This window comes from Gilliamella sp. Pas-s95, assembly GCF_009795795.1.
Taxonomy (GTDB): domain Bacteria; phylum Pseudomonadota; class Gammaproteobacteria; order Enterobacterales; family Orbaceae; genus Gilliamella; species Gilliamella bombicola.
Genome location: NZ_WTFC01000011.1, coordinates 1 through 57,671 on the forward strand (window position 1 = coordinate 1; position 57,671 = coordinate 57,671).

Sequence of the window (57,671 nt, forward strand, 5' to 3'; positions counted from 1 at the left end):
GCAGTTGGGGCAAACTATTGCAGATGCGTTGTTGTGGTTTAAATTCGTGGTTTATTTTGATGTGGCAAGATTTCGGACGTGGTCAAGATAGTTGTTTTGAACACGAAACGGCAAACGTCCGAAACTACTACACCTAATTCATTCTATGCACCAACCAAAAAAAAGTCCTTATTTCTTGCTAAAAAACAGTCAGAAAATGTATTGATTTTATTGAATTTTTATATGTTGATTTTTAAAGCAACACTCTTATATCCAGATTATTCCCCCTTTGAATTTTATTACTTTTACGCCGACTTTAAGTATATAATCAACAAAAACTCATCTATGGATTGTTTTATGGCTAATGTTTCTTCCTTTCGCCGAAGTCAAGGTGTTATTTTCGTCGCTTTTTTATTTACTACTTTTATTGTTGGCATTGCCGGTGCTTTACAATCCCCCACTTTAAGTCGGTTTTTGACCTTTGAAGTAAAGGCCGATCCCCGTTTAGTTGGGCTCTTTTTTTCAGTGAATGCATTAGCAAGTATCATTGGAAGTTTTTTATTGGCTAAATATTCAGACAAAAAAGGTGATAGGCGGAATATTGTTATATTTTGTTGTTTGATGGGGGTTGTTAATAGTGTGATATTTGCTTTTTCTAGGCACTATTATATTTTAATTACACTTGGTGTTTTGTTTGCCGCTTTATCATCTGCCGCTATGCCACAAGTTTTTGCACTTGCCCGTGAATATGCAGTAAAAACGGGGCGTAATGTTGTAGCATTTAATTCGTTAATCCGAGCACAACTTTCTTTAGCATGGGTGATTGGTCCTCCTCTTTCATTTGGTTTAGCTATCCACTATGGTTTTACCGTCATGTACCTAAGTGCGATGTCTATGTTTTTCGTTGCGATGTTGTTTGCAGCCTTTTTTTTACCTTCGGTTGAAAAAAATCCCGTCTTACAAATTGATAATACGATTGATATAAAATCAGCTAACCAGTCGCTATTTAAAAATAGGAATGTCGTTTATTTATTGCTTTCGACTGTATTTATGTGGACTGCTAATATGATGTATATCATCGATATGCCACTTTATGTGAATTCCATATTACATTTATCCGATTCATTACCTGGGAAATTAATGGGATTAGCGGCAGGCATTGAAATTCCAGCTATGCTTATTGCGGGCTATTTAGTGCCTGTTTTGGGTAAGAGAAATTTGTTTTTCATCGCTATCATTTGTGGTTTGCTGTTTTATGTTGGTATGATTTTATTTACTGACGAATTTGCATTATTTGCTTTGCAACTTTTTAATGCACTTTTTATTGGTATTGTTGCAAACATTGGCATTATCTATTTTCAAGATCTATTACCAACAAGAATGGGGGTTGCCTCAACATTATTTAATAATGGTATCATTTGTAGCACTATTTTAGCGGGAATTATTCAAGGATTTGTTTCTGAATCTTATGGGCATGAAATTATTTATTGGATTGCATTTGCTATGGTTGCCATTTCATTACTGTTTTGTGCTTTGGTTAAGGATAAGCATTAATGATGGGGATTGGCAAAGTTGTCTTCCAAATGGTGGAAGACAATTTGGGGTTTTTTGACGTTTATTCTGATTCTGCAAAAGTGTTGCATTGACTAATCGAGCCGTTATCGAATCCTTGTTTAAACCATGTATAACGCTGTTTTGATGATCCATGGGTAAAGCTATCGGGCATAACATAACCGCCACTTTGTTGTTGCAGTCGATCATCGCCAATGGCTTGCGCTGTTTTTAATGCTTGTTCTATATCGCCAACCTCAAGAATGTTCTTTTTTTTGCATTGCGTTGCCCCACCCCACATTCCTGCGTAGCAATCTGCCTGTAATTCTAATTTTACCGATATTTGATTTTTGACGGTGTCTGATTGATCTTGCGTTAGTTGTGCAACTTGGTTAAATGTTCCAAGTAAATTCTGTACATGATGACCAATTTCGTGGGCGATGACATAACCTTGCGCAAAATCACCGCCGCCACCAAGGCGTTGTTTCATCTCTTGATAAAAGGAGAGGTCTAAATATACTGTTTTATCTATATTACAATAAAACGGCCCCATAACAGCTTGGCCTGTGCCACACGATGTCTGGGTTGAGTGAGTATACAGCACTAATTTAGGTGGGACATAGGTTTTGCCTAAACGTTGAAATTGCTCGCTCCAGTAGTCTTCGGTGCTAGCTAATATGACCGAAGTGAATTTGGCTGCTTCGCGGTCATCTGCTGTATATTCTGAGGAGGTTTGCTGTGTGCTGTCTGAGGTGGTTAGGTCGGAACTGAGTAATCCAGTCAAATCAACACCGTAATAACCCGCTACTAAAACGACAATAAATAAAGCAATTTTGCCTTTACCTTTAATTGGAATTGCGGTCCCCATTCCACTGCTTGATTGTGAGCGGCGATCTTCAATATTGTCACTTTCTCTTTGGTCTTTCCAGCGCATAAGAGGCACCTTGTCAGTTTTTATTTTGTTATTTTAATGGATAATGATGAAGGATACTAGGTTAAGTCAATGCTATCGCTGTAATGTGGAAAAATAATGATGAGCTAAAATGATATAGGTAGGTAAAGAGTATGGTTAAATCGGTTATTTTCTTGCTTTATTTTAGGTATATAATATTGGTAAATTCTACCGTATCTTCATTCTAATGTCAGGGGCTTGTTATGCCGTATCTATTACTTACGTTGGCTGCTTGTTTTTGGGGCGGGAACTATGTTGTTGGACGTGTTTTGGTGACACAAGCCGATCCTATGGTGATATCTGAAGGTCGTTGGGTTATCACTGCGGTGTTATTGCTTTGTTTGTATCACCATCAAGTGCGTAATGATTGGGTTAAGATTAAAAATTCAGTTGGGTCAATTTGTTTGCTGGCGATTTTTGGTCAGATTTTATTTCCTTTAACGTTGTATGTGGGATTGCAATATACCTCGTCGCTTAATGCGTCAATTTACCTTTCTGCAACTCCTGGCATGGTTTTAGTTATGAATAAATTGTTATTTAATGATTCAATTTCAAAAAATAACATCTTAGGTGTGTTGTTTAGTACAATGGGGGTTATTTATCTTATTTTACAAGGGAATTTAACTAATTTAAATTCATTGAACAATATCAATCAAGGCGATCTATGGGCAATGGCATCGGCAATGAGCTGGGCTTGTTATAGTGCCTTTTTACGTTTAAAAGATAAATCTATTGCCGGCAATGCTTTTGTAACAGTTAGTGCGGTATTAGGTTCTTTGATGTTACTACCTATTGCTTTAGTGTATTTCTATTTTTATCCTGTTGAAAACCTAGCGCATTATACTGATGCTAGCTTTTTACTTGGGTTATTGTATATTGCCATTTTTGCTTCTTGGCTGTCTTATCTATTTTGGAATAGAGGTATTGCTGAAATTGGCGCAAGTCGTGGGCAGATCTATACCCATATTATTCCTTTATCAGGTGGCGTTTTTAGTATTTTATTTTTGCATACCGAAATCGCTAATTTTCATATTATCAGTACATTGTTTATTGTTATTGGTATTTATCTTTGTTCTAAAAAGTCGACGGTTCGTAATTGCAGTGAGCAAAAGTAGCATTGGGCTATTTAGTTGTTGCGTTTTACTAAAGTGGGATATTTTGTTATACTTGGTACACAATTTTCATGAAAAGGAATTGTTTCACAGCTATCAAGTCGCAATATGGCTAGCCGAAATCACTTATCCGTTTTTGCTTTTTATTGTCCTCTTTTTATTTTGTTTTATTTGATTTTGCATCAATTTTTATTAGTCCTTTAGTGTATTTTTCTGTGTAATATCGCTGATATTATTTTTACATCACACAATTATATCATTGATGTTACCTCTTTATTCCTTTTCTTTATTTGAATTTAAATAGGCGGTATGTTATGAAAAAAGCAATAAGATTTAAAAGGAAGCCATTAAATATTAATGATATTACCATCATTGATGATCATAAATTAAGAAAGGCAATTATCGCAGCTGCGCTTGGCAACGCTATGGAGTGGTTTGATTTTGGTGTTTATGGCTTTTTAGCTTATGTTTTGGGGCAAGTGTTTTTTCCTGATGCATCGCCAAGTATTCAGGTAGTAGCTGCTTTGGCGACTTTTTCGGTTCCATTTTTAGTTCGCCCATTAGGTGGTTTGGTGTTTGGGGTACTTGGTGATAAATTGGGGCGTCAAAAAATTCTTTCTGTCACAATTATTATCATGTCATTAAGTACGTTTTGTATTGGGCTGATTCCTTCTTATGCAACTATTGGTATTTTTGCACCGCTTTTATTGTTACTCGCTAAATTGGCTCAAGGGTTTTCAATTGGTGGGGAATATTCAGGTGCGGCGATTTTTGTTGCAGAATACTCGCCAGACCGTAAGCGTGGTTTTATGGGAAGTTGGTTAGATTTTGGCTCAATTGCCGGATTTTTAGTTGGTGCTGGCTTAGTTGTGCTGTTATCAAGTATTCTTGGCGAAGTAAAATTCCAAGATTGGGGATGGCGAATTCCGTTTTTGTTTGCATTACCATTGGGATTAATTGGCCTGTATTTACGTCATGCTCTAGATGAAACTCCCGCATTTCAGCAACACACCGATACATTGGATAACAATGAGCGCACAAACATTGCTAATCCACCCCAAATGACCTTTAAAGAGATATTCACTAAATATTGGAAAAGTTTATTTGTTTGTGTCGGATTGGTGATTATTACCAATGTGACTTATTATATGTTACTTACTTATATGCCAAGCTATTTATCGCATAACTTACATTATCGCGCAGATCATGGTGTATTAATTATTATCGCAATTATGATTGGTATGTTATTTGTACAACCAATGATTGGTTTGATTAGTGATAAAATTGGGCGAAGACCTTTTATTGTTGGTGGTAGTTTTGGTTTACTTGTCCTTGCTTATCCTGCATTTATGATGATTAACAGCGATGTTATTGGACTTATTTTTATCGGATTATTGATTTTAGCTGTACTTCTTAATTGCTTTACGGGTGTGATGGCTTCTATTTTACCAGCTATTTTCCCAACAAGTATTCGTTATAGTGCTTTAGCTATTTCCTTTAATATCTCTGTACTTATTGCTGGGGCAACGCCAACTGTCGCAGCGTGGTTGGTTGAGGCAAGTGGTGATTTGTATATGCCTGCTTATTACTTAATGGTGGTTGCAGTAGTTGGGTTAGTGACTGGCTTAAAAATGAATGAAACTGCAAATAAACCGCTTCGAGGTGCAACACCTGCGGCATCGGATCGCTCAGAAGCCAAAGAAATTTTATCTGATCACTTTGATTCGATAGAGCAAAAAGTCGAAGATATAGAACAGCAAATCGATACTTTAAAAAAACAGCGACAGGATTTGGTGGATCAGCATCCTAAGTTAGATTGATTTTTTTGATATCGATTGATTATGGACATTTTAATAATGTAGGATTTTATGAACACTGATGTTATGCCCAAGCAAAGAGGGGAGATCATCCCCCCCTCTTTTATCGTTACTCAACGTCTATTTTGAAAATTAGTTATCTAATGAAAGATGTAAAACTTGATATAAATTTTGATTGGCTTTAGTTGGTTTGTCTTTAAAAAAAGTAAATATAGCATAAGCCCATTTGTCAGGATTATAAATTACTACTTGACCTGTATAATATTGATATTTAGGAATTCTAAAATCAAAATTATTTAATTGTGCTTGAGCAGGAATAATGAAATTTTCTTCTAATATGTATCTGCTTTGAGCAAAATTATCATTTAATTCAATTTTAGTCGTCATACCAATATTGATATTTTGCCAACCGAATGACGCAATGATATTGTCGAAGTAGCCGTCAAAAATAAACGTATTCATACCTTCTGTCTGTTTCCAAATATAAAGTGGACAATAACTATTGCTTATATTGTCATTATCTTTTTCAGAAATTAGATAAGCTTTGAATAAAAGATCAGTAAAATGATCAGTTTTATATCCATTATCTTTAATCCGATTTTTGATGATATTCATATCATAGTCGGCGGGTAAATTAATTTTATATTGCATAGCTTGCATATTTTATCTCCTTTGAATGTTGCGTTTAGTTTAAAAACTTAATTGAGGTTTGAATAATTCTAATTTATGATTTGGGTATCAAAAAAAGTGATAGGTCGCCGTGCAATATGAACTTTAAGGGATTACAGATTTTTAAAACGATTTATGAGCATAATAGCCTTAATAAAGCAGCTAAGATTTTGGGCTATACGCAATCAAATTTAACGGCTCACTTAAAAAAGATAGAGCATGAGCTACAAGCACCGTTATTTGTTCGGGGTTTTGATGGTGTAAAACCAACCGAAAAAGGGCAACAGTTTTATCATTTTACTTTGCAAACTTTGGAGCAATTTTCGCAACTTAAGCACTCCTTTAAATCTAAACGTAAAACCTTGTTAATCTCGGAACTATTATTTCAATTAATTGTTATAGAGAATGCAAAATATCACATTGAATCAACTGAAATAGTTATTAAACGAACGGATGACATGTTGAATGAAATTAATCAGCATTGCTATGATGAGGTTATTACTTTTAATCAATTAAATCATCAAGACTATTGTTTAATAGCGAATCAGCAGTTACCTGTTGCTTTTTTGCAAAGTCAATCAGTTTTAGAGAATGATCATCTACCAATATTGATTAATAATGATGAGCATTGTCCACTGCGAGCAAAAACGTTAGCTTGCGGTTATCCACCTGAAAAACTAATTACGGTGGACTCGTTAAGTCAATTATTAAATCTTGTTGAAAAAGGGCAAGGTATAGCACTTTTGCCAATTTTTTTAATAAAAAATAAGTTCAAAACGATCAACAATAATCGTGACTTTATTCAATTTTATTGCTATCAACATTCTTCGATTTAATCCCGACAATAATCACGTTATTTTCGCAATAATTTACTGTGATACTGGCGACGATATTCTGTTGGAGAGCGCTCTGTTTTGTTTCTAAAAACTCGACAAAAATAGTTACTATCTTTAAAACCTGATGCCAGAGCAACTTCTTTTACATTCAGATCATAATCTTTCAATAACGATTTTGCATATTCTAAGCGAATATGGTTTAAATATTCGTTTAATCCTATTTTGCCTTCGCGTTGAAATAGATGTGATAAGTAATTGGGCGAAATGTAAAACATATTAGCTAAAAAGTCGCGTGTAATATTTTCACGAAAGTGGGTATCAATGTATTGGCGAATAGCTTCAAATAGGCTGGTGGTTTTTGATGATGTTTCGATCTCAACATTAAGTAAATCTAGTGTATTGCTGAGCAAGCTTTGAATCAGAAAGTATGCTGTTTGGTTTTGCTCCAGTGATTGATTTTGCCAATTTAGTTCTGTAAGCGCTTGAATGATAAATGTTCCCACTCTTGGACCCCGCCTAGGTTTGTTTACTTGTCCATGGGGGATTAATTGAGTGCCATCCCAGTGCAATAAGCTCATTCCAATTTGTTGTTTTCCAAACAAAATACTTAATGATGTAACAGGGGTTGTCCAAATGGGTTTGTTCCAGCTTTGAGCAGAAATATATAACAGATCATTAGTCAATAAAGTTTTTTCAATGGTTTTACCATCTTTATCCGCCCATAACATTTGTTGCTTTCCTTCTAATATGATTTCAATTCTGGGAAAGTTGACTTGGTAGGCCAGTAAAGGGGGATTAGCGCTGTTGTTGGCAAAATAGATGTGGTTAATAGTCTGTTGATGATTCACTAGTTTGGCTAATGCGTTATTGATAGATTCGGTCATAAAATTGTATTGACGATAAGTTAAGTAATGTGCAATTGTTTAGATTTTAGATGAATATAAAAAATGAAAATTAATTTAAATTGCTATTTTATTTAATAAGTTAATTTTAGTTTTTGATTATGTGATCTAAATCTCATTTTTTTATTTAGCGTACAAAAATCCAGTAAAAGCCAAGATCGTCTTCTAGGCCATTATGTTATTTTTTTTTACTATATTGGTTATGAAAATGGTGTTATACGTTAATTGATGATGGTTGATCCGAATTAGGAGTTAATTATGGAATTATATTTAGATACAGCCGATATTGCTGCTATTAAACGTTTAGCTAAGGTGTTGCGGATTAGTGGGGTTACCACTAATCCGAGTATTGTGGCAAAGTCTGGTAAGCCTATTTTTCCGATATTAGTTCAATTACAAGATGTTTTAGGTCCAGATAAACTACTTTTTGCACAAGTGCTTTCAAGTGATGCCGATGAGATGATAAAAGAAGCTCATCAACTTAGAAAGGCGGTACCTTCAATTGTGACAAAGATTCCTGTTAATGCCCAAGGATTGATTGCAATTAAAGAGTTAACTCAACAAGGTATTCCAACGTTGGGGACAGCCGTTTATGGGGCAGGGCAAGGTTTTTTAGGTGCGCTTGCTGGCGCTAAATATATTGCACCTTATGTCAATCGTATTGATGCTCAAGGTGGAAATAGTAAAGATACTGTGCTCGAATTGCAAAAATTATTAGATTTGCATTGTCCACAATCTATGGTGTTGGCCGCTAGTTTCAAAACACCAAGACAAGCATTAGATTGCATGCTAGCAGGTTGTAAGGCAATTACGTTGCCTGTTGATGTTGCTGAGCTTTTTATTTCAGATCCTGCGGTTGATGCAGCCATTGCTAAGTTTGATCAAGATTGGCGTAGTACTTTTGGATCGTTAACTTTTTAAATTTGATTGTCAATTTGATCTTGTTTGAAGCTTGTTTTATCAATTTTAGATGAAACAAGTTTATCTGTTTTTTCAATTGTAAAAATAGCATTGCTCTAACATTTTTTATTGTATGATGCACTTGACTACAATAAATATAAGGACTGACACGATGGATAAAAAAGAACAAAAAATTAAAATAGATAAAAAAGTTATTGTTAATGCACTATTAACAGTATTGAGTATTGAAAAAATATCGCCGAGTTTTATTCGTGTCCAGTTTAGTAGCAATAAACCTATTAATGTCAATCCACTATGGATTTGTCCTTATTTAAAATTACTTTTTCCCGATCCTTTAACTGGCGAAATTATATTTCCTAAGCTTGATAATAATAATAAAATCGTGATCGGTGATAAAGTACGTCAGCTTGTGCGTAGTTATAGTGTGCGGGAATTTGATCGTATCACCAATCAGTTTTTTGTCGATTTTGCCATTCATGACTCGGGTTTGGCTTCTGTTTGGTCGCAAAATGCTAAAATTGGTGACCAAATTGGTTTGATTGGCGCTGCAAGTAAATTACAGTTTACTGATGATTGTTTGGTTTTAGTTGGTGATATTTCTTCTGTGCCAGCTATTTGTTACACACTTGAACATCTTCCTAAAAAACAAAAAGCGTTTGCCTTTATTCAAGTTAATGACAAAAATGATATCGTGCCATTGGTTGATAGCGAACATATTGAAGTTAACTGGTTTGTGCAAGATGAGAGTAATCCCCATCAATTAGTTGATGGTGTAATGAGTGCGGATTTATCAGAACACGATAAACTGTTGTTTTGGGGAGGCATGGAATGTTCGTTGGCGCGGCTTGTTCGCCAGGCGGTTAAGGAAAAATATAGCCATTTGTCACCAGATGCTTTTCATATTACCAGCTATTGGCGCGAAGGTTTTGCCGAGGGCGAATTTAAGCATCGCGAATAACAAGTGTTGCTATTTTTATGAATATTTTGGCACATTTGCATTTGGCTACATTAGCGAGCAGTTCGTTAATTGGTAATACCGTGGCAGATTTTGTTAAAGGTGATCCTTATTTAACTTATGACTGCGATATTGCCGATGGCATTATGCTGCATCGTAAAATTGATAGTTTGACCGATAGCCTATTTGAAGTTAAGCAAGCTAAGTTATTGTTTAGAAAATCACATCAGCGAGTAGCTCCAATTGCGTTAGATATTGTTTGGGATCACTTTTTGTCAAAACATTGGGTTAATTATGGGTTACTTCCAAGTGTGGCTCAATTTAATCAAGTAACAAAAGTACATATCCAACCTTATATTAGCGCGTATCCTGCCGATTATCAGAATTTTATGAATGCAATGTGGCAAGGATCGTGGCTAGAAAATTATGCTTCTATTGATTTTGTTGGTGATGTACTTGGTGGCATGGCAAATCGACGACCAAAATTGTATTTGTTAAGAGAAACCATTGTTGATATTAAGCAATACTATGCGCAACTTGAGTCGTTGTTTTTTGTGTTATACCCCAAAATTTGTTTAGCGGTAAAAGATGGCATTGGCTAAAGTTGTTTTGGGGTATTGGTTGTTAATTTGGCAATATTAATTTGCCATCATTTTTTTGAATGATATCATTGCGACTTGGGGATTGCATTATTGGTTTTAAATTTTTGTCGGTTATTTGTGGCGCATAACCGCTTTTGCCCCCACGGGGTTTTGTATGCACCACTTGACTTACAGGTAGGGTTGCTTCTTTAGTTAAGTTAGCCCATAACCATTCGATAGCATCTTCACCATAATAATCAATTGGTAGTAGTGTGTTGTCAAATGGTGCTACGCCATCTAAGTAGCTTGCGTTTTCAACTTCGATATATCTTAGTTGTGATTGTTGGCCTTCAACCAAACTATTTAACGCGACATAAGGGCGCGATGTGTAGTCGGGTAGTTGTTTAACATTATTACGACCATGCACAATAAAGGTTTTTATGCCGTGCAAATTACCCGATGCCATAACTTGTTTTATGCCTTGATTAACGCGGGGCTCTTGTGACTTTTTATAGACGCAAATTGAACCTTTAGTGCCATAGTCAACCGTGTCTTTTGTTTGTGAACTAGAGTAAAATTCGCGCCTTGGAGTATTAAGATCTTCATTTTCAACTAGATCCAAAATCGTTGCATTATTCCCATTCCACAGCGGTAGATGCCCATTTGCCATTCCCCATACTTGTTCAAATGAAACTTCTTCTAATGGCGCCACTTTGCCACTGTAGTATATTGGGTTTTGCTGAGTACTTGCTACTGAAAAACCACACATGTTTTCGGTGACATCGTATTTGCCATAAGCGCTAATATATTGATAAGGTAGGCCAATTGATTCGGTATAGTAGAAGTATGGTAGCTGAATATCCATGTCTGGTGTCCAGCCATTTTTGTGGAGTTTTTCTAGCGCTTCTTCAGGAGTACCTTTGGTTAGCAATTTTGCTTTTTTTAGCGCATTACAGCGCTCTTGAGAATAAAGAAAATAATCTGCATAAGGCACATAAGAATCATCTTTATAGGGTTTTATTGCTGGAATCGCACAAGGTATATATAATGCACCATAAGCACTATAATTTGCAATCGATTTGGCTGCTAGTTTTTGTTGTGGCGTGTTGCCTATTTTTAGTGTAATCTGAGATTTATCTATATTTGGTTGAATTTGTGGATTGACTGCCACAATACCATCAATCATATTTTGGGTATCTAATTCGCCTGCTTTTAGTGCTGCTCCGCCACCATCGCTTGCACCGTACACTAAGACAAGAGTGTTATCTTTGTTGTATATTGTTTTCTGATTGGGTGAAAACATACTGTTGAGTTCATAAAAGGCAAATTCAATGGATTTTAGTACATGTTCTCCCCAACGAGCTTCGGCATTTTGTTTTGAGTGTAGTTGTTTGATGGCATAACGGTGGGGATATTTTTTGATGTATTTCTCTCTATTGTTAATTGATGTAGAAAATAAGATATTACTGTCTTTTACATCGCCCCATACAGTAAAGCCAACTTTGTGTTCAATGTCATAAATGCCATTACCTAAACCTTTGTCGTTATATACTACTGCGCAGTTGTGGCGAAGTCCCCATAATCCGCGAATTTGTACATCTTTAGCATTTAATATTCCGTCTGAATCACTAGCCGGAACGACAATAATGCAGGGGTTATTTTTATTAAAATCAATCGGAATTTGCAACAACATGCCGACACCGTCTTCTCGTTGTACGGCAGTTATTTCAGTACCTGTAACTTTACCATCAAATAAAGGAGTTAATTCTTGTTTTCTAAAGCCAAATAATGTTCCTTCGCCATTTTTTGTATCAATATAACGATTGAGTTTGGCTTGTCGTCGTTCTTGAAAGTGTGGTTTGGTTGGAATGGCAACTTCTGGTGTCACAATAGTTGTGGACAATGGTGTAAAACCAAGCCCCGCGGTGACAAGGTCATTTTCATCACCATCATAATAAGCCAAGGTACTACGAACTAGCCACTTTGGTTTTGTGATAGCACTACCAATTTGAGGGTTGTTATTGTTGTTTACATTGGTATTGGTTTCTGGTGTTGGAGATAAAATTGTGGTTGTGTTCTCACTTTTATTGGTGTTTGAACTAGCATTTGCTTTATTACTTGCATTTTTATTTTTGTTTGCATTGGTACTTTTTTTAGAAGTACTTGCTTTTGTGCTTTTGTCAGTTTTAGGCGCTTTTGTTGGATTGTTTTGTGCGGCCAATGGCATAGCGAAAGCGGAAAGAAGTATTAATGAGGCTAATGTTTTTATTGTTATCTGTTTCATTTTTAATTCCATTATAATGACGTTCAGCTATAGTTAATTGGTTGAGTAATACATTTATTATTATAGTTTTATTTCTTTTAAGGCTCGATTATACACTATATTTTTATTATTCGTTATTGGGTAAATTTAGACTGCTAATGTCCCAAAAAGCGGCGATGATTTTTTCTGATAGTCGTTTTTTTTGTACGCAAATACCGACATCAAACGGTTCCATTAAGTTGGTTGACCATTCGGTTATACGATCTTTTATCCGTTCAGGGCTATTGTCCATTACGACTTTGGGCAATAAGGCTACGCCACAGCCCAAAGCAACCATTGATACAATGGCTTCGTGTCCGGCAACTGTTGCATAGATTTTTGGGTTGGTGATTTTTCTTTGCTTGAACCATAAATCAATGCGGTGACGGCTTGGTCCATGTTCTGGCAATATAAAGGGGATATTATGCCAGTCTGGTTGTTTTTGATGTAATTTGTCGCTAAATGAGCTGTTAAGTTTAGGGATCAACAAGACCATTTCAATTTCACCAAATTTTAAAAATTCAATGCCGTTCGGGAGTTGTTTGGGTTTTCCAGCAATGGCTAAATCGGCTGCATTTGATTGTATCTTTTCAACTGCATCTGCGGCATCGCCCGTGGATAGTTTTATTTCCACAAGTGGGTAGTGGATCCTAAAGCGATCAAGTATTTCAGGTAGGTGGCTATAGGCGGCAGTGACAGAGCAAAAAAGAGTTAGTTCGCCAACAAGTTGTTGGTTCGATTGATCCAACTCGTGCTTTAGTTGCTGGTGTAGGTTTATGACCTGTTGAGCAAAGTGTTTTACTTTTTCGCCGACTTGAGTGATTTGTACTTGCCTATTGTCGCGAATAAATAGCGGGTGTCCAAAGTGCTCTTCAAGCCGTTGGATCTGTCTTGATAAGGTCGATGGGCTAACATGCATGGCATTCGCGGTTATGCCAAAGTGGCAGGTTTCGCATAAATGTAAATACAGTTTTAAATCACGAATGTTCATAGTTATGGTTAGTTCCGGTTATTGCGCTAAAATGCAGGATTTGTAGTTTTTTATTGAGAAGCCGTAAAATCATGCATTACTGATTTAGTGGAAATATTATGCATAGATAATCAAATAAGGTAAATAGCATTATGTGTAACATCAATGGCAAAATAGGCGGATACCTGCTAAAATGAGCGATTATTTTTTGTAGGTTAAAACAGTTTATTTTATGACAGAACAAGCTTATTTAGACGAAGTCAATGCGCGTCGCACTTTTGCGATTATTTCTCACCCTGATGCCGGTAAAACCACCATTACCGAAAAGGTACTTTTATTTGGTCATGCAATCCAAACAGCCGGTACGGTTAAAGGTCGTGGAGCTAATGCTCAGCACGCTAAGTCAGACTGGATGGAAATGGAAAAACAGCGTGGTATTTCTATTACGACATCTGTGATGCAGTTTCCTTATAATGATTGCTTAGTTAATTTATTAGACACCCCAGGGCACGAGGATTTTTCTGAAGATACTTACCGTACGTTAACAGCGGTTGATAGTTGTTTGATGGTGATTGATGCGGCAAAAGGGGTTGAAGATCGTACACGTAAATTGATGGAAGTGACACGATTACGTAATACGCCAATTTTGACGTTTATGAATAAGTTAGACCGTGATATTCGCGATCCGATGGAATTGCTTGATGAAGTCGAAAACGAGCTAAATATAATGTGCGCACCAATTACTTGGCCGATTGGTTGTGGCAAGTTATTTAAAGGTGTTTATCATTTAGCGAAAGACGAAACATACCTTTACCAATCGGGTCAAGGTCATACTATACAAGAAGTCCGAATTATTAAAGGACTCTCTAATCCTGATTTGGATGTGGCTGTTGGTGATGATTTAGCACAGCAACTGCGTGAAGAACTTGAGTTAGTGCAAGGGGCATCAAATGAATTTGATTTAGATGCTTTCTTGTCGGGTGACTTAACGCCAGTCTTTTTTGGTACGGCACTAGGTAATTTTGGAGTTGATCATATGCTTGATGGTTTAACTGCTTGGGCACCAACACCACAGCCACGGCAGAGTGATAAACGCGAAGTTGAATCATCAGAAGAAAAATTTAGTGGTTTTGTTTTTAAAATTCAAGCCAATATGGATCCTAAACATCGTGACCGCGTGGCATTTATGCGCATTGTATCGGGTAAATATGAAAAAGGCATGAAGTTGCGTCATGTTCGTTTGGCTAAAGATATCAATATTACTGACGCCTTAACATTTATGGCGGGTGATCGTGAACAAGTTGAAGAAGCCTATGCTGGCGATATTATTGGATTACACAATCACGGTACTATACAGATTGGTGATACTTTTACTCAAGGGGAAAATTTAAAATTTACCGGTATTCCTAATTTTGCACCGGAACTGTTTCGCCGAATTCGTCTTAAAGATCCTCTGAAACAAAAGCAGTTATTAAAGGGATTAGTGCAATTGTCTGAAGAAGGTGCCGTACAGGTATTTCGTCCATTAACTAATAATGACTTAATTGTAGGTGCTGTCGGGGTACTACAGTTTGACGTGGTGGTTGCGCGTTTAAAATCGGAATATAACGTTGAAGCCATTTATGAGTCTGTTAATGTGACAACCGCTCGTTGGGTTGAATGTTCTGATGTGAAAAAATTAGAAGAGTTTAAGCGCAAATGCGAGCAGAACTTGGCTTTGGATGGGGGAGATAATCTTTCTTATATTGCGCCAAGTATGGTTAATTTGAATTTGACCGAAGAACGATATCCTGATGTTGAATTTAGAAAAACTCGGGAACATTAATTGTATTTATCACATAATAGCGGAATTTATTATTATGCCTAGGTGTTTTGATAAATCCGCTTCTTTCTCTTTAACAGCAGTTTTTTGACGATAAAGTCAAGCGAGTGAATATTATGGATTTGAAAAATAAAAAAATAGTTAATTTAATAATAGGTAGTTTTATTGGATTATTAACTATGACTACTTCACCGGTATCGTTTGCTATTGAAAATAAGCTTGTGAGCCCCGTTTTGTTAGAAAAAGTTCAGCAAAGTGAGCGCGATAAGCGCCAATATGAAGTGATTGAGCTATCAAATAAAATGCGCGTGTTACTTGTGTCTGATCCTAATGCTGTTATGTCACTCGGTTCGTTAGCATTACCAGTTGGGTCACTGCAAGATCCAAAAGATCAGCAAGGACTGGCGCACTATGCTGAACATATGGTATTAATGGGATCGAAAAATTACCCAGAACCAGCAAGCTTTTCTCAGTTTTTAAGCCTTCATTCTGGTAGCTATAATGCCAGTACTGCCACACATCGAACTGCGTTTTATTTTGAGGTCGAAAATAGCGCATTTGATAAAGCGCTAGATCATTTAGCCGATGCTATTGCCGAGCCGAATTTAGATCCTAAATTTGCCGATAAAGAACGCAATGCTGTTAATGCCGAAATGACGATGGCTAGATCGAACGATGGTTTTCGTATTGAACAAGTTAATTCCGAAACTATTAACCCTAATCACCCATCGTCACAATTTTCGGGTGGTAATTTAGAAACATTAAGTGATAAACCAAGTAGTAAATTACAAGATGCTTTAGTGACTTTTCATAAAGATTATTATTCGTCTAATATCATGGTGGGGGTAATTTATAGTAATCAGTCGATCAATAAATTGGCAAAGTTAGCTCAAAACACTTTTGGTAAAATCCCTAATAAAAATATTAATGCTCCAATAGTTGATAAGCCAGCGATCACACCAAATGTGCTAAGCAAACAGATTGCAATGGTGCCAGCGCAACCTAAGAAATTGCTATTTTTACAATTTCCAATGGAAAACAATTTAGATAAATTTTCTGATAAAAGCGATGAATATATTACTTATTTAATTGATAATAGTAGCCCCAACACGTTGTCTGATCAGTTACAAAAGCAGGGACTTATTGAAGGTATTAGTTCGTCTATCAACCCTATCCGTTATGGTAATAGCGGTATGTTGAGTATTAATGTGAGCTTAACCGACGATGGTCTCGCCCAAAAAGATAAAGTTATTGGGGCTATTTTTAATTATTTACAGTTAATTCAAAAGCAAGGAATTTCTGATGCTTATTATGAAGAACTTAAGAAAGTCTTAGCGTTAGAATTTAAGTATCAGGATGTTGAGCGTGATATGTCTTATGTGGAATGGCTATCTGATCAGATGTTGTTGTACCCCGTTAAAAATATATTAAATTCTGATTTTATTGCTAATAATTTTGATAAAACAGCGATCGCCGCTCGCTTAAAAAGCCTAACGCCGGATAACGTTAGAGCTTGGATTATTTCACCAAATCAAACGACTAATAAGACGGCTTATTTTGTAGACGCACCTTATAAAATCGATAATATTACTAGTGAGCAAAAAGCGAATTGGTTGGCTTTAGGCAAAAATTTCACATTTAGTTTACCTGAATTAAATCCTTATATTCCTGACGATTTTTCAATTGTGAAGCAAAACCGTGCTCAAGCTCAACCAGCTGGGTTTAGTAAACGTGGTAATCATCTTCATTTTGTTAGTCAATATTTCAAAACTGAACCTAAAGCGGCGATTGTGGTTTCGTTACGGAATAACGAGGCTTTTAGTGATGCTAAAGCAGAGGTCGCTTTTAATTTACTTGATTACATTGCAAGTCGTAATTTAGAACAATTACGATTTCAGGCTAGGGTTGCGGGTATTTCGTTATCAACAAATAATGATAATGGCCTGATGATTTCAGCTAGTGGCTTTAGTCAGCATCTACCTAAAATGGTGACAGCAATTCTTAATAGTTATCGCAATGTGACGATTGATGAGCAAAGCTTATTGTTAGCTAAATCTTGGTATTTGCAGGAATTGGATAAATCTGAGCATGCTAAAAGTTATTGGTTGGCGGTTAATCCTGTTAATGAATTGTCAGATTTGCCGTATTTTGAACGGGATGAAAGACGTCAAATCACAGCAACAATGACTATTAATGACGTGTTAACTTATCGCGATAATTTATTAACCCACTCAGTACCTTATATGCTTAGCTTGGGTAATTTGTCTAACGAGGATTCTTTAGATCTTTATCATTCCATTCAAAAAACACTAGTGCGTGATGTTGAATTTACTCCTGTTGATAATATTCAGATTAAAAAATCATTGGAGGCCAAAATGACTCAACACGCGAAAAGCACTGATAATGCTTTGATGATGAGCTATATTCCAACCGGTTATGATCGAATTAGCAGTCGTATGCTAAGTTATACGCTGTCTAAAATCATATCACCATGGTTTTTTGATCAATTGCGTACTAACGAGCAACTCGGCTACGCTGTATTTGCAGGCCCTGTTACAGTTGGAGATTCAGTTGGAATGAGTTTTATCATTCAAAGCAACCAATACGATCCAGTTTATTTATTTAAGCGTTACCAAGAATTTTATCCTGTTATATTAAGTAAGCTTAAAGCATTATCTAAAGAAGATATTGAGCAATATAAAAAAGCGGTACTTGATGAATTGAAAATGCCTCCGCAAACATTGGATGAAGAGTTTAGTCGTTATATGGCTGACTATCGGAATTCGCGTTTTATGTTTGATTCACGGCACAAAAAAATTGAACAATTGAAAAAAATCACTCAACAAGATTTAGTTGATTTTTATAACCGTTCAGTTATGGATAAAAAAGGTTTTGTATTTGCATCGCAAGTTCTTGGTAAGCGTGAAGATAATGCTAAACAACCAGAGGCAATTTCTGAGTTTACTGAATTTGAAAATGTATCGGCATTGCAAAATGAGTTATTAAAATAGGTGTTATTTAAGTTGTTGATGAAAATATAGGCTACACCTGAAACATTTTGCCAAAAATTGGCATTGCTATCACCTTGTGATACACTGCCAAAATCCCAATAGTTTGAGTATATTATGATTACTGGATCGATTGATTATTGTGCTATAGGTCAACGTTTACGTGCGTATAGGATTGCCGCTTCACTGAAGGCTGAAGATGTTGCTGATAGTCTTAAAATTTCAAGAGCAGCAGTCTATCGGTTAGAAAAAGGCGAAATCGTTAAAATTGAAACTTTAGAGCGACTGGCATCTTTACTCGATACGTCTTTTGCAAGTTTGCTTGGCATTGATACTGAATACTATTCGAGTGGTGAAGGTTTTTTTGAGCGTATGCGTCAGTTAGAAGAACAATCAACCCATATCTATTCTCACTTCGACCCTTTTTCGTTTTTATTAACTTCACCAAATTATCTTGCTCATTTAGCTCTGATGCTAAATGAATCAAATGAATCGATTGATCACCCAAAATATTCTGTCATTTTGTCAATTTTAAAAGAACGTAAAAAGCAGTTTCATCAATCAGTCCCAAAGGTAATTAATTTAATTAGTTTGCGTAATGTAGAGCGGTTTTTGCATATTGGTTTAGTGGGAAATTTGACAATTTCGCCAGGCAAGAAGTCAGAAAGGATGTTATTAGCACGTAAAGAAGTTTATCATTTAATCGAGCTAATAGAACAACAATCCTTTGCACCCACTATTGCTATTACACAAGAAGCAATTCCATCAATTGCTTTTCAGATTTTTTATCAAGATAGTAACCCTATTTCATTAGCAATGAGTCCGTTTCGATTAGGTGAGTTACCTAATGTAACTACTGGTATTGCGTCGATCACGTCATCTTATAATGCTATTAAAAGATATCGACATTTATTTGATGAGTTATGGAAAAATAGTGCTAAAGATAAGCAAGCAATTGATTTATTAAAAACGACGCTAGAAAAATTTTAAAGAATATTAAAGAGAGTCATTATGTTATCCTTAACATTACAACCAATAAAAAAATTTAGTGGTACGATTAATTTGCCTGGTTCAAAAAGTGTTTCTAATCGTGCTTTATTATTATCAGCATTGAGTAAAGGTAATACGCGCTTAACTAATTTACTGGATAGTGATGATGTACGTTATATGCTTGATGCACTTGCGGCCTTAGGTGTGAAGTATCAGCTATCGCATGATCGTACCATCTGTGATGTTCAAGGTGTGGGTGGTTTGTTGCAATCTGACCATGCATTAGAGCTTTTTTTAGGTAACGCCGGTACGGCAATGCGCCCTTTAACTGCAGCGTTATGTCTTGGTCATAATAACATTGTATTAACGGGCGAACCTCGTATGAAAGAACGTCCGATTGGTCATTTAGTTGATGCTCTACGCCAAGGTGGTGCTAAAATTGATTATCTTGAAAATGAAGGTTATCCGCCGCTACATATTCGAGGTGGTTTTATCGGTGGTAATATTGACGTTGATGGTTCGGTATCTAGCCAGTTTTTAACTGCCTTGTTAATGGCTTCGCCACTAGCAAAAAATGATACTCAAATAACCATAATTGGCGATTTAGTCTCTAAACCTTACATTGATATTACTATAAAAATGATGGCTATTTTTGGTGTTTCGGTGACAAATCATAACTATCAAAAATTTATTATTAAAGCTAATCAGTGTTATCAAGCTCCTGGTGATTATTTAGTTGAAGGCGATGCCTCTTCTGCTTCTTATTTTTTAGCAGCGGCTGCAATTAAAGGTGGCACAGTGAGAGTCACGGGTATTGGTAAAAAAAGTTTACAAGGTGATACACAATTTGCCCATGTGCTTGAAAAAATGGGTGCTAAAGTAACTTGGGCTGATGATTATATTGAATGTTCATGTGGTGAATTACATGGTATTGATATGGATATGAACCATATCCCTGATGCGGCAATGACCATTGCTACAACAGCACTGTTTGCTAAAACTCCTACTACCATTCGCAATATCTATAATTGGCGAGTTAAAGAAACTGATCGCTTACATGCAATGGCTACGGAGTTAAAAAAGGTCGGTGCAACCGTTGATGAAGGTCGTGATTATATTACTATTGTGCCACCCGCTAAATTAACGCATGCTGAAATTGAAACTTATAATGATCATCGTATCGCTATGTGTTTTTCATTGGTGGCACTTTCTGATACGTCTGTGACAATATTAGATCCTAAATGCACAATGAAGACTTTTCCTGATTATTTTGAACAATTTAAACGATTAAGCGAAAAATAAAATGAATAAATTTGTTCCCGTTGTTGCTGTTGATGGGCCAAGTGGTGTTGGTAAAGGTACTTTATGCCAAGCGTTAGCTAATCATTTTAAATGGCATCTTTTAGATTCTGGCGCTATCTATCGTGTACTAGCACTTAGCGCACTTAAGCAAGGCATTGCGTTGGATGATGAAAGTCAATTAGCCCAATTAGCCCTTAATTTGCCACTAACTTTTGATACTTATGGTTGTGATGTTAAAGTGTTATTAGATAATGTTGATGTCACTAACGAAATTCGTACAGAACAAACGGGTGGGGCTGCATCAAAAGTGGCGGCAATTAATTCTGTTAGAACAGCTTTATTACAGCGCCAACGTGACTTTAGGAAAGCTCCAGGCTTGATTGCTGATGGTCGTGATATGGGCAGTGTGGTGTTTAGTGATGCACCAGTTAAAATTTTTCTTGATGCAAGTGCGCACTCTCGTGCAGAAAGGCGAATGAAACAGTTGCAAGATAGGAAAAATCATGTTAAATTCGCCGAAATTTTGCAGGAGATAACTGCGCGTGACGAGCGTGATCGTAATCGGGTTGTTGCGCCGCTAAAACCTGCTGTTGATGCACTAATAATTGATACTACATCGCTTTCGATTCAAGATGTTTTTAATCAATCTATTACGTATATAAACAAAAAAATTGCGTTGTAAGTTTGTTTACAGCGTGTGTTAACCAAGCTCTATTTCAAGGATGAGTGGAGTATCGTAAATAACCCCATAAGACAGGATGTAATGTGGACGTTAATATTAATTTAAGATATAAAAATATGACTGAATCTTTTGCTCAACTCTTTGAAGAGTCTTTAAATCAACTAGACACTCGTTCTGGTAATATGATCCGCGGTACTGTCGTTGCTATCGACAAAGATGTTGTTTTAGTTGATGCTGGTTTAAAATCTGAATCGGCAATTCCAGTAGAGCAGTTTAAAAATGCCCAAGGCGAATTAGAAGTTCAAGTCGGTGACGTTGTTGATGTTGTACTTGACTCAATTGAAGATGGTTTTGGTGAAACAATCCTATCTCGTGAAAAAGCTAAACGTCATGAAGCGTGGCTAGTTTTAGAAAAAGCAGTTGATGACGCTGCAACAGTTTTAGGTGTTATCAATGGTAAAGTTAAAGGTGGCTTTACGGTTGATCTTAATGGAGTTCGTGCGTTCCTTCCTGGTTCGCTTGTCGATGTTCGCCCATTACGCGATACTTCTCATATCGAAAACAGAGAAATTGAATTAAAAGTTATTAAATTAGATCAAAAACGCAATAATGTTGTTGTTTCTCGTCGTGCAGTTATCGAATCAGAAAATAGCGCAGAAAGAGAACAACTTCTTGAAAATCTACAAGAAGGTTCAGAAGTTAAAGGTATTATCAAAAATCTTACTGATTACGGTGCATTTGTTGATCTTGGTGGCGTTGATGGTTTACTTCATATTACTGATATGGCTTGGAAACGTGTTAAACATCCAAGTGAAGTGGTTGAAGTTGGTCAAGAATTACTTGTTAAAGTGCTTAAATTTGATAAAGACCGTTCACGTGTATCACTTGGCTTAAAACAATTAGGCGAAGATCCATGGGTTTCAATTGCTAAACGTTACCCTGAAGGTACTAAAGTAACAGGTAAAGTGACTAACTTAACTGACTACGGTTGTTTTGTTGAAATCGAAACTGGTGTTGAAGGTTTAGTTCACGTTTCTGAAATGGATTGGACAAACAAAAATATTCACCCATCTAAAGTTGTTAGCTTAGGTGATGAAGTTGAAGTGATTGTTCTTGAAATTGATGAAGAACGTCGTCGCATTTCTCTTGGTCTTAAACAATGTAAACCAAATCCATGGTTACAGTTTGCTGAATCACACAATAAAGGTGATAAAGTTAGCGGTAAGATCAAATCAATCACTGATTTCGGTATCTTCATTGGTTTAGATGGCGGTATCGATGGTTTAGTTCATCTTTCAGACATCTCTTGGAATATGCCTGGCGAAGAAGCAGTTAAAGCTTATAAGAAAGGTGATGATATTGAAGCGGTTGTGTTACAAGTTGATGCTGAACGTGAGCGTATCTCTTTAGGTATTAAACAACTAGAAGACGATCCATTCAGTAGCTTTGCATCTAACTATAAAAAAGGTACGATCGTTAAAGGTGCTGTAACTGAGGTTGATGCTAAAGGTGCAACTATCGAAATCGCTGAAGGTATCGAAGGTTACTTAAAAGCACAAGATATTGCTCGTGAACGTATTGAAGATGCGACAACTGTATTAAAAGTGGGTGATGAAGTTGAAGCTAAGATTGTGAATATTGATCGTAAAACTCGTGCAATTTCATTATCGGTACGTGCTAAAGATGAGGCTGATGAAAAAGAAGCACTTGCTGCGGTAAATAACACTGCAACTCAAGAAGATGCATCATTTACTAATGCGATGGCTGAAGCATTCAAAGCTGCATCAAAAACTGAGTAAAAAATATCGATGTAAAGAGTAAAGAGGGCTTGCCCTCTTTTTCTTTTATGGTATAAAATGAAGAAGTTACATACCACATAAATAAATTAGGAGTGATCATGAACAGATCGGATTTAGTAGAACGAATTGTTAACTGGCGGACACATCTTCCTATGCAACTAGTTGATGATTCAGTTAGAGATATCATTGAGCAGATCGCTTTAGCTATGGAAAGTAACGATCGTGTAGAAATTCGAGGCTTTGGTAGTTTTAGTTTAAACTATCGTGCACCACGTAAAGCAAGAAACCCAAGAACCGGTGGTAATGTTGAAGTTAAACATAAATATATTCCTCACTTCAAACCGGGCAAAGAGCTACGTGAAAGAGTAAATAATGCAGCAAAAGCATAGTCTTTAAATTCTATACTTAGCTAAAAGCCTTTGAGTCAAATCAATGGCTTTTTTATTTTAAAAAGTTGAATTCCTCTCATTTTATTCATGCTCCATAATTCATTAGTTAAAAAAAATCAACGTTTCGTTAGTTATCATCGTTAACAATCTCTGAACCTTTACCTGTAATTTCAATAAATATTATCAAGATTAATAGTTAAAATGGAACTCAGATCGAAAGATTCAAATTCAGTTATTTTTTTATAATATCAATTGATAAGCTGGCTTTTTATTTTTAATAAATATGGCGAGCGTAGATGCGAAAATTTTGTTCTCTTGATTTATTGGCGATCATGTTTTCATTAGGGTGTTTGCCATTACTGTTTTTGCCTCATTTATTGTCTGATTTTCAGTGGTATTTTATTGCCATTATTTTGGTTATTTTTGCATTGGTTGTTCCGGCTAAATTGCGCTGGTATTTGTCTATTTTTGTTGTGTTTGTTTTAGGTATTTTGTGGTCTACTGCTTATTCTAAGCAATATTTATCAAGTATTTCGTCTTATATTGATAAAACGTTAGTTGTTAAAGCAAAGGTCCAAAATATCAATACTAGACAATCTACAACAGATATTGAACCTTATTATATGTCATTTTCTGTTTTTTCTATTTCAGATGTTACGCTTTCTAATGATATTCCGATCTCGGTTTATTGGGATAATTTATCTATGCCAAAATCGGGGCAAATTTGGCAATTAACACTAAAAACAAAAGTTGTGCATGGATATTTAAATGAAGGAGGATTTGATAGTCAGCGCTTTTCGATAGCAAACCGAAGTTTATTATCAGCTAAAGTAATTGACGCCAAACTGCTAGATGATAAGTCTAATTTAAGACAATCTATTATTGATTTGGCACTACCTTACATTGATCTATTTAGTTATCGAGGCATACTCTTAGCCCTTGCTTTTGGAGATCGTTCTCAATTAGATGACTCGCTTCGTACTGTTATGATGCAAACAGGTGTTGCCCATCTAATGGCAATATCGGGTATGCATATTTTATTGGTTTTTGGTCTTAGTTGTTTTTTTGTTAAGACTGTTCTGTTTTTTATTCCAAAGCGTTTTATCTGTTTTTTTGTGCCGATTATCGTTGGTTGGTTGTGCGCACTTTTTTACGCATGGTTAACTGGTTTCAGTCCACCTACATTACGTGCTATATTGGCTTTATCAATTTGGATCTATTTACGTTACAAAAAACATCAAATTAGTGCATGGCAAAAAGTTAATCGAATTATTGCGTTGTTATTGTTGTTTGATCCATTGATGATTTTATCTGAGAGTTTTTGGTTATCTTGTTACGCAGTAATTAGCTTAATTTTTTTATTTGAATGGTTACCAATACCTCAAGAAATAAAGCATAAAAAGCGTTGGTATATAGTTAGGTTATTGCATTTACAATTGGGTTTGACCTTGTTGTTGATGCCTATTGAACTTTTTATTTTTCAGGGTATTAGTGCGGTTTCTATTTTAACGAATTTAATTGCGATTCCTATTATTTCATTATGCACTTTCCCTGCTGTTTTATTTGCGTTGGCATTTACTTTGATGGATTGTTTTTATATCGCATTGTGGTGGTGGATGGTTGCTGATAAATCGTTGGAATGGTTATTTTTCAGTTTGAATTGGCTTAACTTATTGTGGCTTAATATACCTTCAAACTTTTATTGGTTAAGTTTTTTAGGCTGGTTAGTTGTCATTATAATACGTACTGGAACGTGGCGTTGTTTTGGAATTACTTTATTAGTCATTTTTATGTTATTAGTCACGCCACTTTTTAAACATCAGCATTATCGTTGGCGATTGGATATGCTCGATGTTGGTCACGGATTGGCGATTGTTATTCATGATGGAACGTCAGCTATTTTATACGATACAGGAGCCAACTGGGGAAAAAGTTCTGCTATGGAAAGGGTTATTATACCTTTTTTGCAATGGCATAATTTGAATGTACAAGGAATTATTATTAGTCATCAACATAATGATCATGTTGGAGGTTTGAAATTGCTTCAACAAATTTACCCTAAGGCATGGTTAATGAGTTCCTCTTTTGATTTAAATAATGATTATCCATGTTTAGCTGGTAATCGTGTTAATTGGAACGAGCTAACATTTGATATATTGTGGCCTAATAAACTGGTTGAATATGCACAAAATGAGGACTCTTGTGTAATACAAGTAACTGATGGGCACTTTTCTGTATTATTAACAGGAGATTTAGAGCGCAATCAGGAATATCAGTTAGTCACAAAATATCGAAATCAGTTAGCTTCTACTATTTTACAAATTCCGCATCATGGTAGTACTACTTCATCAAGTTATACTTTTTTAAATCACGTTAAAGCAGTAAAATCGTTAGCGTCTACATCTCGTTATAATCCCTGGAAACTACCATCCCATAAGGTAATAACAAGGTATCAAGATTTACACTTAGATTATTATGTTACAGCTAGAACTGGTCAAATAAGCCTATTTTTTGATAAACATACTTGGAAGTTAAAAACCATGCGAGGCGAAATTAAACCCAGATGGTATCATGATTGGTTTGGTAGTTTGCCAATTTATGAGTAAAATAGGCTATCGTTTGCTATAGGCAACCATGTTAATAATTGTTATATCGACATTAAAAGATAAAACAATTTTACTGAATGTAATTAAGTGATGTTAAAGTTATGATTGAAAAAATGTGGTATGGTAAAAATCGATTATTTTGGTTGTTCATGCCATTTTCTTTATTATATGGTTTGATTGCTTTTGTTCGCCACTCTTTGTATCAATTAGGTATTTTTAAATCTTGGCGTTCTCCTGTACCTATTATTGTTATTGGCAACTTATCTGTTGGTGGTAATGGCAAAACACCACTGGTTGTTGGTTTAATTGAATCGTTAAAACAAAAAGGATTACAAGTTGGCGTTGTTTCGCGAGGGTATGGTGGCAAGGCTGATAGTTATCCGCTTATTTTAGATAATACAACCACAACTGAACAAGCTGGTGACGAGCCGGTACTTATTTTTCAACGTACTAATGTGCCTGTTGCGGTATCGCCCCACCGAGCTGAAGCTGTTCAAGCATTATTAAAGCAGTATGAGTTAGATGTCATTTTGACGGATGATGGTTTACAACATTATGCATTATCGCGCGACATTGAAGTGGTAGTAGTTGATGGAAAACGTTTATTTGGTAATGGATGGTGGATGCCGGCAGGACCAATGAGAGAGCGGAAAGGACGATTAAAATCGGTTGATCTGATTATTATAAACGGTGATAGCGTAAATAATTTGGCTCAGCAATATCCAAATAAAACCTACACCATGCAATTAACGCCACTATATGCAGTGAATTTATTAACTAAAGAAAAAAAAGCATTATCTTCATTGCAAAATATTTATGCTATTGCGGGTATTAGTAATCCAAAACGTTTTTTTAATATGCTGATCAATATGCAAACTGATGTGGTTAAAACCGTTTCTTTTGCAGATCATCAAAAATTTACTTTACCGTTGTTAAACAATGTCGCAAGTAGTGAACAAACACTTTTAATGACTGAAAAAGACGCCGTTAAATGTAGGCAATTTGCCCAGAAAAATTGGTGGTATCTACCCATTGATGCGGTAATCCCCGTAGAAGCAATTGATCAGATCTGTTTGTTATTAGCTAAGACAAAATCTCAAAGAGAATAAAATATGAAAGAAATCTTATTAAGTGCACTTGCTTGTCCTAAATGCCATGGGCAACTACAATATGATACCAACAATCAGCAGTTAATTTGCCAAACAGATAATCTGGTTTATGCAATCAAAGATAACATTCCTATTTTGCTTGAATGTGAAGCAAAACCACTCAATCAATCATCGTCTGTTCAAGAATAAAATATAAGGCGTTAATTATGAATTTTTCGGTTATTATTCCTGCTAGGTATGCTTCAAGTCGTTTGCCAGCTAAACCTCTAGCGGATATTCATGGTAAACCTATGATTGTGCGGGTGATGGAGCAAGCAAAAAAATCGTCAGCCAATCGGGTGATTATTGCAACTGATCATCAACAAGTTTTTGATATAGTCAAAGCACATGGAGGAGAAGTCATCCTTACTAGTAACAAACATAATTCTGGTACAGAAAGATTGGCAGAAGTCATTAATACTTTTCAATTTGCTGATGATGAAATTATTGTTAATGTGCAGGGTGACGAACCTTTAATTCCTCCAGTTATTATTGATCAAGTGGCTGAAAACTTGGTGCAATATAAAACGGGAATGGCAACATTAGCGGTACCAATTAATTCTGTTGAAGAGGCATTTAATACCGGTGCGGTTAAAGTTGTGACCGACAAAGAGGGTTATGCACTTTATTTTTCTCGTGCTACAATTCCTTGGGAACGCGATCGATTTGCTAAATCGGTTGATTTATTAAAACAATCCAGTATTGGTGATTTTTATCTTCGTCATATTGGTATTTATGCTTATCGTGCTGGCTTCATTCGTCAGTATATCAACTGGGCGCCATCTACACTTGAACAAATTGAGATGTTAGAACAACTTAGAGTGCTTTGGTACGGCGAAAAAATACATGTTGCAGTTGCAAAGCAATCGCCAGCGATTGGTGTTGATACACAAGAAGATTTGGAAAAAGTAAGGGCACTATTTAAGGATTGAGCTATGGCTAATTTTACCGGCTTTACCCAAGCTGGTCTTAATTTTTTGCAAGATGCTTGGATAAATAATAGTAAACCATGGTTTGAACAACATCGTGCTATTTATGATAACGATTTAGTTAAGCCGTTTAGACTTTTGGTTGAGCAACTAACACCAGAAATGCTCAAAATTGATGAATGGTTTGAAACTAGCCCTGCTATTGGTAAAACTATTTCCCGTATACATCGGGATACTCGTTTTTCAAATGATAAATCACTTTATCGTAGTCGATTATGGCTGACTTTTAAAAGACCCAATCGAGATTGGAAAGAAGCACCTGCTTATTTTTTTGAAATTAGCCCAAGTAGCTATCAATATGGTCTTGGTTATTATTGTTCATCAAAACAAACGATGGATATTTTTCGAGAAGAAATCCTTAATGATACTCAGAAATTTTTAGCGATGGCGCATTGTGTTAAAAAACCATTTGAGCTTGTTGGTGAAAGTTATAAACGACCACTAATCAAAGAGCAAGATGCAAAAATAGCTACATGGTATAACCGAAAAAATCTTGCGGTTATGGTGACAAGCAATCATATTGAAGACGTGTTAAATAGTGATTTACCCCAAAAATTGACTAAAGGGTTTAAGCAGCTAGTTCCACTTTATGATTATTTGATGCGGGTGGAAATGATTAAAAACATACCAACCTTTTAGTTTTGTTAAATTGTTTTTATATTAAATATTAGGAAAGCTTAATATAAGCTCTTTAACACCATTGATTATAAATTGTGTACCAACACAAACTAATAAAAATCCCATAATTCTTGAAGTGGCTTCAATGCCACTTTTCCCCATAAAACGCATTATACTGCCAGCACTGCGCATACAAAACCAAAGAATAATAGATAACAATAGAGGCACTAATATTGAGGCAGTGTAAACAACCCAAGTTGAAACGTTATAGCCTCCACTTTTTACTGTTGACGACATACTGATGATCATTGCTATGGTTCCTGGCCCAGCGGTACTTGGCATGGCGAGCGGAACAAAAGCTATATTATTTGAGATCTCTTTCTTTTTTGCATCTGCTTCAAGGCTTTTATGTGATGGTTGTTGTGGAAATAACATTCTAAAGCCAATAATGCCAACAATCATACCTCCAGCAATGCGTAATCCGGGAATCGATATACCAAACGTACTCATCACCAATTGCCCACAATAAAACGATACTACCATAATCATAAATACATAAATACAGGTTAGTTTTGATTGGTAATTACGTTCTTCATTGGTCATCTCACCCGATAGACCTAATAAAAGTACTACTGTGGTTAATGGATTCGTTAATGGAATAAATAAAATTAAACCAAAGCCGATAGCTTGTAAAAGTTCCAACATAGATTTATTTTTTGATTTGACAAGAATTCAGTTAAGTATAATTGAAATAGATAGAAAATGATATGTGGGCGTAGTTAACGCCCAACATTGTATAATAAATGAATGATGATCCTAGAATGGAATATCGTCATCAAAATCCATTGGAGGCTCTGGCGCAGTTGTAGGTTGTGTCGGTGCGTTTTGTGTTGTAGGACGAGCTTGAGACGCTGGCGCAGATGAAGTGTTATTAGCACTTTGCCCCCAGTTTTGTGAACTGCCATCCATGCTTTCACCGCTATTACGGGAGCCTAAAATTTGTAAAATACCGCCAATTGGATTGATCACAACTTCTGTCGTGTAGCGATCTTGTCCTGATTGATCTTGCCATTTTCGCGTTTGTAGTTGTCCTTCAAGATAGACTTGAGTGCCTTTTTTTATATACTCGCCTGCGATCTCAGCGAGTTTACCAAATACGACAACACGATGCCATTCAGTACGATCTCGGGTTTCGCCTGTTTGTTTATCTTTCCATGATTCTGATGTTGCGATACTAAAATTAGCAACTGCATTACCATTAGACATGTAACGAACTTCGGGATCTTGACCTAAATTACCGACTAAAATGACTTTATTTATTCCTCTATTGGCCATTATTAACTCCTAAAAATTGCATAAGTATTTTAAGGCGCATATTGTAACATGAGACTGCGGTAATATCAGCGAATTTAATTTAATAATGGAATTTTACCCTCATTTTGTAAAAATATAGAAAGATTGGCTTAGACATAGGAATTTATTGTTATAACGGGTATAATGCCAAACATTTGTTAATGTTATGTTCTAAAAGATTATTCCCCTACAGGAGGCCTTATGATTAATGCGTTTGGGCTAAAAAACAAACAATTAGTAAAAATTAATGAAGGCGATATAAATAATGCGACCTGGATTGATTTAATTGAACCAGAAGAAGCCGATCGCGATTTTGTTTTAACACATTTAGGACAAAACTTAGCAACCAGTATTGAGCTAGATGATATCGAAGCGTCAGCTCGTTTTTTTGAAGATAACGAAGGGCTACATGTTCACTCATTTTTCTTTTATGAAGACGCAGAAGATCGTGCAGGTAACTCAACTGTAGCTTTTACAGTGCATAATGGACGTTTATTTACACTACGTGAACGTGATTTACCTGCATTTCGTTTGTATCGTATGCGATCGCGCTATCAAAGTATGAGTGATGGCAATCCTTATGAAGTGTTACTTGACTTATTTGAAGTTAAAGTTGAGCAGTTAGCAGATCAAATCGAAAATATTTATAGTGAATTAGAAGAATTAAGTTTAATTATTATGGATCGTTCTGCGCAAGAACATTATGATGAAGCGATTACCTCATTGGCAGAGCTTGAAGATACTGCGTGGAAAGTACGGCTTTGTTTAATGGATAGTCAACGTGCTGTTAACTATTTAGTTCGTCGTGCAAAAATGCCAGTAGATCAACTAGAACAGGCGCGCGAAGTTATTCGTGATATTGAGTCACTTGTTCCTCATAATGAGTCATTATTTCAGAAAGTGAACTTTTTGATGCAAGCGGCAACCAGTTTCATTAATATTGAACAAAGCCGAATTATTAAAATTTTCTCGGTTGTTTCGGTTGTGTTTTTACCTCCAACTGTGGTTGCGTCTGCTTATGGTATGAACTTTGAGTTTATGCCCGAATTAAAATGGGAATATGGTTACCCATTTTCATTATTATTAATGTTACTAGCAGGTGTTGCTCCTTATATTTATTTTAAACTGAAAAAGTGGTTATAGATCTATTTACTTAATCCTATTGTCTTTAGCCGTTAATACTTTGCTCGTTTAGCGGAAATTATCTTTGTCGTATCTGTAAGGTAATTAACGGAATTTAATATAACTATTTAATAATATTCGCTATTATGCTTTCTTCTCTTGATGGTTAAAGCTTGTTATTTAAATAAAAATTAATTTATCACAAAGGAAATAGCATGAATCAATATGCACTAGTCACCGATATTGGTGGAACAAATGCACGATTTGCACTTTATAATTTAGAGACTAATAAGTTATCTGCAATTACTAAAGTACTTATTGCAAAAGATGATGTGTTATTAACATTAATTAAAAACTATTTAGCATCTCAATCAATAATCGTTGAAATGGCTTGTATTGCTATTGCTTGCCCGATTGATGATAGTGATGTGATCAAAATGACCAATAATAATTTGTCATTTTCACGTTCTGAACTTATTAAAGAATTAAATCTGATTAAGCTTGAAGTAATTAATGATTTTACTGCTGTATCAACGTCAATTCCTAAATTATCCAAACAGGATCTTGTAAAAATTGGTGGTGATGAACCTGATTTAAATTATCCTATTGCTATTTATGGCGCAGGTACAGGGCTTGGTGTGTCACATTTGATTAAAGTCAGTGAGCGTTGGATTAGTTTGTCTGGAGAGGGTGGACATACCGAACTTCCGATGATAAGTGATGATGAGGATCGTATTTTAGTGCAACTGCGCAAAAAATTTGGACGTGTTTCTACCGAGCGATTTTTATCAGGTAATGGTATAGTTAATATTTATCAAGCTCTATTACAAATTAATAATCAACCAGTAGAAGAGATTACGCCAGACATTATTGTTCAGAAAGCTTTATCACATAGTTGTCCACTTTGCTTGCAAACTTTAACCTATTTTTGTACTTTTATGGGACGTTTTGGCGGTAACTTAGCATTAATGCTTAATACGCTAGGTGGTGTTTATATTGCTGGGGGAATAGTACCTCGCTTTATTGAGTTTTTTAAAGCATCACCGTTTAGACAGGCTTTTGAAAATAAAGGTCGTATGTCGTATTTAGTCAAAAAAGTTCCTGTTTATGTGATAACTCATGAAGATCCGGGGTTGTTTGGCGCTGGTGTTTATTTGCAGAATTGTCTTACATAATATTAATAAGTAAAGGTTTTGTTTTATGATGTGGTGTTATATTTATCGAAGTACCAAAAAAGAAAATTGTTATTTATATATGGATAAGGAAAACGATTTTTCAGCTATTCCTGAAAAAATAATGTCTCTTTTTGGTACTCCAGTGTTTACCATGAAAGTATTACTTGATGGAAAACGCCGTTTTGTTGTTGGTAGCTCTGATGAAATAGAAGAAAAAATTAAAACTGATGGGTTTTTCTTGCAAATGTTAAAAGAAGATGATTTTAAAGTATGATTGAACCATTTTGGGAGCACAAAACCCTAGAACAGATGAGTGATGAGGAATGGGAACAACTTTGTGATGGTTGTGGTCAGTGTTGCTTAAATAAATTGATGGACGAAGATACCGACGAAATCTTATATACTAACGTAGCTTGCAATTTGCTAGATTCGAATACTTGCCAGTGTAAGCATTATTATAACCGCTTCGATTATGAACCTGATTGTATCAAGTTGACTCGCGATAATCTTCTTACCATTGAATGGTTACCTATAACTTGTACTTATCGTTATTTTTCTGAAACGGGGAGATTGCCCGATTGGCATCCGCTTATTACAGGTAATAAGAAGCTTATGCACAAGCTGAAAATTTCTGTTAAAAATCGAATTGTTTATGAAAAAGATGTGATTTGTTGGGAAGATCATATTCTCTAAAAAGGGTTATAGCGTCCTCAGATTGCTCACCAGCCTTTATATGATTTAATTTAGAATATCAGTGATGTAATTTCTCTTAAAAAAGCAGAATAAAAACTTAAATAAAATCAATACCTTTTCTGACTGATTTTTATGGGGTAACTTCCAGTATTGGAAAGGTTTGTAGTTATTTACTTATTTTTATTAGATCAAAATAAGCTCGCTAAAAGCGAGCTCTTTGTTAATAATCTAAAGAAGCTATTGCTTCCTCTTATCTGAATTTAAAGTACAAGCCATAAATCCCCAACAATATCGATAGCAAACATATTTAAAAACATCAAAATAAATACAAAAATCATAAATGAAATATCGATCATACCAATAGGTGGTACGATGCGTCGAATTGGTGCTATAAATGGTTCTGTTAGTTGTGCAAGCAACTCATCAGCATTCGATTGTCCTCGGCTTACCCAGCTTAAAATTGCTCTAAATAGTAATAACCAAAATAGTAGATGTCCAAAAGCATGAGCGATGGCAGCAATGGCATATAAGAGATATCCAACAGGCCAGCTAAAATTATTGATGATTCCATAATGGCCAATAAACGTAATTTTTATGAAAGCAAAAAAGTATAAAAGAACCCATGTAGCTGTATCTATGTGTTTAATAGAGGGAATAACTTTACGTAATGGAGCAATAATTGGTTGGGTTATTCGGACAATAAATTGGGTAAATGGATTATAGAAATTGACCCGTACTCGTTGCATCCATAAGCGCAAAATTAAAACGTATAAGCATATCGTTAAAACGGTTTTTCCTAAAAAATAAAGCGATGCCATTCAACACTCCTTAAAATAAACTATCTAGGCAATATATCACAAATACTGCCTTGCTCCAAAAATTGTCGTACCGATGCGAACCATTGTGCTACCTGCAACAATCGCCGCTTTCATGTCGTTACTCATGCCCATTGATAATGTGTCCATAAATGGATAGTCGGATTGTAAAGAATTTAACAGTTCCTGCATTTTGGTAAAGACATGTAATTGTTTGTCAAAATCATTTTCGATTTCAGGAATGGCCATTAAACCGCGCAACTTTAAATTGGGTAATGCAAGGATTTGCTTAGTCAAATCAGCGACTTGGTCAGGTAAAATCCCTGATTTACTTGCTTCGTGGCTAATATTGACCTGAATTAATACATTTAATTTAGCCATTGATGTAGGGCGCTGGTCATTTAAACGTTGTGCGATTTTGAAGCGATCAATGGTATGCATCCAATCGAAGTGTTCGGCAACTAATTTGCTTTTGTTTGATTGTAATGGACCAATAAAATGCCACGTTAATGGAGTATTGGGAAGGGTTTGTTTAAAGTGCTGGATCTTTTCAACACCTTCTTGAACATAGTTTTCACCAAAAGAAAGTTGGCCAGCATCAATTGCTTGTTTGATTAAGTCCACGGGTTTTGTTTTACTAACAGCAATAAGTTCAATTGTATTGGGATCTCTTTCGCATTTTTCGGTTATTTTTTGAATTTTGCTTTTAATGGCGAGTAAATTGTCACGTACTGTATTCATATTAATTCCCAATTAATAACTAATAGGTCAAATGTAATGTTAAATTCACTATTGTCGCTTAGTGTAACGCAAAAGGCATCCGATTTGCACCTTTCAAGTGGTGAAGTTGCCCGCATTCGCATTAATGGACAATTAAAATGTTTATCAAACGAAAAGTTATCACCTTTAGACTTAGAAGCTGAACTATTAACGTTACTCACTGAATCACAAAAAATACAATTACAACAAGAAAAGCAAATTGATTTATCTTACCAATCTGCTGAAATAGGGCGTTTTAGGATCAATATATTTTATCAACAACGTGGTATTTCAGCGGTATTTCGTATCATCAAAAGCCATATTCCGGAATTAGTTGAAATAGGTGCTCCCGAGGTATTTAAAAAGCTAATAACTCATGAAAGCGGGATTATTTTAGTCACGGGAGCCACAGGAAGTGGCAAATCAACGACGCTTGCATCATTAATTGAGCATATTAACTCAACTCAATTTAAACACATTCTTACTTTAGAAGATCCTATTGAATTTGTTTATCATAATCAACATTCATTAATTCAGCAGCGAGAACTTACGAATTTTGACCATGCGCTTGATAGTCTTTTAAGGCAAGATCCTGACATTATATTGCTTGGTGAATTGCGCAATAAAAAGTCTATCCAAACTGCATTGACAGCTGCAGAAACGGGACACTTAGTTTTTGCTACGTTACATACGTGTTCTGCCATTCAAAGTATTAATCGTATTGTTGATGTATTTGATGAAAGCTCCCGTAGTTTTATTCGTACACAATTATCAAATAATTTAAGAGCAATTATAAGTCAAAAGTTAGTACCCACTGAGAATGGTCGTAAAGCATTATTTGAAATTCTTATCAATACACCAGCTGTCAGTAATTTAATCAATGAAGGGAAGATCAAACAAATTTTTTCACTAATGCAAACAGGCCAACAATATGGTATGCAAGTGATGCCAGAAAGTTAACACTATTTGCTATTGTTTATAGTTTATAAAAGTTAGCGTTGCATTTTTAAATGCAAAATTTTGAGATTTATATTTAAAATCATTTATAATCTTTCAAATAGTCTTTTGTAAAAGAAGGGATAATAAATGGAACAGCGAATTGGTTTTATTGGTTTAGGTAATATGGGCAATGCTATATTACAAGGTATTTTAGCGAGCAATATTGTTTCTGGAACACAAATGTATGTTTATGATCCTCATTTAGAAAAAGGTCAGGTTCTTAATCAGGTTTATTCAATTAATAATCTTGATTCTGCAAGAGAGGTTGCTCGCAAGTCTGATATTGTATTTGTTGCCGTTAAACCTAATGTGATTGTTGATGTACTTAATGATATTCAAAAAGAATTAAAGAAGAATACTATCGTTATTTCAATTGCAGCGGGTGTTACCATTAAAACGATTGCAAAATGTGTAGGTTATGAGCAAAAAATTATTCGAGTGATGCCAAATACGCCAGCTCTTGTTAATGCTGCTATGTGCTCTATTACTCCTAATACTGAAGTTACCGATGAAGAATTGTCTATAGTTCAACAATTATTAAATTGTATTGGTGAAACTGAAGTTGTTTCTGAGTATTTAATTGATGCTGTTGTTGGTGCGAGTGGTTCTTCTCCAGCCTTTGTTTTTATGTTTATTGAGGCATTAGCTGATGGTGCTGTGAAAGGTGGTTTATCAAGAGCTCAAGCTTACAAATTCGCAGCTCAAGCTGTTATGGGATCGGCAAAACTGCTGCTTGAATCTGGTAAACATCCAGGTGAATTAAAAGATATGGTCTGTTCACCTGCAGGTACGACTATTGAAGGTGTTCATGCGCTTGAAGAAAAAGGATTTAGATCTGCAATTATTAATGCGGTAGAGGCAGCTATAAAAAAATCAAAGGAAATGGCAGAGGGGTAATACGGCATAAATTGATAATGTTATCTTATTGAATTAAATGTTATAAATTTTTTATTTCCTCATTATTAATAATCTTTTTCAAAAGATTGCTTGCATTACTTACTTTTTTATGAGTAAATAGACCTAAGCATATGACATGCGGATTTATTTTATAACATTTAGATATATGTAGTTTGTAGTTTACTTTGTCTTAGAGATTAGTTTTCTTCAGTATCTTCTTCTTCGTGTTAATTAAGTAACCTAGGTTTTATGTTTTTAAATATAGCCTTTAATGGCTGAGATTAATTTATTTATAGGAAGATTATTATGTCTAAGAAAACTGGTCAAGTTAAATGGTTCAACGAAAGTAAAGGTTTTGGTTTTATTTCTCCTGCTGATGGTAGTAAAGATGTATTTGTACATTTTTCAGCAATTTCTGGCGATGGATTCAAAACATTAGGCGAAGGTCAACAAGTAGAATTCTCAATTCAAGACAGCCCTCGTGGTCCTGCAGCAGCAGATGTTATCATTATCTAATGATTTAAATTTTATTTTTTGATTTTCTACCCTATCAGTAAATAGTTACTGATAGGGTATTTTCTTATATAGACTTCCCTCATTAAATTTTTTACCATATCCTGACTATTTCTAGCATTAATTATCATCTTTAATAATATTTTTAATAAATTTATGATGTAAGGAAAGAAAATGAAAAAGTTATTATTATCTGTTGTGTTATTAGGTTTTTCTGCAATTTCTATGGCGGATCTACCTGAATCTTGTAAAACCTATTTTGATAAAGTTGACGGTTTAGTCAAAGCCATCCCTGAAGGCTCTTTAACTAAACAACAATCTGATATGATTAAACAAAACTTAGAAATTGGTAAACAACAAATTTCTTCACTGTCTGCAGATAATCAAGACTCAGCTTGTAAACAAGGTTTGGATTTACTTAAACAAGTTGAAGCAAGTTTACTTAAAAAATAAGATTTTTAGAATATAATTTAACGTTTGTTATGACGAAAATCCCAAGGGGCTATTGGATGTTTATCTTTCCATAGTCCTTTTTTGTTTTGTTTAGCATCTATTTCTAATTTTACCATTATTTTATTATTAGCTACGTTGTGATAACGATACGCCCAAGCATAACCATTTTCGACCATTTTGGCATTGATATTGACTTTATTTAAGAAAATGGTGCCTAAGGTTCTTGTGTAAACATCTTTTTGGTTTTCTTTCACAAACACATTTTTACCCGCAATAAGGGATGCTAAATATTTACGGGATGCATTACCATAAGCTTGCCCGCTTTCTGGGGCATCGATATCAAGTAAACGAACACGGACTTTTTGTTTTTTGACAGTTAAAATATCTACCGTATCGCCGTCAATCACTTTAACAACTTTACCGCTGAAATCAGCATAAACTAATGTATTTGAGAAACAAAATAAAATAATACAAACAAATAAACGTTTTAAGTGATTCATTATTAATAAGAGAAGACAAAAAATTTGTAGTATTATACATTGATTATTGAAACTCAGTAAACTGAGATCTTCTTTTTATTTAAAAATTAATTAGTTATTTAGGAATTACTTATGTTTTGAACATGATAAGAAAAACCATAATATTCAGCCTTACTCATATAGAGTAAAGCTGACAAGAAGGGGGATAGCGTTAAATTAAAATGAGTTGGTATCTTGAAATAGACCTACTTTTAAATCAGATGCTTGGTAAATTAATTTTCCGTCAACAAAAACTTCGCCATCACCAATACCCATAATCAATTTACGATTAATTACGCGTTTAAAATGGATTTTATAGGTTACTTTTTTATTGGTTGGTAATACTTGTCCAGTGAATTTAACTTCACCAACACCTAAAGCCCGTCCTTTACCTTTGCCGCCAATCCAACCTAAATAAAATCCCACTAATTGCCACATAGCATCAAGTCCAAGGCAGCCCGGCATAACCGGATCATTTTTAAAATGACATTTAAAAAACCATAAATCAGGATTAATATCAAGTTCGGCCTCGACAAAACCTTTACCAAAATTACCACCGTTTTCATTCATCTCGATAACGCGATCCATCATTAACATTAAATCAGATGGTAATGGAGGGCCATCATGGCCAAATAATTCATTATTTCCTGATTTAATTAAATCAGCTTTATCGTACGATGATTTACGTTCAAATGTCATAAAAAAACCTTTTATTTAATGTAAATTAAAACATGCTTTGAAAAATTAAAAGTTACCTAGCGTTCTTTTTTATTCCATGATGAATAAAATTTTGGGCTAAAGTTTATTGGGTATTGTTACTTTTTGCAATATTTTTGCCATTTACTTAGCCAACTATCTTGTTTTTTGTCTTGTAATAATACTGCCTGCATACGTGCATGAATTAATTGGTAAAGATTAATACCACTTTTATCTTTATACGGAATACCTGTCAGCAAATAAAGAGCATCGGCAATATGTTCAACTGTCCATATTGAAAACTTATCTTGTTCAATAGCTTCAATAACTTCATCACATAAACTTAAATGGCGCTGATTTGTGGCGGGTATAATTACACCTTGTGCACCTGTTAAACCTTGATGCTGACAAACAGCAAAAAATCCTTCAATTTTTTCATTCACTCCACCAATTGCTTGAACATGACCAAATTGATCGACTGAACCAGTTATAGCCAATTGCTGATCGATAGGTTGTTGGGATAACGCGCTAATGATTGCACAAAGCCCTGCAAGCGAAGCACTGTCACCATCAATTTCACTGTAGGACTGTTCAAATACTAAAGAAGTTGAAAAAGGTAATTGGTGATGAATCGCAAATTCCGACATAATAAATGCTTGCATTATCATCATGCCTTTTGAATGAATGTTGCCGGCTAATTCGGTTTTGCGTTCAATATCAATTAGCTCACCATCGCCAAAATGGATAAGGCAACTTAAACGTGTTGGTTCACCTATAGCTTTTGGATGTCCTGGGTATTCAATGACTGATAAGCCATTTATTTGACCAACGACTTGATCTTTAGTGTTAATCATTATCTGATTGCTAAAAATCTGATCGTGTAGTCGCTCGTGCAAATAATTTTCTTGCCATGATTTTTGTTTTATTGCAGTTGTGATCGCTGATTCGTCAATTACACTATTTTGCATAAAATGAGTCGCATTGACTAATAGCGAATTAATCCAGTCGACCGAAAGTGGTAGGTAATATTGATCACCAGTATAGCGTGTTGCTTCTTTGTAAATTTTTGCAAAAGCTGAGGTATCAATATCAGGTAATTGTTGTTTATTGGCAATAAATTTTAAGTAGTTAATCCAGTGTTCAAGTTGTTCGGGTGATTTGATCTGTAATTCATTTTCAAATTCAGTATAAATAGATGTTGAATAAAATTCAGGTTCGAAATCTTGTAATTCGGCTAAACTTAATCTATCACCGACTAAAATGACACGTAAATCAAGTGGCATAGGCGGAATAGATAAAGGTAAAGGGTGAGATTCGTCAGCTGAAATCCACTCAAATTCTTGCTTTATTACCATTTGCTTTAGCTTTGTCCATAGCGATGGTTGGCTAAGGAGAGAGCGAAGACCTAAAATCAAAACGCCACCATTAGCACGATGAACCAGTCCTGCTTGTAATTTAATTGGACCATTTTCTGGTTGTCTAACACAACCAAAAAGTTTTTCAGCATCAACAGAAGAAGCAAATAAGCAATTGTTTTGAGCTGCAAAATTATCTTGCTTGCTTTTTGCTTCGGTTAGTGTAATTTTGCTTTCGCTAAAAAAATAACTGTAACCTAGTGGGGATGAAGGTAAATCACATTTAATGGCATGCTGGAATAAATCAAAAAAGAGTTCGCTTTCAGGTGCTTTAAGCAACATAAAACGTGGGCTATAACATACTCTTTTGTTGGGACATAATAGCGACAAGGCAGAAGCGACACGAGGTTGCCACATAAGTAAATGTTCTGATTTTTCTGACGCTAATACCGTTGAAGTATTAGTTGCGTTTCTGAGTTTAGAAATATGAGATAAATCAGGTTGGATCTGTTGTGCGTTGAGTTGTGTAATGGCCAAAATTATTGTCTTTTTGTTAGCTTATTTCATCTTGAAATTATAACAAGTATCCGATGTATCGCCAACAGATTACCAAAATCTTTGTGCTAACAAATAAAAAAATTACAGAAAGATTTTTTAAAATCAGGTAAACTAGGCCAAACCCTATTGTTTATTTAACTTCACTATCATCATTATCAACGACTAAACATGCTCAAAATCAAAAATACTTACTTCAAAGACGATCGTGCCTCACAAATTGTTAGCTGGGGACATTGGTTTACGTTGTTTAATATTTTTGTTGTAATTTTGCTTGGTAGTCAATATTTACTTATTGCAGATTGGCCTCGTACTTTTATGGGGCGATTTTATGCCATTATCAGTGCAATTGGTCATTTTAGTTATTTGACTTTTATCGCTTATCTAATTTTACTTTTTCCGTTAAGTTTTTTTATTCATTCTTCTCGATGGCAAAGGATTATTGCAACGGCTTTTGCAACAGTAGGTCTTTCATTATTGCTTATTGATATTGAGGTCTTTTCGCGTTTTAGAATGCATCTGAATTTGTCGATTTGGCAATTATTTTCAGCACAAAATGTTTCTTATTTAAGTACGGTATTTATTGCTATTCCATTTATTTTATTGATTGAGATTTTATTTTCATTATGGAGCTGGAAAAAACTACGTAGCTTAAGTAAACGCAAACGCTATGCAAAACCAATAGTGATTGTTTTTATTGTTTGCTTTGTTGCCTCGCATTTGATTCATAGCTGGGCTGATGCTAATTTTTATCGACCCATTACTATGCAGCGAGTAAGCTTACCACTTTCTTATCCTTTGACTGCCCGCCATTTTCTTGAACGTTATGGTTTTATGAAAGAAAACGGTTATCGGGATCGTGTTACGCAAGAAGGAAACCCTTTTGCGATGACAATTGAATATCCGTTGGGACGGATTGTTTATGATCAGCAACCAACAAAAAACAATGTACTAATGATTGTTATTGATGGGTGGAATGTTGATTTATTGACAAAATGTATGCCGTGGTTAAATGAATTTTCTCAAGATAATATTGCTTTTACTAATCATTATGGTGCAAGTAATCAATCTTATTTGAATGATTTTTCATTATTTTATGGATTAGATCCTAATTACTATAATAGTATTTTGGTTGGGCATAAGCCGTCCGTATTGCTCGAAGTTGTTACTAAACAACGCTATAATCTAGGATTATTTTCAGTAGACGGTTTTGCTGAACCTTTATATCGTTCGGCTTTGTTATCTAATTTCTCAATACCAGAATCTAAAAGAGAGTCTAATAAACAAATAACTGAAAACTGGATGAAGTGGCATGAAGAACAGAATAGTCTTGATAATCATGCACCTTTATTTTCTATAATCCAATATTCAATGTTTGATAAAAATAAAAAAGTGTCGATATCAACTCTTCAATCAGAAGCGAAAAAATTAGATCAGTATATTGAGTCATTAATTGCTTATTTAAGATTATCTAATGCCTATGATAATACGGTTATTATAATTACAGGTACGAATGATATTAAAATTGATGAAGCGAAAAAAATAGCATTACGTAATACAGATAAAGACTTTAATCGCGAAGCATTAAAAGTTCCTTTGATTATGTCATGGACAAATAAAGGAAGCGCACAAATAACGCAAGCAACTTCGCAAACTGATATTATGTGTACATTAATGCAAGACGTATTTTATGTCACAACACCGCCACAGCAGTATAGCCAATGTGAAAATTTATTTAACTTTAAACCTAGACAATGGTTAGTTGCTGGTGATGAAAATATGATCGCTGCACTTTATGATGATAAAACAGTGGTTTTAGATGCCTTTGGTCGTTCTAAAATTTATGATCTTAATGGTAAATTACAAAAAGGCGAAAAAATCAGCTTGCCGGTCTTTTTACAAATAGTCACTGAAAATCGCCGTTTTATGGTCGTAGATAATTGATTTAGTTTTTGGGTAGAACGAACAATAAAAAAAGAGGGTGAAGATTACTTCACCTCTTTACCCATTGCCTGTAAATCAGCATGATAAGATGAACGTACAAATGGTCCACAAGCTGCATGAGTAAAGCCCATATTTAATGCTGTTTGCTTTAATTCTTCAAATTCTTGTGGTGACACATAACGTTCAACCGGTAAATGATATTTGCTTGGTTGCAAATATTGACCTAGCGTCAACATAGTTACACCATGACTACGTAAATCTTTTAATACTTGAATTAACTCTTCGTTTGTTTCACCCAGCCCAACCATCAATCCGGATTTTGTAGGAATCTGAGGGTGTCGAGCTTTAAACGCTGCCAGTAATTTGAGTGATCCCTCATAGTTAGCTCCAGGGCGGATCTTTTTATATAAACGTGGGATATTTTCTAAGTTATGATTAAACACATCAGGTGGATTAGCACTTAACACTTCAATTGCTTCATCAATACAGCCACGAAAGTCGGGAGTGAGTGTCTCAACTTTTATATTGGGGTTTAAGGTTCGGATTTCTTGAGTACAAGAGGCAAAATGACTGGCACCACCATCTTTTAAATCATCCCTATCTACAGAAGTAATAACAACATAGCGTAACTTCATCTCTTGAATTGTTTTAGCTAATTTTATGGGTTCTTCTCGATCTGGCGGTAATGGTCTGCCGTGGGCAACATCACAAAATGGACAACGGCGAGTACAAATATCGCCCAAAATCATAAAAGTGGCTGTACCATGGTTAAAGCATTCAGCTAAATTGGGGCAAGAGGCTTCTTCACAAACTGAATGCAAACCATGTTTACGCATGGTGTTTTTGATATGTGCAATATTATCAGAGTGAGCAGATAATTTAATTCGCATCCATTCAGGTTTTTTAAGTGGCGCTGCATCTTCTAATGTGATTGTTGGGATTAAGCGTGTTTTATCTGCATCACGATATTTTGAGCTTCTGATCGTTGTTTCATTATTTTGCATATTAGGTATCTTAATACTTAGGTAGTTGATTAATAAAATTATCGGTTAATTGTTGTTTAATTTTGTTGCGGTCAATATTAAAAACATAGTCTTTTAATTGCGTCATTTGTAAGCCGGCATAACCACAAGGGTTAATGTTATTGAAAGGGGTAAGATCCATATCAATATTTAAGGCTAGTCCATGTAGGGTGCAACCTCGATTTATATGTAAACCAAGCGAACAAATTTTTTTATGATCAATATACACACCTGGAGCGTCTGCTTTTGTGTAAGCTATGATACCATAGTGTGCTAAAGTTTGGATGACACTATTTTCTAAAAAGCTCACTATATTGCGAATACCAATATGGCGTCTTCTTAAATCAATTAGGATATACATGATCTGTTGACCGGGGGCATGATAAGTAATTTGACCGCCGCGATCAGTTTGAATAACTGGAATATCTGTATGATTTAATAAATGTTCCGCTTTACCCACTTTACCTTGGGTAAATACAGGTTGATGTTCTACTAACCAAATTTCATCAACTGTTTGTCCATGACGATTTTGGGTAAAGTCATGCATAGCTTGATAAGTTTGCATATAGGGAACAATATGTAGGTCTTGGATGATAACATTATTAATGTTCATAGTGTTGCTTATTGTTATTGGTGGTATTAACAAAAAATTTATCAATATATATCAAATTTTACTATAATTTGACAACTTATAGATGACTTCGGTATAGACATACTATCTATTTTTTTGTATTTATTTATTAGTAAAATTTCCTTTTTATCAAGCAACTAACATTGTTTCCAATGTTATCATTGAAATAGTTGATTAATTTGATAGGAATTAACATGCTTTTCTAAGCTTTGGTTTGCTTTACTTTTTTTATGAAAATGGCAGACTGATGCAAATGAAACTCCATAATGCAGAGTTGTAATTTATATAGTTAGTTATAGCTAAGGATAGCAAATACTGCATTTTTTTAAACAAAAAAGAGGTTTTTATATGTCGGATATGCAAGTGAATGATATCGATCCCATTGAAACACAAGATTGGCTCAAGAGTCTTGATTCAATTATTCGCGAAGAAGGTATAGAACGTGCACAATATATTATTGAGCAAATAGTCAACAAAGCAAAAAATGGCGGTGTGCCACTACTTTTTGGTTCTTCAACAAGTAATTATGTCAATACTATCCCAGTAGAAGAACAACCTGCTTACCCTGGCGATTGGGAAATAGAACGCCGCATTCGTTCAATTGTTCGCTGGAATGCAATTATGATGGTGCTAAGGGCATCAAAAAAAGATCTGGAACTAGGTGGTCACATGGCATCATTCCAGTCTGCTGCTACATTTTATGAAGTTTGCTTTAACCATTTCTTCCGTGCACGCAACGAAAAAGATGGTGGTGATCTGGTTTATTTCCAAGGGCATATTTCACCAGGTGTTTATTCACGCGCATTTATTGAAGGTCGTTTAACCGAAGAACAACTAGATAATTTCCGTCAAGAAGTGCATGGTAAAGGACTACCTTCTTATCCTCACCCTAAATTATTACCTGAATTTTGGCAATTCCCAACAGTCTCAATGGGGCTTGGTCCTATTAGTGCTATTTATCAAGCACGTTTTTTAAAATATTTAGAAAATCGTGGGTTGAAAGATACTTCTGAACAGACAGTCTATGCATTCTTAGGTGATGGTGAGATGGATGAACCAGAATCAAAAGGTGCAATCACCGTTGCAACGCGTGAAAAATTAGATAATTTGGTATTTGTTATCAACTGTAACTTACAACGATTAGATGGTCCAGTGACCGGTAATGGTAAAATTATTAATGAACTTGAAGGCGTATTTGCTGGCGCAGGCTGGAATGTGATTAAAGTTCTTTGGGGTGATCGTTGGGATAAATTACTACAAAAAGACAAATCAGGTAAATTAATTCGTCTAATGAATGAAACACTTGATGGCGATTATCAAACATTAAAATCAAAAGATGGCGCATATGTACGTGAGCATTTCTTTGGCAAATATCCAGAAACTGCTGAATTAGTTAAAGATATGTCTGATGAAGAAATCTTTAAATTAAATCGCGGTGGTCAAGATCCTGCTAAAATGTTTGCTGCATTCCAACGTGCAAAAGAAACAAAAGATCGCCCAACAGTTATTCTTGCTCACACCATTAAAGGTTATGGTATGGGTGCTGCTGCTGAAGCGAAAAATATTGCTCACCAAGTGAAAAAAATGAATATGGATGGAGTGCGTCATGTACGTGATTTCTTCAATATTCCTGTAACAGATGAAGCACTTGAAAAATTACCTTATATCAAATTTGAAGAGCACACGCCAGAATACAAATATATTCATGAACGTCGTAATGCATTACATGGCTATGTTCCGTCAAGATTAACCAAATTCTCTGGTACCGTTTCTATTCCAGCATTAAGTGAATTCTCATCACTACTTGAAGCACAATCAAAAGAAATCTCAACCACAATTGCGTTTGTTCGTGCACTTAACATCATGCTTAAGGATAAAGAATTAGCACCACGCTTAGTGCCAATTTTGGCTGATGAAGCGCGTACTTTTGGTATGGAAGGCTTATTCCGTCAAATTGGGATTTATAACCCACATGGGCAACAATATACGCCACAAGATAAAGAGCAAGTTGCTTATTATCGTGAAGATGAAAAAGGTCAAATTTTACAAGAAGGGATTAATGAATGTGGCGCAACGGCTTCATGGCTAGCTGCTGCAACATCATATAGCACCAATGATTTCCCAATGATTCCATTCTACATTTACTATTCTATGTTTGGTTTCCAACGTATTGGCGATTTAATGTGGGCAGCTGGCGATCAGCAAGCACGCGGATTTATGATCGGTGGTACATCTGGTCGTACAACATTAAATGGTGAAGGTTTACAACACCAAGATGGCCACAGCCACATTCAATCATTAACCATACCTAACTGTATCTCATATGATCCTGCTTATGCTTATGAAGTTGCGGTTATTATGCAAGACGGTTTACGTCGTATGTATGGCGAACAAGAAAACGTTTACTACTATATTACAACACTCAATGAAAACTATGCACAGCCTGCAATGCCAGAAGGTGCAGAAGAAGGCATTCGTCGTGGTATTTATAAACTTGATACTGTTGAAGGTCAAAAAGGTAAACCGACTGTTCAGTTATTAGGTTCTGGTTCGATTTTACGTCATGTACGTGATGCGGCTGACATCTTAGCTAAAAACTATGGCATTAGTTCTGAAGTTTATAGCGTAACATCATTTACTGAACTTGCTCGTGATGGACAAGACTGTGAACGATACAATATGTTACATCCAAGTGAAACACCAAAAGTGCCTTATGTTGCACAAGTTATGAATAACAATCCAGCAGTAGTTTCAACTGATTATATGAAAATTTTTGCTGAGCAAATTCGCGGATTTGTACCTTCTGAAAGTTATCGAGTGCTTGGTACTGACGGCTTTGGTCGCAGTGATAGCCGTGAAAATTTACGCCATCACTTTGAAGTTGATGCATCTTATGTTGTAGTTGCAGCATTGGGTGAACTTGCTAAACGTGGCGATATCGAAGTTAGCGTTGTTGAAGAAGCGATCAAAAAATTCGAAATCAATGCTGATAAACTTAATCCACGAATTGCATAAGAGGTTGTTATAATGAGTATTCAAATTAAATTACCCGATATTGGCGGTGATGAAGTCGAAGTGACCGAAATTCTGGTTAATGTTGGTGACAAAGTTGAAGCTGATCAGTCAATTATGACTGTTGAAGGTGATAAAGCATCAATGGAAATTCCAGCACCACAAGCCGGTATTGTTAAATCTATTTCGGTAAAAATTGGCGATAAAGTCCAAACCGGTGTAGATATTATGGTATTTGATGAACAAGGTGGTGCAGAGCCTGCAGCACCAGCACCAGAAGCACCAAAAGTTGAAGTCGCACCAACGGCTGCTGCCACAAGTCAGACTGTTGATGTCAATGTACCTGATATCGGTGGCGATGAAGTTGAAGTGACCGAACTTTTAGTAAAAGTTGGCGATACTATATCTGTTGATGACTCGTTAATTACCGTTGAAGGTGATAAAGCGTCAATGGAAGTACCAGCAAGCATTGCTGGCACAGTTAAAAGTATCACAGTAAAAGTGGGTGATAAAGTGAAAACAGGTTCCAAAATTATGGAATTTGAAACCACAACTAGTGCAGCGCCTGCTACCCAAACAGCGCCAGCAGCTTCAGCTCCTGTTGCTGAAAAAGCCGCACCAGCATCTACACCAGCACCTGCTGCCACAAAATCAGCGCCTGTAGCATCAGGTAATGACTTTGTTGAAAATGATGCTTATGCGCATGCAACTCCATCAGTGCGCCGTTTAGCGCGTGAATTTGGCGTAAATCTCGCTAAAGTCACCGCGACAGGTCCTAAAAACCGTATTTTACGTGAAGACATTCAAGCGTACGTTAAAAATGCAGTTAAGCAAGTTGAAAGTGGCGCTACAGGTGGTGCATTGCCAGGTTTATTACCATGGCCAAAAGTTGATTTCAGCAAATTTGGTGAAGTTGAAAGCCTACCATTAACTAAAATTCAAAAAGTATCAGGTGCAAATTTACACCGTAACTGGGTCATGATCCCACATGTGACCGAGTTTGATGAAACCGATATTACTGATTTAGAAGCATTCCGTAAGCAACAAAATGCAGAAGCTGATAAGAAGAAGCTCGACCTTAAGATCACACCTTTAGTGTTTATCATGAAAGCGGTAGCTAGCGCATTAGCAGCGTATCCACGCTTTAATAGCTCATTATCTGAAGATGCTCAAACCTTGATTATCAAAAAATACATTAATATTGGTGTTGCTGTTGATACTCCAAATGGTCTTGTTGTACCAGTGTTTAAAGATGTTGATAAAAAAGGCATTGTTGAACTTTCTCGAGAACTTGCGGCAATTTCCAAAAAAGCGCGTGAAGGTAAATTGACTGGTAGCGATATGCAAGGTGGCTGTTTCACTATTTCTAGCCTTGGTGGTATTGGTACAACCTCGTTTACACCAATTGTTAATGCGCCAGAAGTGGGTATTTTAGGTGTATCTCGTTCTAGTATGAAACCAGTTTGGAATGGTAAAGAGTTCACACCACGCTTAATGTTACCTTTATCATTATCCTTTGATCACCGAGTGATTGATGGTGCGGATGGTGCACGCTTCTTAAGCCATATTGTTAACGTCTTATCCGACTTACGTCGTTTAGTGATGTAATTAAGGAGATCAAATTATGAGTCAAGATGTTAAAACGCAAGTTGTGGTTTTAGGGGCAGGACCAGCGGGTTATTCCGCTGCGTTCCGCGCGGCTGACCTTGGACTAGATGTGACCCTTGTTGAACGTTATTCAACACTTGGTGGTGTCTGTTTAAATGTAGGCTGTATTCCATCAAAAGCATTACTGCATGTTGCAAAAGTAATGGATGAAGCAAAATCATTAACTGAACATGGTATCCATTTTGGTACGCCGAGACTTGAATTAGACAAAGTGCGTGGCTGGAAAGAAAAAGTCATTAGTCAGCTGACTAATGGGCTTGCTGGCATGGCAAAAATGCGCAAAGTCAATGTGATTCAAGGTGAAGCGCAGTTTACAGGTAGCCATACCATGGATGTGACCTCTTCAAAAGGCATCACTAAAATTACCTTTGATAATGCCATTATTGCAGCGGGTTCTCGTCCAATTAAATTACCTTTTATTCCACATGATGATCCGCGTATTTGGGATTCAACAGATGCCTTAGCGCTAACTACCATTCCTAAAAAATTATTATTAATGGGTGGCGGAATTATTGGTCTTGAAATGGGTACTGTATACCATGCATTAGGTTCAGAAGTGGATGTGGTTGAAATGTTTGACCAAGTGATCCCAGCTGCTGATAAAGATGTGATTAAAGTCTTTACTAAGCAGATCCAAAAGAAATTCACTTTACGACTTGAAACCAAAGTGACCACCGTTGAAGCCAAACATGATGCAATTTACGTCACCATGGAAAAGAAAGACGGCAGCACCGAAACCCATACTTATGATGCGGTATTAGTGGCGATTGGCCGTACGCCAAATGGTAAGTTAATTAATGCAGAAAAAGCTGGCGTTAACGTCACAGATCGTGGCTTTATCGAAGTGGATAAACAGATGCGCACCAACGTACCACACATTTATGCCATTGGTGATATTGTGGGACAACCAATGCTTGCGCACAAAGGCGTACACGAAGGGCATGTGGCAGCAGAAGTCATTGCTGGTAAAAAACACTTCTTCGATCCAAAAACGATTCCTTCTATTGCCTATACCGAACCAGAAGTGGCGTGGGTGGGCTTAACTGAAAAAGAAGCGAAAGAAAAAGGCATTGATTATGAAGTGTCAATCTTCCCATGGGCTGCATCAGGACGTGCTATTGCTTCAGATTGTTCAGAAGGGATGACAAAACTGATCTTCAATAAAGCAGATAATCGCTTGCTAGGTGGTGCAGTTGTTGGTGTAAATGGCGGTGAATTACTAGGTGAAATCACCTTAGCTGTTGAAATGGGCTGTGATGCAGAAGATATTGCATTAACTATCCATGCTCACCCAACATTGCATGAATCGATTGGCTTAGCTTCTGAAATTTATGAAGGCTCAGTCACCGATTTACCTAATGCCAAAGCAAAGAAAAAATAGCGACAACAAGTCATTTATTTATTTAGTAAAATGCCGTTAGCTCAAACTAACGGCATTTTTATTTTTCTGACTTTTATATTTAATTACTGTTCAGTTTAAGGTCTTTGCGTAGATTAAAATATACCAATAATTACACCGAGTGAAGTAATTGCAGTCAGAATTAAAATGACTTTTGTGGCTGTCATTTGTTTTGCAGACACTAACCACCAAGCAAGTAAAACCATAGTCAAAGGTAGTATTTTCGGGAATATACCATCAAGTACACTTTGTAATGACCGCATGCTATCACCCATTGGAATTTCCAATTGCGAATTTAGCACAATATTACCAGCAGCAAGTCCTCCAACTACCATAATTCCTAGAATATTAAAAGCATCGGTAATTCGTTTTACATTATCGCCAATAATATTATCAATGGCATTTACACCAAGTTTATAGCCATAATGAAAGCTTATATAAGAAATTAAAGGACCTAAAATACCATAAGATAAAATATAAAAGATTGGACCAATGGCATTTCCTCCCGCTGCCATTCCCATTGCAATTGATAACAAGATAGGAACGATAATACCTTGAATTAAAGAATCGCCTATACCAGCTAACGGACCCATTAATGTTGCTTTGATATTCACCGGCAATTCTTCTGGCACATTATTACCTAATGCTATCTCTTCTTCCATTGAAGCAACAATACCATTTATGATTTGACCTGTTTGTGGTTCTGTATTGTAAAACATCGAATGTCTTGTTAATAATCGACGTTTTGCTTCTGGATCATTTTTGTAATATTTTTCAGCAAATGGGATATAAGAAAATGCCCAAGCATGTGCTTGTAATTTTTCATAGCTCATAGATGATAAATGTGTAAATCCCCATCGATACCAAATTTGACGTAATTCTTTTCTGGTTAATTTTGATTGGTTATTCATTTTTTTATCCATTTTTAGTTCTCCTATCAAAATAGATCATCATCTTCAAAAATATTTGAATTTGAGTTATTAGGTTCTTTGACAGCGGAAGAAGCTGGTTTATTAATTGCCATATAATATAGATAAGCAACTAAAGCTGAAATAAACACCAACGCGATCATACTTAAACCGGCAAAAGCCAATAAAACAAAGCCGGCAAAAAAGAATATAAGCTGAATTTTTGACTTAATAACGATATTCATTAACATGGCAATACCAAGCGCTGGTAAGACACCACCTAAAACAGAAATAATTTTTGTGATGACTTCAGGGACATTACTTAATAACCAATCGACTAGACCTGAACCATAGAAAATAGCTAAGAAAACAGGGACTGCCCGTAATAAAAATGTTGTTACTTGGGGGTAAAATAAATGATTTAAAATAATACCTCGAGTATTATTATGTTCTGCAGCTTGTTGTGCTTTATTATTCCAGAATGAATAAAGTGCCATTCGAGTGTTGTAAAATATTAAACCAAAAGTTTGCCCTAATAATACTGATAATGTTACTGCTACAGCGGGTTCTTTTGTTGTTGCTAAAGCTAAACCAATACCTCCATAAGCAGCATAAGTGATCTCACTATTAGTTGCTCCTCCTGTTGATAAGTTAGCGATAAAAACAGCTTGAACAGCTAAGCCACACAAAACACCCGCTTGTACATCGCCAAAAGCAAATCCAACTAATAACCCTGCAACTAACGGCCTACCTACAATATAAAAACCGCCTGACATACCAAATAACCAAGGTGATTCTATGGCGCCTAAGTAACAGAATATTCCTGTGAGTAAGGCTGGAATAAATAGTGTTGTCTCCATAATATTCTCCTCAATGAATGAGATCTATAAAGTGTCATATTTCTTTTTCATAATTGACCAAGTTTTAGGCTCATCGTCTGGTAAAAGTTGAAATTCAATCTTAATACCTTGAGCTTCAATATATTCAAAAGCTTTATAGTCATTTTCATCAATAGCGACGGTCCTTCCTAATACTTTTGCTCCTGCCCGAGTATTCATACATCCTATATTTAATGTTGGATTCAGTTTAGCTCCAGCTCTGAGCAGTTTTTCAAATGTTTGTGGGGAGTCACTGATTAAAAAAAAGTTTTTAGTTGATTCCATACCTTGTTTTATTTTATCTACACCTTGTTCAACGGTATAAATTCCAATTTTTAGTGTGCCTGCAGCTGCTTTTAATACACGTTTTCGTAATTCATCCGAGGCAATATTGTCGCCTACAACAAGTATTCCATCGACGGGTCTGACTTTTGTCCAACGTGTCATTATTTGACCGTGAATGACACGATCATCTACTCTGGTTAATGTAATTGTCATAAATCTTTACTCCTATCGTATAACTTATTAAAAATCTATGTCTTCATTATTGCTTATTGTTGCTGGAGCCAATAAAACCGAAGTTTGACCAGCTTCTAAAATTGAATTAAGCAGATTTGGTATATTGGATTCTTCTAATGAAGTGCCTGCTTGGATTAGCATTGGCAAATTTAATCCAGCAAATAAAAAAACTTTATCGGGATGAGCAAGCATGTAACGTAATGTTTCGTTGTAAGGTGTACCTCCCATTATGTCACTTAAGACGATCACTGTTTTATTATCGTTTATCTGTTCATCAAGAACTTTCGTTAATCTAAATGAAAAATCACCAATTCCGTTTTCATCAAGCTTGACTGCAATGAATTTTGATGTATCGCCTGCAATCATTTTATAACTTGTCAAAATTCCCTCACACAAATCACCATGTGAAGTTATAACTATTTTCATTATGATAGTACTCCTTGTGGTTATTGTTTAAATATATGTTTACATATTTTTTTGCTAAAACAAATGGATTGAGTTGTATTTTTCATTAATTGAGAAGTATGTCACGATTTTAAAGGAAACCTCATTGACAATGTTTTTATTGTTTTTAATATAATGTAAATACATATTTAAGTTGGAGATGAATTATGAAAAGTTATTCTTTACTAGAATTAAGTAAATTTATTGATCACACAAATTTAAAGCCGGATGCAACTACCGCCATGATGGAAAAACTTTGTAAAGAAGCAAGTGACTATAACTTTAAAATGGTAGCGATTAATCAGGTTCAATCGAAATTATGTGCAGCGTTATTAAAAGATACTAAAGTGGACATAGGCGCTGCAATTGCTTTTCCGCTTGGACAAACAACTATTGAGTCAAAATGCTTTGAAACGCAAAATGCGATAGAAAATGGAGCAACTGAAATCGATTATGTGATTAATATCTCTGAATTAAAGGCTAAAAATCTGGAATATATTAAAAATGAAATGACACAAATTGTCAGTATATGTCGTAAACACAATGTTATTTCGAAAGTCATTTTTGAAAACTGCTATCTAACAGAAGAAGAAAAAATAACACTGTGTAAAATTGCTGTTCAAGTTAGACCTGACTTTATCAAAACATCGACAGGATTTGGACCTTCAGGTGCAACACTTGCTGATGTTGAATTAATGAAAAAGCATGTTGGTGATATTGTTAAAGTAAAAGCAGCTGGCGGAATACGTAATGCTGAAACATTTAAAAAAATGATTGCAGCGGGTGCCGAGCGAATAGGTACAAGTGCGGGTATTGCCATTATTGAAGAGTTAAAACAAGAATTAAAAAATAGCCAAAAAGACTTTATTGAAATTTAATTAATTTATACCTAAACAGATATTTAAACCTAAAAATACCCACTAATAAGTGGGTATTTTTATTGTTAATTTACTTATTAGTGGTTCCAATAATTTAAGCTGAATGATTTAATTCAAAAATAAATGAATTGATATCTCCACGATATTTAGAAATCGAGTATTCAATTGGTATTCTGTTATGTGTATAACCAATTGAATGAAAATAAAAAATAGGGTTTCCTTCTTCAATATCTAATAAATCACTTGTTGTTTCATCTGCTTTGACAACATCTAGTTTTCTACGTATTTGCAATACCGGAAAATTCATCTTTTGTAATACGGAATATAGCTTTTCTTGTTCAAAGTCATTATTCAAAAAGTTAGGTAAAAGTTTTAACGGTAAATAAGTAGTGACTAATACTATCGGTTTATTTTCCGCATAACGTAAACGGACTAATTTATAAATTTCATCTTGTTCATTGATTTCTAAATGGTTTGCTATATCATTAGTTGCTTTATCAATTTTGAATGTAAGAACTTGTGTTCTAGGGTGAAGACCTTTTCTATTCATTTCCGAATCATAGCTTTCAATAATATGTGTAAATTCTTGATTTATTTTCTGTTGTTTAACTATGGTTCCTCGGCGTTTTCTACGTTCGAGGTAACCATCATTGGCCAAATATTGAATTGCTTGACGCACGGTCGGTCTACTAACTTTATAAATTTTGGTTAATTCAGTTTCTTTTGGAATTAATTGACCTTGAGCATACTCTCCTGACTGAATTTTTTTCAATAAATCTTGTTGGATAAAAAGATGGCGTGGAATTTTATTTTTAGGGTTCATGATGACAACAATATGCATTAATATGTTAACACATATTAATATATTGTTTTTGCTATGTAAAACATTAATATTAATTAAAATTAATTGGTTATATTTTATCGGTTATAATTTAATTAAAAACTTTTGCCAATACTCCCTCTCCTTGATAATGATAGCATTGAGCTTCGTAAGCAATAAAAGCGGATTCTCCTTTAGTTAGGGTTAAAGTATCAAATTTTGTTTTTAATGTAATATTTCCTGTAATACAAAATAGAATTTGTGGACTGTTTACGTTTTCAACTCTTTGTTGATTATCGCTTTTAATTATTTCAAATTTAAAATCATCAACAGGAACTGGATAATCAATTTTATTTTGTTGGGTAATCGGTTGGGTTAATAATTCATTCAAAGTTAGACTTTCAAATTGAGTATTTTTTAATAGCTCATCAATGTCTAAGTGCTTATTGGTTAATCCTGCTCTTAACACATTATCAGAATTTGCCATAACCTCAAGCCCAGTACCACTTAAGTAAGCATGGGGTGTTTCAGCACTTAAAAACATTGCTTGTGAGGGCTGCAATTCAATAATGTTTAAAATTAAAGGCATAAAGAGCCCAATATCATTTGCATAATCTTTGGCTAGCGTTTTAATTGTTAAATATGGCTCATCACAGAACGGTTCAATACTTTCTAATAATTGATTAATTTCTTGATGCTTTTTTTCTTGCGGTAGTGTTAGCAATGCATAAAAAAACTGTCTTAACTGCTGTTTGTTAGGATTTTTTTGTAATTGATCAATCTCTTTATTCAAAGAAAAAAGATTGATTTTAGAAAATAATTCTAAAATTTCATGAATCGGTCGAAAAGATCGCATAGCTTTAAATGGTGTTAAGGCATAAATTAGTTCTGGTTTATGATTTGGATCTTTATAATTGCGTTTTGGATCATCTAAGACAATGCCTAGTTGGTTTTCTCTTGCAAAACCTTGTTGTGCATTTATTTTGGTTGGATGTACTTGGATGGATAGCGCTTTATTTGCGGAAAGCACTTTAAATAAATAAGGCAAAGCAGCAAATTGCTTAAAGGTTCTTGTTCCTAATATTTCTAAAGGATGGTTTTTAATAAGATCATCAAGTCTGATTTTTTGATTATGTTTATTAATAGTTAATGAACACCCTAAAGGATGAGCTCCCATCCAGATTTCTGCTATAGGTTTTTGGGATGGATTTTTAAAACCAAATAATTTCGGTATATTTTCGATACTTCCCCAATCATAGTCTTTGATTTTATTTTCAAGTTTCCATATCGTTTGATTCATCTTAATTCCCCCTCTACATTTATTTTTCAAGGTTAATTTATTTTTATTCAATAGGTTAATTATACTCTCAATATAAATTGATTAAAGTTATATATATATATATATTGTTAAATAGTAGCTTAAATTAAATTTATTCCAAGTGATATCTATTTTAACTGCGCTATTATTTTCATTTTATTCAATTGCTTTATTATTGATTGCTTATGCTATGATCGGATATGACTTTGGCGATAATCCGAAACTGTATTTTCAAGGCAATTAAGTATATAATGCCCGGCAAATTCAACTAATCTCTATAAAAATATATTTTTATGAAATCTTCAATTATCAGTAAGTTAGAAGCGCTACAAGAGCGTTATGAAGAAGTTCAAGCATTATTGTCTGATGCTTCGGTTATCGCCGATCAAAATCGCTTTCGTACACTGTCTAAAGAGTATTCACAGTTAACTGGTGTTGTTAAGTGTTTTACCGATTGGAAGCAAACTCAATCGGATATTGAGACAGCTAAAGTAATGCTATCCGATCCTGAAATGAGCGAAATGGCGCAAGAGGAATTAAACGAAGCATTAAGCCGAATTGAAGAGCAAGAAAAGCAATTACAAGTGCTATTACTTCCTAAAGATCCTAATGACGAATATAACTGTTTTGTCGAAGTGAGAGCGGGAACAGGTGGTGATGAAGCGGCTATCTTTGCTGGTGACTTAGCCAGAATGTATACGCGATATGCTGAATCACGCAATTGGCGCGTTGAAATTATGAGCGCAAGTGATGGTGAGCATGGTGGTTATAAAGAAGTTATCATGTTAGTGAGTGGTGATGGTGTTTATGGTCATTTGAAGTTTGAATCGGGTGGGCATCGTGTTCAACGTGTGCCAGAAACAGAATCACAAGGTCGTATTCATACTTCAGCTTGTACTGTTGCTGTTTTACCCGAAGTACCTGAAGCTGAAATGCCTGAAATTAATCCAGCTGATTTAAAAATTGATACCTACCGTTCATCCGGCGCTGGTGGTCAGCATGTTAATACCACTGATTCGGCTATTCGTATTACTCATCTACCGACAGGTATTGTAGTTGAGTGTCAAGATGAGCGCTCACAACATAAAAATAGAGCTAAAGCGATGTCTGTATTGGCTGCGCGTATTCAAGATGCGGAGTTGCGCAAACGTCAACAAGAAGAAGCCTCGACAAGACGTAACTTATTAGGATCGGGTGATCGTTCAGATAGAATTAGAACATATAACTATCCACAAGGTCGAGTTACTGATCATCGAATTAACCTAACACTTTATCGTTTAGACGAAGTGATGGCAGGGAAATTAGAGATGCTAATCGATCCAATTGTACAAGAATATCAAGCAGATCAACTGGCCGCTTTATCGGAACAAGATGAATGACTTATTTACAATGGCTTAAATGTGCATCTCAATCTTTGACCGATAGTG

The 57,671-nt window shown here is 35.3% G+C and carries 54 protein-coding genes (1 of these 54 running past the window's edge); 34 read left to right on the plus strand and 20 right to left on the minus strand.

What is annotated here, in order from left to right; translation table 11 throughout:
- Nucleotides 1-336: 336 nt before the first annotated feature.
- Complete coding sequence (locus GQ598_RS04260; RefSeq protein ID WP_160402500.1) at nt 337-1,533, plus strand: MFS transporter; 1,197 nt, start codon at nt 337-339, stop codon at nt 1,531-1,533.
- Between the two features lie 61 nt (nt 1,534-1,594).
- On the opposite strand, the gene GQ598_RS04265 is transcribed toward GQ598_RS04260, so the two are convergent.
- A complete protein-coding gene (locus tag GQ598_RS04265) occupies nt 1,595-2,464 on the minus strand; it encodes a neutral zinc metallopeptidase (RefSeq protein WP_160402501.1) in 870 nt (289 codons plus the stop codon).
- Between the two features lie 221 nt (nt 2,465-2,685).
- On the opposite strand from GQ598_RS04265, the gene GQ598_RS04270 reads away from it, so the two are divergent.
- On the plus strand, nt 2,686-3,597 hold the full coding sequence (locus GQ598_RS04270; protein WP_160402502.1) for a DMT family transporter: 912 nt from the start codon (nt 2,686-2,688) through the stop codon (nt 3,595-3,597).
- A 311-nt stretch (nt 3,598-3,908) separates the two neighbouring features.
- Nucleotides 3,909-5,414: a glycine betaine/L-proline transporter ProP gene (gene proP, locus GQ598_RS04275; RefSeq protein ID WP_160402503.1), complete on the plus strand. Its 1,506-nt coding sequence runs from the start codon at nt 3,909-3,911 to the stop codon at nt 5,412-5,414.
- A gap of 129 nt (nt 5,415-5,543) precedes the next feature.
- Here the strand turns inward: proP and GQ598_RS04280 are convergent, their stop codons facing one another.
- On the minus strand, nt 5,544-6,071 hold the full coding sequence (locus GQ598_RS04280; RefSeq protein WP_160402504.1) for a DUF4865 family protein: 528 nt from the start codon (nt 6,069-6,071) through the stop codon (nt 5,544-5,546).
- A 107-nt stretch (nt 6,072-6,178) separates the two neighbouring features.
- Here GQ598_RS04280 and GQ598_RS04285 point away from each other — a divergent pair, with 107 nt between their 5' ends.
- Nucleotides 6,179-6,916: a LysR family transcriptional regulator gene (locus GQ598_RS04285; protein ID WP_160402505.1), complete on the plus strand. Its 738-nt coding sequence runs from the start codon at nt 6,179-6,181 to the stop codon at nt 6,914-6,916.
- Between the two features lie 17 nt (nt 6,917-6,933).
- On the opposite strand, the gene GQ598_RS04290 is transcribed toward GQ598_RS04285, so the two are convergent.
- A complete protein-coding gene (locus GQ598_RS04290) occupies nt 6,934-7,800 on the minus strand; it encodes an AraC family transcriptional regulator (RefSeq protein WP_160402506.1) in 867 nt (288 codons plus the stop codon).
- Nucleotides 7,801-8,076: 276 nt separating this feature from the next.
- Between GQ598_RS04290 and fsa the strand changes: the two genes are divergently transcribed.
- The 3 genes from fsa to GQ598_RS04305 all read left to right on the plus strand — a co-directional run bounded on the left by fsa (nt 8,077) and on the right by GQ598_RS04305 (nt 10,296).
- Complete coding sequence (gene fsa / locus GQ598_RS04295; protein WP_160402507.1) at nt 8,077-8,739, plus strand: fructose-6-phosphate aldolase; 663 nt, start codon at nt 8,077-8,079, stop codon at nt 8,737-8,739.
- 151 nt (nt 8,740-8,890) lie between these two features.
- Nucleotides 8,891-9,697 (plus strand): siderophore-interacting protein, encoded by an 807-nt coding sequence (locus GQ598_RS04300; RefSeq protein ID WP_160402508.1) that lies wholly within the window; start codon nt 8,891-8,893, stop codon nt 9,695-9,697.
- A 17-nt stretch (nt 9,698-9,714) separates the two neighbouring features.
- Nucleotides 9,715-10,296 carry an ACP phosphodiesterase gene (locus GQ598_RS04305; RefSeq protein WP_091349927.1) on the plus strand — a complete coding sequence of 194 codons (582 nt, stop codon included), beginning with the start codon at nt 9,715-9,717 and terminating at the stop codon, nt 10,294-10,296.
- 22 nt (nt 10,297-10,318) lie between these two features.
- Here the strand turns inward: GQ598_RS04305 and GQ598_RS04310 are convergent, their stop codons facing one another.
- Complete coding sequence (locus GQ598_RS04310; RefSeq protein WP_160402509.1) at nt 10,319-12,559, minus strand: 3-hydroxybutyrate oligomer hydrolase family protein; 2,241 nt, start codon at nt 12,557-12,559, stop codon at nt 10,319-10,321.
- Nucleotides 12,560-12,665: 106 nt separating this feature from the next.
- Nucleotides 12,666-13,568 carry an HTH-type transcriptional activator IlvY gene (ilvY, locus tag GQ598_RS04315; RefSeq protein ID WP_160402510.1) on the minus strand — a complete coding sequence of 301 codons (903 nt, stop codon included), beginning with the start codon at nt 13,566-13,568 and terminating at the stop codon, nt 12,666-12,668.
- Nucleotides 13,569-13,779: 211 nt separating this feature from the next.
- Here ilvY and prfC point away from each other — a divergent pair, with 211 nt between their 5' ends.
- The 12 genes from prfC (at nt 13,780) to GQ598_RS04375 (ending at nt 28,921) form a co-directional block, all read left to right on the plus strand.
- Nucleotides 13,780-15,372, plus strand: a complete 1,593-nt coding sequence (prfC, locus tag GQ598_RS04320; protein ID WP_160402511.1) for a peptide chain release factor 3 — start codon at nt 13,780-13,782, stop codon at nt 15,370-15,372.
- A gap of 176 nt (nt 15,373-15,548) precedes the next feature.
- Nucleotides 15,549-18,380, plus strand: coding sequence for a pitrilysin (gene ptrA / locus GQ598_RS04325; RefSeq protein WP_160402512.1), 2,832 nt, complete (start codon nt 15,549-15,551; stop codon nt 18,378-18,380).
- Between the two features lie 114 nt (nt 18,381-18,494).
- Nucleotides 18,495-19,367: a helix-turn-helix domain-containing protein gene (locus tag GQ598_RS04330; protein WP_160402513.1), complete on the plus strand. Its 873-nt coding sequence runs from the start codon at nt 18,495-18,497 to the stop codon at nt 19,365-19,367.
- An 18-nt stretch (nt 19,368-19,385) separates the two neighbouring features.
- Nucleotides 19,386-20,669, plus strand: a complete 1,284-nt coding sequence (gene aroA / locus GQ598_RS04335; protein ID WP_160402549.1) for a 3-phosphoshikimate 1-carboxyvinyltransferase — start codon at nt 19,386-19,388, stop codon at nt 20,667-20,669.
- A 1-nt stretch (nt 20,670) separates the two neighbouring features.
- On the plus strand, nt 20,671-21,351 hold the full coding sequence (gene cmk, locus GQ598_RS04340; RefSeq protein WP_160402514.1) for a (d)CMP kinase: 681 nt from the start codon (nt 20,671-20,673) through the stop codon (nt 21,349-21,351).
- A 116-nt stretch (nt 21,352-21,467) separates the two neighbouring features.
- The gene (gene rpsA / locus GQ598_RS04345; protein ID WP_091349995.1) at nt 21,468-23,150 is read left to right on the plus strand and encodes a 30S ribosomal protein S1; all 1,683 of its coding nucleotides are present in this window, start codon (nt 21,468-21,470) and stop codon (nt 23,148-23,150) included.
- A 98-nt stretch (nt 23,151-23,248) separates the two neighbouring features.
- Nucleotides 23,249-23,539, plus strand: a complete 291-nt coding sequence (gene ihfB, locus GQ598_RS04350; RefSeq protein ID WP_091349902.1) for an integration host factor subunit beta — start codon at nt 23,249-23,251, stop codon at nt 23,537-23,539.
- Between the two features lie 296 nt (nt 23,540-23,835).
- Nucleotides 23,836-26,145 (plus strand): DNA internalization-related competence protein ComEC/Rec2, encoded by a 2,310-nt coding sequence (locus GQ598_RS04355; protein ID WP_160402515.1) that lies wholly within the window; start codon nt 23,836-23,838, stop codon nt 26,143-26,145.
- A 101-nt stretch (nt 26,146-26,246) separates the two neighbouring features.
- On the plus strand, nt 26,247-27,254 hold the full coding sequence (gene lpxK, locus GQ598_RS04360; RefSeq protein ID WP_160402516.1) for a tetraacyldisaccharide 4'-kinase: 1,008 nt from the start codon (nt 26,247-26,249) through the stop codon (nt 27,252-27,254).
- 3 nt (nt 27,255-27,257) lie between these two features.
- Nucleotides 27,258-27,443 carry a Trm112 family protein gene (locus tag GQ598_RS04365; RefSeq protein WP_160402517.1) on the plus strand — a complete coding sequence of 62 codons (186 nt, stop codon included), beginning with the start codon at nt 27,258-27,260 and terminating at the stop codon, nt 27,441-27,443.
- Nucleotides 27,444-27,460: 17 nt separating this feature from the next.
- On the plus strand, nt 27,461-28,225 hold the full coding sequence (gene kdsB, locus GQ598_RS04370) for a 3-deoxy-manno-octulosonate cytidylyltransferase (protein WP_160402518.1): 765 nt from the start codon (nt 27,461-27,463) through the stop codon (nt 28,223-28,225).
- 3 nt (nt 28,226-28,228) lie between these two features.
- Nucleotides 28,229-28,921 (plus strand): DUF2461 domain-containing protein, encoded by a 693-nt coding sequence (locus GQ598_RS04375; protein WP_160402519.1) that lies wholly within the window; start codon nt 28,229-28,231, stop codon nt 28,919-28,921.
- A 21-nt stretch (nt 28,922-28,942) separates the two neighbouring features.
- On the opposite strand, the gene GQ598_RS04380 is transcribed toward GQ598_RS04375, so the two are convergent.
- Both GQ598_RS04380 and GQ598_RS04385 read right to left on the minus strand, forming a co-directional pair.
- Nucleotides 28,943-29,605: a MarC family NAAT transporter gene (locus GQ598_RS04380; RefSeq protein ID WP_091349879.1), complete on the minus strand. Its 663-nt coding sequence runs from the start codon at nt 29,603-29,605 to the stop codon at nt 28,943-28,945.
- Nucleotides 29,606-29,716: 111 nt separating this feature from the next.
- The gene (locus GQ598_RS04385) at nt 29,717-30,235 is read right to left on the minus strand and encodes a single-stranded DNA-binding protein (protein ID WP_091349876.1); all 519 of its coding nucleotides are present in this window, start codon (nt 30,233-30,235) and stop codon (nt 29,717-29,719) included.
- Nucleotides 30,236-30,454: 219 nt separating this feature from the next.
- Here GQ598_RS04385 and corA point away from each other — a divergent pair, with 219 nt between their 5' ends.
- The 4 genes from corA to GQ598_RS04405 all read left to right on the plus strand — a co-directional run bounded on the left by corA (nt 30,455) and on the right by GQ598_RS04405 (nt 33,243).
- Complete coding sequence (gene corA / locus GQ598_RS04390; protein WP_091349874.1) at nt 30,455-31,396, plus strand: magnesium/cobalt transporter CorA; 942 nt, start codon at nt 30,455-30,457, stop codon at nt 31,394-31,396.
- Nucleotides 31,397-31,590: 194 nt separating this feature from the next.
- Nucleotides 31,591-32,550, plus strand: a complete 960-nt coding sequence (gene glk, locus GQ598_RS04395; RefSeq protein ID WP_160402520.1) for a glucokinase — start codon at nt 31,591-31,593, stop codon at nt 32,548-32,550.
- Between the two features lie 25 nt (nt 32,551-32,575).
- Nucleotides 32,576-32,824, plus strand: coding sequence for a YcgL domain-containing protein (locus GQ598_RS04400; RefSeq protein ID WP_091349868.1), 249 nt, complete (start codon nt 32,576-32,578; stop codon nt 32,822-32,824).
- On the plus strand, nt 32,821-33,243 hold the full coding sequence (locus GQ598_RS04405) for a YcgN family cysteine cluster protein (RefSeq protein ID WP_091349864.1): 423 nt from the start codon (nt 32,821-32,823) through the stop codon (nt 33,241-33,243). The genes GQ598_RS04400 and GQ598_RS04405 overlap by 4 nt, the downstream gene beginning before the upstream one ends.
- A gap of 260 nt (nt 33,244-33,503) precedes the next feature.
- Here GQ598_RS04405 and GQ598_RS04410 read toward each other — a convergent pair whose 3' ends face one another.
- Together GQ598_RS04410 and GQ598_RS04415 are read right to left on the minus strand one after the other, a co-directional pair.
- On the minus strand, nt 33,504-34,061 hold the full coding sequence (locus GQ598_RS04410) for a YggT family protein (RefSeq protein ID WP_160402521.1): 558 nt from the start codon (nt 34,059-34,061) through the stop codon (nt 33,504-33,506).
- A 36-nt stretch (nt 34,062-34,097) separates the two neighbouring features.
- A complete protein-coding gene (locus GQ598_RS04415) occupies nt 34,098-34,799 on the minus strand; it encodes a YggS family pyridoxal phosphate-dependent enzyme (protein WP_160402522.1) in 702 nt (233 codons plus the stop codon).
- A gap of 36 nt (nt 34,800-34,835) precedes the next feature.
- On the opposite strand from GQ598_RS04415, the gene GQ598_RS04420 reads away from it, so the two are divergent.
- From GQ598_RS04420 to GQ598_RS04435, 4 genes are all read left to right on the plus strand, one after another.
- On the plus strand, nt 34,836-35,777 hold the full coding sequence (locus GQ598_RS04420; protein ID WP_160402523.1) for a type IV pilus twitching motility protein PilT: 942 nt from the start codon (nt 34,836-34,838) through the stop codon (nt 35,775-35,777).
- 126 nt (nt 35,778-35,903) lie between these two features.
- Nucleotides 35,904-36,713, plus strand: a complete 810-nt coding sequence (proC, locus tag GQ598_RS04425; RefSeq protein WP_160402524.1) for a pyrroline-5-carboxylate reductase — start codon at nt 35,904-35,906, stop codon at nt 36,711-36,713.
- Nucleotides 36,714-37,019: 306 nt separating this feature from the next.
- Nucleotides 37,020-37,229 (plus strand): cold shock domain-containing protein, encoded by a 210-nt coding sequence (locus tag GQ598_RS04430; RefSeq protein ID WP_091349846.1) that lies wholly within the window; start codon nt 37,020-37,022, stop codon nt 37,227-37,229.
- 171 nt (nt 37,230-37,400) lie between these two features.
- Nucleotides 37,401-37,679 (plus strand): DUF5339 domain-containing protein, encoded by a 279-nt coding sequence (locus GQ598_RS04435; RefSeq protein WP_160402525.1) that lies wholly within the window; start codon nt 37,401-37,403, stop codon nt 37,677-37,679.
- Nucleotides 37,680-37,696: 17 nt separating this feature from the next.
- Here GQ598_RS04435 and GQ598_RS04440 read toward each other — a convergent pair whose 3' ends face one another.
- From GQ598_RS04440 to GQ598_RS04450, 3 genes are all read right to left on the minus strand, one after another.
- A complete protein-coding gene (locus GQ598_RS04440) occupies nt 37,697-38,179 on the minus strand; it encodes a thermonuclease family protein (RefSeq protein ID WP_160402526.1) in 483 nt (160 codons plus the stop codon).
- Between the two features lie 195 nt (nt 38,180-38,374).
- Entirely contained in the window at nt 38,375-38,896 is a 522-nt protein-coding gene (fabA, locus tag GQ598_RS04445; RefSeq protein ID WP_160402527.1) for a bifunctional 3-hydroxydecanoyl-ACP dehydratase/trans-2-decenoyl-ACP isomerase, read from the minus strand.
- Nucleotides 38,897-39,012: 116 nt separating this feature from the next.
- Complete coding sequence (locus tag GQ598_RS04450) at nt 39,013-40,785, minus strand: Lon protease family protein (RefSeq protein ID WP_202112673.1); 1,773 nt, start codon at nt 40,783-40,785, stop codon at nt 39,013-39,015.
- A 189-nt stretch (nt 40,786-40,974) separates the two neighbouring features.
- Here GQ598_RS04450 and GQ598_RS04455 point away from each other — a divergent pair, with 189 nt between their 5' ends.
- A complete protein-coding gene (locus GQ598_RS04455; protein WP_160402528.1) occupies nt 40,975-42,747 on the plus strand; it encodes a DUF3413 domain-containing protein in 1,773 nt (590 codons plus the stop codon).
- A 44-nt stretch (nt 42,748-42,791) separates the two neighbouring features.
- Here the strand turns inward: GQ598_RS04455 and lipA are convergent, their stop codons facing one another.
- The gene (gene lipA, locus GQ598_RS04460; protein WP_091349827.1) at nt 42,792-43,751 is read right to left on the minus strand and encodes a lipoyl synthase; all 960 of its coding nucleotides are present in this window, start codon (nt 43,749-43,751) and stop codon (nt 42,792-42,794) included.
- Nucleotides 43,752-43,761: 10 nt separating this feature from the next.
- Nucleotides 43,762-44,382, minus strand: a complete 621-nt coding sequence (lipB, locus tag GQ598_RS04465; protein WP_160402529.1) for a lipoyl(octanoyl) transferase LipB — start codon at nt 44,380-44,382, stop codon at nt 43,762-43,764.
- A gap of 366 nt (nt 44,383-44,748) precedes the next feature.
- Between lipB and aceE the strand changes: the two genes are divergently transcribed.
- From aceE to lpdA, 3 genes are read left to right on the plus strand one after another with little or no spacing between them, the layout of a single operon-like run.
- Complete coding sequence (gene aceE, locus GQ598_RS04470) at nt 44,749-47,415, plus strand: pyruvate dehydrogenase (acetyl-transferring), homodimeric type (protein WP_160402530.1); 2,667 nt, start codon at nt 44,749-44,751, stop codon at nt 47,413-47,415.
- A 12-nt stretch (nt 47,416-47,427) separates the two neighbouring features.
- On the plus strand, nt 47,428-49,020 hold the full coding sequence (gene aceF, locus GQ598_RS04475; protein WP_160402531.1) for a pyruvate dehydrogenase complex dihydrolipoyllysine-residue acetyltransferase: 1,593 nt from the start codon (nt 47,428-47,430) through the stop codon (nt 49,018-49,020).
- Nucleotides 49,021-49,036: 16 nt separating this feature from the next.
- A complete protein-coding gene (gene lpdA, locus GQ598_RS04480) occupies nt 49,037-50,461 on the plus strand; it encodes a dihydrolipoyl dehydrogenase (RefSeq protein WP_160402532.1) in 1,425 nt (474 codons plus the stop codon).
- 113 nt (nt 50,462-50,574) lie between these two features.
- Here lpdA and GQ598_RS04485 read toward each other — a convergent pair whose 3' ends face one another.
- From GQ598_RS04485 to GQ598_RS04500, 4 genes are read right to left on the minus strand one after another with little or no spacing between them, the layout of a single operon-like run.
- Complete coding sequence (locus GQ598_RS04485) at nt 50,575-51,402, minus strand: PTS system mannose/fructose/sorbose family transporter subunit IID (RefSeq protein ID WP_202112674.1); 828 nt, start codon at nt 51,400-51,402, stop codon at nt 50,575-50,577.
- 14 nt (nt 51,403-51,416) lie between these two features.
- Nucleotides 51,417-52,247, minus strand: coding sequence for a PTS sugar transporter subunit IIC (locus tag GQ598_RS04490; RefSeq protein ID WP_160402533.1), 831 nt, complete (start codon nt 52,245-52,247; stop codon nt 51,417-51,419).
- 24 nt (nt 52,248-52,271) lie between these two features.
- A complete protein-coding gene (locus GQ598_RS04495) occupies nt 52,272-52,763 on the minus strand; it encodes a PTS sugar transporter subunit IIB (protein ID WP_160402534.1) in 492 nt (163 codons plus the stop codon).
- A gap of 27 nt (nt 52,764-52,790) precedes the next feature.
- Complete coding sequence (locus GQ598_RS04500) at nt 52,791-53,210, minus strand: PTS sugar transporter subunit IIA (protein WP_160402535.1); 420 nt, start codon at nt 53,208-53,210, stop codon at nt 52,791-52,793.
- A 185-nt stretch (nt 53,211-53,395) separates the two neighbouring features.
- Between GQ598_RS04500 and deoC the strand changes: the two genes are divergently transcribed.
- Nucleotides 53,396-54,106 (plus strand): deoxyribose-phosphate aldolase, encoded by a 711-nt coding sequence (gene deoC, locus GQ598_RS04505; protein ID WP_160402536.1) that lies wholly within the window; start codon nt 53,396-53,398, stop codon nt 54,104-54,106.
- A gap of 94 nt (nt 54,107-54,200) precedes the next feature.
- Here the strand turns inward: deoC and GQ598_RS04510 are convergent, their stop codons facing one another.
- On the minus strand, nt 54,201-54,947 hold the full coding sequence (locus GQ598_RS04510) for a GntR family transcriptional regulator (RefSeq protein WP_202112675.1): 747 nt from the start codon (nt 54,945-54,947) through the stop codon (nt 54,201-54,203).
- Between the two features lie 91 nt (nt 54,948-55,038).
- Nucleotides 55,039-56,277: a mannose-6-phosphate isomerase, class I gene (gene manA, locus GQ598_RS04515; protein WP_202112676.1), complete on the minus strand. Its 1,239-nt coding sequence runs from the start codon at nt 56,275-56,277 to the stop codon at nt 55,039-55,041.
- A 260-nt stretch (nt 56,278-56,537) separates the two neighbouring features.
- Here manA and prfA point away from each other — a divergent pair, with 260 nt between their 5' ends.
- Nucleotides 56,538-57,623, plus strand: coding sequence for a peptide chain release factor 1 (gene prfA / locus GQ598_RS04520; RefSeq protein ID WP_160402537.1), 1,086 nt, complete (start codon nt 56,538-56,540; stop codon nt 57,621-57,623).
- Nucleotides 57,620-57,671, plus strand: partial view of a peptide chain release factor N(5)-glutamine methyltransferase gene (gene prmC, locus GQ598_RS04525; protein WP_160402538.1) — the 5' end (the start) only. The gene runs 785 nt beyond the window's last position; 52 of the gene's 837 nt are visible here — the first part of the coding sequence; its start codon is at nt 57,620-57,622; the stop codon falls past the right edge of the window. Before prfA ends, prmC begins: the two co-directional genes overlap by 4 nt.

What these genes read in the sequence shown, in the direction of transcription:
- aceE (WP_160402530.1), top strand. Translation starts at nt 44,749, where the DNA reads ATGTCGGATATGCAAGTGAATGATATCGATCCCATTGAAACACAAGAT.
- proP (WP_160402503.1), top strand. Translation starts at nt 3,909, where the DNA reads ATGAAAAAAGCAATAAGATTTAAAAGGAAGCCATTAAATATTAATGAT.
- GQ598_RS04280 (WP_160402504.1), bottom strand. Translation starts at nt 6,071, where the DNA reads ATGCAAGCTATGCAATATAAAATTAATTTACCCGCCGACTATGATATG.
- lipA (WP_091349827.1), bottom strand. Translation starts at nt 43,751, where the DNA reads ATGCAAAATAATGAAACAACGATCAGAAGCTCAAAATATCGTGATGCA.
- ptrA (WP_160402512.1), top strand. Translation starts at nt 15,549, where the DNA reads ATGACTACTTCACCGGTATCGTTTGCTATTGAAAATAAGCTTGTGAGC.
- proC (WP_160402524.1), top strand. Translation starts at nt 35,904, where the DNA reads ATGGAACAGCGAATTGGTTTTATTGGTTTAGGTAATATGGGCAATGCT.
- GQ598_RS04355 (WP_160402515.1), top strand. Translation starts at nt 23,836, where the DNA reads ATGCGAAAATTTTGTTCTCTTGATTTATTGGCGATCATGTTTTCATTA.
- GQ598_RS04455 (WP_160402528.1), top strand. Translation starts at nt 40,975, where the DNA reads ATGCTCAAAATCAAAAATACTTACTTCAAAGACGATCGTGCCTCACAA.
- GQ598_RS04435 (WP_160402525.1), top strand. Translation starts at nt 37,401, where the DNA reads ATGAAAAAGTTATTATTATCTGTTGTGTTATTAGGTTTTTCTGCAATT.
- aceF (WP_160402531.1), top strand. Translation starts at nt 47,428, where the DNA reads ATGAGTATTCAAATTAAATTACCCGATATTGGCGGTGATGAAGTCGAA.
- GQ598_RS04440 (WP_160402526.1), bottom strand. Translation starts at nt 38,179, where the DNA reads ATGAATCACTTAAAACGTTTATTTGTTTGTATTATTTTATTTTGTTTC.
- GQ598_RS04400 (WP_091349868.1), top strand. Translation starts at nt 32,576, where the DNA reads ATGATGTGGTGTTATATTTATCGAAGTACCAAAAAAGAAAATTGTTAT.
- lpdA (WP_160402532.1), top strand. Translation starts at nt 49,037, where the DNA reads ATGAGTCAAGATGTTAAAACGCAAGTTGTGGTTTTAGGGGCAGGACCA.
- GQ598_RS04265 (WP_160402501.1), bottom strand. Translation starts at nt 2,464, where the DNA reads ATGCGCTGGAAAGACCAAAGAGAAAGTGACAATATTGAAGATCGCCGC.
- cmk (WP_160402514.1), top strand. Translation starts at nt 20,671, where the DNA reads ATGAATAAATTTGTTCCCGTTGTTGCTGTTGATGGGCCAAGTGGTGTT.
- GQ598_RS04430 (WP_091349846.1), top strand. Translation starts at nt 37,020, where the DNA reads ATGTCTAAGAAAACTGGTCAAGTTAAATGGTTCAACGAAAGTAAAGGT.
- deoC (WP_160402536.1), top strand. Translation starts at nt 53,396, where the DNA reads ATGAAAAGTTATTCTTTACTAGAATTAAGTAAATTTATTGATCACACA.
- prfC (WP_160402511.1), top strand. Translation starts at nt 13,780, where the DNA reads ATGACAGAACAAGCTTATTTAGACGAAGTCAATGCGCGTCGCACTTTT.
- GQ598_RS04365 (WP_160402517.1), top strand. Translation starts at nt 27,258, where the DNA reads ATGAAAGAAATCTTATTAAGTGCACTTGCTTGTCCTAAATGCCATGGG.
- GQ598_RS04310 (WP_160402509.1), bottom strand. Translation starts at nt 12,559, where the DNA reads ATGAAACAGATAACAATAAAAACATTAGCCTCATTAATACTTCTTTCC.
- GQ598_RS04405 (WP_091349864.1), top strand. Translation starts at nt 32,821, where the DNA reads ATGATTGAACCATTTTGGGAGCACAAAACCCTAGAACAGATGAGTGAT.
- GQ598_RS04260 (WP_160402500.1), top strand. Translation starts at nt 337, where the DNA reads ATGGCTAATGTTTCTTCCTTTCGCCGAAGTCAAGGTGTTATTTTCGTC.
- GQ598_RS04415 (WP_160402522.1), bottom strand. Translation starts at nt 34,799, where the DNA reads ATGAATACAGTACGTGACAATTTACTCGCCATTAAAAGCAAAATTCAA.
- ilvY (WP_160402510.1), bottom strand. Translation starts at nt 13,568, where the DNA reads ATGAACATTCGTGATTTAAAACTGTATTTACATTTATGCGAAACCTGC.
- GQ598_RS04490 (WP_160402533.1), bottom strand. Translation starts at nt 52,247, where the DNA reads ATGGAGACAACACTATTTATTCCAGCCTTACTCACAGGAATATTCTGT.
- GQ598_RS04380 (WP_091349879.1), bottom strand. Translation starts at nt 29,605, where the DNA reads ATGTTGGAACTTTTACAAGCTATCGGCTTTGGTTTAATTTTATTTATT.
- lipB (WP_160402529.1), bottom strand. Translation starts at nt 44,382, where the DNA reads ATGAACATTAATAATGTTATCATCCAAGACCTACATATTGTTCCCTAT.
- lpxK (WP_160402516.1), top strand. Translation starts at nt 26,247, where the DNA reads ATGATTGAAAAAATGTGGTATGGTAAAAATCGATTATTTTGGTTGTTC.
- GQ598_RS04300 (WP_160402508.1), top strand. Translation starts at nt 8,891, where the DNA reads ATGGATAAAAAAGAACAAAAAATTAAAATAGATAAAAAAGTTATTGTT.
- GQ598_RS04290 (WP_160402506.1), bottom strand. Translation starts at nt 7,800, where the DNA reads ATGACCGAATCTATCAATAACGCATTAGCCAAACTAGTGAATCATCAA.
- rpsA (WP_091349995.1), top strand. Translation starts at nt 21,468, where the DNA reads ATGACTGAATCTTTTGCTCAACTCTTTGAAGAGTCTTTAAATCAACTA.
- GQ598_RS04500 (WP_160402535.1), bottom strand. Translation starts at nt 53,210, where the DNA reads ATGAAAATAGTTATAACTTCACATGGTGATTTGTGTGAGGGAATTTTG.
- fsa (WP_160402507.1), top strand. Translation starts at nt 8,077, where the DNA reads ATGGAATTATATTTAGATACAGCCGATATTGCTGCTATTAAACGTTTA.
- prfA (WP_160402537.1), top strand. Translation starts at nt 56,538, where the DNA reads ATGAAATCTTCAATTATCAGTAAGTTAGAAGCGCTACAAGAGCGTTAT.
- GQ598_RS04305 (WP_091349927.1), top strand. Translation starts at nt 9,715, where the DNA reads ATGAATATTTTGGCACATTTGCATTTGGCTACATTAGCGAGCAGTTCG.
- GQ598_RS04410 (WP_160402521.1), bottom strand. Translation starts at nt 34,061, where the DNA reads ATGGCATCGCTTTATTTTTTAGGAAAAACCGTTTTAACGATATGCTTA.
- GQ598_RS04485 (WP_202112674.1), bottom strand. Translation starts at nt 51,402, where the DNA reads ATGGATAAAAAAATGAATAACCAATCAAAATTAACCAGAAAAGAATTA.
- GQ598_RS04510 (WP_202112675.1), bottom strand. Translation starts at nt 54,947, where the DNA reads ATGCATATTGTTGTCATCATGAACCCTAAAAATAAAATTCCACGCCAT.
- fabA (WP_160402527.1), bottom strand. Translation starts at nt 38,896, where the DNA reads ATGACATTTGAACGTAAATCATCGTACGATAAAGCTGATTTAATTAAA.
- ihfB (WP_091349902.1), top strand. Translation starts at nt 23,249, where the DNA reads ATGAACAGATCGGATTTAGTAGAACGAATTGTTAACTGGCGGACACAT.
- corA (WP_091349874.1), top strand. Translation starts at nt 30,455, where the DNA reads ATGATTAATGCGTTTGGGCTAAAAAACAAACAATTAGTAAAAATTAAT.
- GQ598_RS04385 (WP_091349876.1), bottom strand. Translation starts at nt 30,235, where the DNA reads ATGGCCAATAGAGGAATAAATAAAGTCATTTTAGTCGGTAATTTAGGT.
- GQ598_RS04270 (WP_160402502.1), top strand. Translation starts at nt 2,686, where the DNA reads ATGCCGTATCTATTACTTACGTTGGCTGCTTGTTTTTGGGGCGGGAAC.
- GQ598_RS04330 (WP_160402513.1), top strand. Translation starts at nt 18,495, where the DNA reads ATGATTACTGGATCGATTGATTATTGTGCTATAGGTCAACGTTTACGT.
- kdsB (WP_160402518.1), top strand. Translation starts at nt 27,461, where the DNA reads ATGAATTTTTCGGTTATTATTCCTGCTAGGTATGCTTCAAGTCGTTTG.
- GQ598_RS04495 (WP_160402534.1), bottom strand. Translation starts at nt 52,763, where the DNA reads ATGACAATTACATTAACCAGAGTAGATGATCGTGTCATTCACGGTCAA.
- GQ598_RS04285 (WP_160402505.1), top strand. Translation starts at nt 6,179, where the DNA reads ATGAACTTTAAGGGATTACAGATTTTTAAAACGATTTATGAGCATAAT.
- GQ598_RS04375 (WP_160402519.1), top strand. Translation starts at nt 28,229, where the DNA reads ATGGCTAATTTTACCGGCTTTACCCAAGCTGGTCTTAATTTTTTGCAA.
- glk (WP_160402520.1), top strand. Translation starts at nt 31,591, where the DNA reads ATGAATCAATATGCACTAGTCACCGATATTGGTGGAACAAATGCACGA.
- GQ598_RS04420 (WP_160402523.1), top strand. Translation starts at nt 34,836, where the DNA reads ATGTTAAATTCACTATTGTCGCTTAGTGTAACGCAAAAGGCATCCGAT.